Below are 57,671 nucleotides of genomic sequence, written 5' to 3'. Positions count from 1 at the left end.
GACAGCACCAGAGCGCGGTCTAGTCACCACCTCACCGGTACACGAACCGCCGAGATCATGACCCGCGAGACATCACGCCTCGCGGGTCAATTGCTCGCCCACCGCCCGCAGCGCCTCGAGATCCGAGACCTCGAAGGGCAGCGAGGGTACCCCGACCACGGGGACGGCAGGGTTCGCCGCGGTGAAGTTGCGTAGCAACCGCAGCTCCCGCTTGGCGATCACGGCCCGGTGCGCGTGGATGCGGAGAACGGCCTCAGCGGCCTTCGCGTCCACGCCCTCCTCCTCGGCGAGCTGGTCCGCCGCGGCGAGGGCGTGATCGGACGGCAACGCCGACAGTGTCGGATGGGTGCGGTTGAGCACCAGGCCCGACAGCGGCATGCGATCGCCCGACAGTCGTTCGACGAAGAACGACGCCTCGCGCAGGGCATCGGGTTCGGGTGCCGCGACCACCATGAAGTGGGTTCCCGGCTGCTGCAGCAACCGGTAGGTGCGGTTGGCGCGCTCGCGAAAGCCCCCGAACATCGAGTCCAGCGACTGCACGAAGGCCGACGCATCCGACAGCATCTGGCTCCCGACGATCGTCGAGACCGCCTTGAGCGCGAGCCCCATCGCGCCGGTCACCAGGCGGCCGAAGCCACGCCCGGGTGCCGTGAAGATCCGGATCATCCGCCCGTCGAGGAAGGCCCCGAGCCGCTGGGGAGCGTCGAGGAAGTCGAGCGCGTTCCGGGACGGCGGGGTGTCGACAATGATGAGATCCCACTCGTCGCTCTGTGCGAGCTGACCGAGCTTCTCCATCGCCATGTACTCCTGCGTGCCGGAGAAAGACGACGCCACGGTCTGATAGAAGGGGTTGTCGAGGATCTGCTGGGCCTTCTCCGGCGTCGAGTGCTCGAGCACCATGTCGTCGAAGGTGCGACGCATGTTGAGCATCATCGCGTGCAGCTCGCCCTTCGCCTCCGGCCCGAGCTCCACCTTCTGCGGTGAATTGTCGAGCGAGGCGACCCCGAGGGCCTGTGCCAGTCGCCGCGCCGGGTCGATCGTGAGCACCACGACGCTACGGCCCCGCTCGGCCGCGCGCAACGCGAGCGCCGCGGCGGTGGTCGTCTTGCCGACACCTCCCGACCCGCAGCACACGATCACCCGGGACGAGCGGTCGTCCAGGATGCGGGCGACGTCGAGGACCTTCCGGATCGGTGCGTTCATCGGACACCCTGCTCGGCGAGGACGTCGGCGAGTTCGTAGAGGCCACCGAGATCGACACCGTCGGCGAGGGCCGGTAGGGACATGCGTGCCACCTTCACTTCGTCGAGTTGAGCGGCGCTCACCTGTTGCGCCTGGAGTACCGCGGCGTGCTCGATGGTCTCGGTCAGCAGGCCGGCGAAATCGTCGTCGGAGAGCTTGATGGACACCTTCTCCAGCGTCGTCCGGATCGCGGGCCCGGCGATGCGGCCGGCGGCGACGTCGTCGACGAGTTCCTCGGGCAGGTGCTCGGGAGCGGTGCGGTTGACGATGACCGTCCCCATCCGGAGATCGGCGGCCTCGAGTTCCTCCACCGCGTCGGCCGTCTCCTGCACGGGCAGAGCCTCGAGCAGGGTCACCAGATGGACGACGGTCTGGTCGGAGTGCAGCAGCCGGACCACACCCTCGCTCTGCGACCGGATCGGACCGGACTTCGCGAGATCTGCCATGGCCTTGGTGACGTCGAGGAAGCTGCCGATGCGGCCGGTGGGCGGGGAGTCGACGACGACCGCGTCGTAGACGGGTGCGCCCGACGCGTCGGTCCGTACCACGGTCTCCTTGATCTTGCCGGTGAGGATGACGTCGCGCAGACCCGGCGCGAGCGTGGTCACGAACTCGATCGCTCCCATCCGTCGCATCGCGCGACCTGCGAATCCGAGGTTGTAGAACATGTCGAGGTACTCGAGGAAGGCCGCCTCGATGTCGATCGCGAGAGCCGACACCTCACCGCCACCCGGCGCGGTCGCGATTTTCGTCTCGACCGGCGGGAGCGGCGGCACGTCGAACAGCTGCGCGATGCCCTGACGTCCCTCGGTCTCGACGAGCAGAACCTTGCGACCTCCGGCGGCGAGCGCCAGTGCGAGCGCCGCGGCCACGGTGGACTTCCCGGTGCCACCCTTGCCGGACACGAAGTGCAGTCGCGCCTGGGCGGCGCCTGCCGGCCATTCGCCGGAATGTGATGTCGGAGATGCCACGATCACGAGCCTATAAGTCGTGGACGGTGAACGGTGCCGGATAAGGTCAGGATATGAGTGAAACCACCACATGGGAATACGCAACCGTGCCGCTGCTCACGCACGCGACCAAGCAGATCCTCGACCAGTGGGGTGCCGACGGCTGGGAGCTCGTCACCGTCCTGCCCGGCCCCACCGGTGAGCAGCACGTCGCCTACCTCAAGCGTCCGAAGGGCTGATCGGTGTCGCACAACACCTGGAGCGAACGCCTGACCGAACTCGGCATCACCCTGCCGCCGGTCGCCGCCCCGGTGGCGGCCTACGTACCCGCCGTCCGCAATGGCGACGTCGTCTACACCTCCGGTCAGCTGCCGCTGGCCGACGGGAAGCTGACGCACACCGGCAAGGTGGGTGCCGAGGTATCAGCGGAGGAGGCGAAGACCGCGGCCCGCACCGCCGCGCTCAACGCGCTCGCCGCAGTCGACGGTCTCGTCGGACTCGACAACATCGCGAGCGTCGTGAAGGTCGTCGGTTTCGTGGCGTCCGCCGAGGGCTTCACCGGACAGCCCGGCGTCATCAACGGCGCGTCGGAACTGCTCGGGGAGATCTTCGGTGAGGTCGGCGCGCACGCCCGCTCGGCCGTCGGCGTCGCCGAACTGCCCCTCGGCGCTCCCGTCGAGGTCGAGCTGATGGTGGAAGTACGCTGACGCCACCCTCCCCGATCGGAGGCGGCTCCCGACGGATCCGACACGAGAGGCACATGTGATGGCGCTGGTCCACCCCGCCTACGCGCAGCTGCGCCAGGTCACCGAGAACGCCGCGGTGATCCTGGCCGAGAACCCCTCGATCATGTCCCTCGAGGGAACGAACACCTGGATCCTCCGGGCCCCCGGCAGCGACGAGTGCGTCGTGGTCGATCCGGGTCCCCTCGACGAAGGCCATCTCGAGCGGATCGCGCAGGTGCCGGTGGCGGCGACCCTCATCAGTCACCGCCACTTCGACCACACCGAGGGTGCCGAGCGTTTCTCGCAACTCGCGGAATGCCCGGTGCACGCAGTGCTGCCGGAACACCGCCACGGCGGTGGGCAGCAACTGTCCGGCGGTGACGTCGTCGAGGCGGCGGGTCTGCGCATCCGGGTCGTCGCGACCCCGGGGCACACCGCCGATTCGCTGTCGTTCGTGATCGAGCAGGACCGCAGTGTTCTCACTGCCGACACCATCCTCGGCCGCGGCACGACCGTGCTCGACGACTCCGACGGCGACCTCGGCGACTACCTGCGGTCGTTGAGGTCGCTCATCGGTCTCGGCGGTGGCTACACGGTGCTGCCCGGGCACGGCCCCGAGCTGCCCGACCTCGAGACGATCGCGCGGGAGTACCTCGCGCACCGGGAGGGTCGGCTCGAGCAGGTGCGCGGTGCGCTGCGCACCCTCGGCGCCGAAGCCACCGCACGGCAGGTCGTCGAGCACGTCTACGCCGACGTCGACCCCTCGTTGTGGGGTGCGGCGGAGAAGTCCGTCAACGTGCAGTTGGAGTACCTGCGCAGCCACGGTTGAGTCGAAGCAGCCGGACGGCTGGGTCGAAGCAGCTACGGCTGGGATACGCACATACGAAAGGCCGGGACGCGGCGAGCGTCCCGGCCTTTCGTATGTCCGTGGGTCAGCGAGCGCGACGCGCCAGACGCTCCGAGTCGGAGATCAGCACGCTCTTGCCCTCGAGACGCAGCCAGCCGCGGTGCGCGAAGTCGGCGAGGGCCTTGTTCACGGTCTCGCGGGACGCGCCGACGAGCTGCGCGATCTCTTCCTGCGTCAGGTCGTGCGTGACACGCAGGGCGCCGGCCTCCTGGGTGCCGAAACGCTGGGCGAGCTGGAGCAGTGCCTTGGCGACACGACCGGGGACGTCGGTGAAGATCAGGTCGGCGAGGCTGTTGTTGGTGCGACGCAGACGACGGGCCAGCACGCGGAGGAGCTGCTCGGCGATCTCGGGGCGCTGGTCGATCCACGCCTTGAGCGCATCGCGGTCCATGCTCACGGCTCGCACCTCGGTGACGGTGGTGGCGGTGGAGGTGCGCGGACCCGGGTCGAAGATCGACAGCTCGCCGAACATGTCGGACGGGCCCATGATCGTCAGGAGGTTCTCGCGACCGTCGGGCGAACGACGTCCGAGCTTCACCTTGCCGGAAACGATGATGTACAGCCGGTCGCCGGGCTCACCCTCGTTGAAGATGACATGGCCGCGCGGGAAATCTACAGGCTGAAGCTCTTTGATCAGCGCCGCAACCGCCGAGGGCTCGACTCCTTGGAAGATGCCTGCTCTGGCCAGGACCTCGTCCACGTGCGCTCCTTTTGGGAATGATTCGTCATCTACTGCCGGGTCTGCACGTCGACGGACTTCCTGGGCAGGTCACCTGTCAGGCGTACGAGCGCCCAGTCTATCGTGCGCGCTGCACGAGTGAGTGACCGATACCACGGAAACGATCGACGAACCCGATCATCGGTACCTCGAGGCTACCGGCAAGTAGTCGTTCAGCTGGCGCGGCGCGCGCGCAGATGACCGTCCGAATCGTCCGCTCCGTCGGTGCTCGGTCCGCGGCGGCGGCGACGCTGGAAGCGGGCCAAAGCCCCGGGGAAACCTTCACGAGCGAGTGCCGCGACATCGGCCTGGTCCGCTTTGTCGAGGAACTCTTCCACTTCCTGCTCACGGACGGACAACCGGCTCAAGCGCGCTTCGACACGTTCCATGGACAGTGCGAACAACATGAGCAGCACCGGGAAGAGGACCACAGCAAGAGCTTGCATACCCGGAAGTAAACACCCGCAAGGTCTCGGAAGAGACACGGGGCCGGATCCTGGGGAGAGTGTTTACGTAGAGTGGATCAGGTGCATGCCTCCCAGTCCGAGAGCCCCGAGACGGCCCCGCGCCGAGTGAACGGAAAGGCTCGCGGACCGGAGTCGCGACTGGCCCTCGTCCGTCGCGCGCGACGGATGAACCGGCGCCTCGCCGAGGCTTTTCCGCACGTCTACTGCGAACTGGACTTCACGAATCCGCTCGAGCTCGCCGTCGCCACGATCCTGTCGGCGCAGTGCACGGATGTGCGGGTCAACCAGGTGACCCCCGCTCTGTTCGCCCGGTATCCCGACGCCCGCGCGTACGCGGAGGCGGACCGCGCCGAGCTCGAGGAGTACATCCGCTCGACCGGCTTCTACCGCAACAAGGCCAACTCGCTCATCGGTCTCGGCCAGGCCCTGCTCGAGCGGCACGACGGCGAGGTTCCGGCCCGGCTGAAGGATCTCGTCGCGCTGCCCGGCATCGGCCGCAAGACCGCCAACGTCATCCTCGGTAACGCCTTCGATGTGCCGGGTATCACGGTCGACACCCACTTCCAGCGGCTCGTGCGTCGCTGGGAATGGACCGACGAGACCGACCCGGTCAAGATCGAGCACGCGGTGGGTGTGCTCATCGAGCGCAAGGAATGGACGCTGCTGTCCCATCGCGTGATCTTCCACGGTCGGCGCGTGTGCCACGCACGCAAGCCGGCATGCGGGGTGTGTGTCCTCGCGAAGGACTGCCCCTCCTACGGGACCGGGCCCACCGATCCGCAGACCGCGGCCACGCTGGTGAAGGGACCGGAGACCGAGCACCTGCTCGAGCTGGCCGGGCGGTGACGGAGTGCGTCCTTCCACAGCAGGCCGCTGGAGCCTGGCAGCTCTCGTCGTCGTCATCGCATTGATCGTCGCCATCTGGCCGCGCGACCGCAGCGACCCTCCGCCGGCCACCGGCCCGGGACCGGCCGCACCCTCGACCGCACCCATGGACCGCCGGCCCCAGGACGGCGCGCAGGCCCTCGCTCCGCTGCGGGAGACCGCCGCACTCGATCCGTGCCCGCAGCCGGGCGGGTCCACGCCCGCTCCCGCCGGTCCGCTCGCCGGTCTGGTCTTCGAGTGCGTGAGCGACGGATCCTCCGTCGACCTCGCGGCCGCCCTCGCCGGAAAGCCCGCCGTGGTGAACCTGTGGGCCTGGTGGTGCGCTCCCTGCGCCGAGGAACTGCCGGTCCTCCAGGACTACGCCGCCCGGGTGGGCGAGGAGGTCACCGTCGTCACCGTCCACACCGACCCGAACGAGTCGAACGCCCTCGGCCGGCTCGCCGACTACGACGTGCACCTGCCGGGTGTGCAGGACGGCTCGGGTCGCGTACAGGCCGCGGTCGGCGCGCCCGCCGTCCTTCCCGTGACGGTGCTGCTCCGCGCCGACGGGTCGGTCGCCGCCGTGCTCCCCATCCCGTTCCGGTCGGCCGACGAGGTCGCCTCGGTCGTCGAGGAGCATCTGGGGGTGGCCGCATGATCCCCGAATGGCTCCGGCGTGTCGCCTCGGTGTCGCCGACCGACCCGCACGGTCTCAACCCGATCCTGAACCGTCGCGCCCCGCGCGACGCGCGGGTGCGGCAGGCCTCGGTGCTGGTGTTGTTCGGCGGGTCGCCGGAGGCCGATCCGATGGCCCGCGGCGGACTTCCCGCCGACGCCGACGTCCTGCTCACCCAGCGCGCCGCGACGCTGCGGCAGCACAGCGGGCAGGTGGCCTTTCCCGGAGGCGCCGCCGATCCCGAGGACTACGGCGCCATCCACACCGCACTTCGTGAAGCGGAGGAGGAGACCGGCCTGGATCCGTCCGGGATCCGGCCGCTCGCCGTGCTCCCCGAACTGTTCATCCCGCCTTCCGGCTTCGACGTGACTCCCGTGGTCGCCTACTGGGAGACCCCGAGCCCGGTCGGAGTGGTCGATCCGAAGGAGGCGACCCGCGTGGTCCGGGTGTCGCTGCACGAGTTGCTCGACCCCGACAACCGTTTCCAGGTCCGGCACCGTCTGGGCTATCAGGGCCCGGCTTTCCAGGTGGACGGGATGCTGGTCTGGGGTTTCACCGCGGGTGTGCTCGCGGGTCTGTTCGCGGTATCGGGGTGGGAGATCGAGTGGGATCACCACGACGTCCGTGACCTCGACGTCGTACTCGCCGAACTGGAGACGGGGGTGGTCGAATCATGACCGGATCGGGCTGGATCGATCTGATCATCGTGGTGATCGTCCTGATCGCCGCGTCCTCCGGGCTCCGGCAGGGCGCCGTCGCCTCGGCGCTGGCCTTCCTGGGTGTGCTGCTCGGTGCGGTCGCGGGCATCCTCATCGCCCCGCACGTGCTCGTGCACATCGACGATGCGCGCATGCGCATCCTCGCCGGCATCGGTCTGATCGTGGTGCTGGTGGTGATCGGCGAGGTGGCCGGCATGGTGCTCGGACGTGCCGCGCGCAGCGGCATCCACAGTCCGGGTGCGCGGGCGGTCGACAGCGTCGTCGGTGCCGGTCTGCAATCGGTCGCGGTGCTCGTCGCCGCGTGGCTGCTCGCCATCCCGCTGACCGCCACGACCCAGCCCGCCGTCTCCGCAGCCGTGCGGGGATCCCAGGTGCTCGGGACCGTCGACGACGTCGCCCCCGACTGGATGCGTGCGATCCCCAACGAGTTCTCGGCGTTGCTCGACACCTCGGGTCTGCCCGAGGTGATCGGGCCGTTCGGGCGTACCCCGATCGCCGAGGTGGAGGCACCCGACGGCGGTCTCCTCGAAGGATCGGTCCCGGCCCGGCTGCAGACGAGCGTGCTGCGCATCAACGGTGTCGCACCCAGCTGCCAGAAGGCACTGGAAGGATCCGGTTTCGTCGTGGCCCCCGAACGGGTGATGACGAACGCGCACGTCGTGGCCGGAACCGCAGCGGTGACCGTCGATACGGACGGCGGCCCGCTCGAAGCGACCGTCGTGCTGTTCGATCCGGAGGTGGACGTCGCGATCCTCGCGGTGCCGGGACTGACCGCGCAGCCGCTGGATTTCGCCCCGGAGCCGGCGGAGTCGGGTGACGACGCGATCGTGCTCGGCTACCCGGGCGGCGGTCCGTACACGGCGAGCGCGGCGCGGATCCGCGAGACGCTCGACCTGCAGGGCCCGGACATCTACCGCGGCGGCACCGTCGAACGCGAGGTGTACACGGTGCGCGGCACGATCCGGCAGGGCAACTCGGGGGGTCCGCTGGTCGATCCGTCCGGCGATGTCCTCGGCATGGTCTTCGGCGCGGCGGTCGACAACACCGACACCGGTTTCGTTCTCACCGGTGCAGAGGTGAGCCGGCAGCTGGAGATGGCCGGGGTGAATCAGCCGGTTGCGACCGGCGCCTGCATCGTCTGACGTCTGCCCGTCCGGCGGACGGGCAGATCAGTCGAGTCCGCGGACGAAGTCGGCGAGCAGTGCCGTCACCGCTTCGGGCTTCTCCTGATGGGCGTAGTGGCCGGCCCCGTCGACGAATTTCAGGATCCGTCCGGGGGCGTGCCGCACGCAGCGTCGGAGGGTCGCGGCGAGCACGTAGGGATCCAGCGCGCCGTGCAGCTGCAGGATCGGCAGGGTGAGCTCGACGTCCATGGCCTTCATGAAGCGGCGACCGTCGGGACGCCACTGGCTGCGGAACGCCCAGCGCTGGTATTCGAGGGTCAGGTGCGCCGTGCCCGGGATGCGGATCGCGGTGCGCAGCCGGTCGACGACATCGGCGAACTCGTCGGTGCGTCGCCAGTCCGGGCCGCACCGCACACGCATCAGCCGTTCGATCTCCAGGCCATTGTCGCGAACCAGCTTCCGTTCGGGACGCCACGGCAGCTGGTAGGCGAGGAAGGTCGGCACCAGAGCCTTGCGTTGCGCGCGGTCGCGCAGGGTCGCGTCGCGCAGCGAGATGGGGTGCGGGGAGTCGACGACCGCGATGGCCCGCACGACATGCGGATGGATCACCGCGGTCGCCCAGCACACGAGGCCCCCGTCGGCATGGCCCACGAGGACCGCCTCGGTGTGCCCGAGCGCGCGGATCAGTCCCGCGATGTCGTTCGAGAGCGTCCAGCCGTCGTATCCGCGGGGCGGCTTGTCCGTGTCGCCGTAACCACGCAGGTCCACCGCGACCGCCCGGTAGCCGAGATCGGCGAAGGCGGTGAGCTGGTGACGCCACGACCACCACAGGTCGGCGAAGCCGTGCACGAACACCACGAGAGGTGTGTCCGGGTCGTGCGGACCGGCTTCGACGGCATGGAAGCGGATGCCGTTGGCGTGGATGTCTCGATGCGTCCACGGTCCGGGATACCGGACCGTGGACGGGTCGGGGACGGGCACTGGCTCTTCCGGTTCGTCAGCGGGTGACGCGGCGCGGCGCGGCGTGGCGCGGGCCGTCCGCATCGTGTCCGTCCTGGCTGCTCGGGAGGATCGACGCGGTCTGCTTGAGCGAGTCGATGGTCTTGTTCGGTGCGCGCAGCTTCCGGACCCGCATATAGCCGATCAGGGCCAGCAGGCCCGTCACCACCAGCATGATCAGGAAGACGATGAGGAAGGCGAGCCAGCGCGCCACCCAGACATCGAGGAGTTCGGCGAGAAAGAAGAAGAAGAAGAACGAACTGAAGGTCAGCACGGCGAGCGCGAGGATGAAGAACAGGCTGCCCTGCACGCCCTTCTTGACCTCGCCGGTCACCTCGGCCTTGGCGAGCTGGACTTCGGCGCGGAACAGTGTGGACAGCTGTGTCGCTGCGTCGCGTACCAGTTCGCCCACACTGGCATCGCGGGGTGTCGGAGCGTCCACCTTCGTCAACGGGATGCCCGAAATGCTCGACGGGACTCCGTTCTCCGGACGATTCGCGTTCGTCACGCTCACTACTCGACCCCTTCGGTTGGTTCGTTCCGTTGGCGGTGGGCGCGCCCACGCCGTAACAGTAGCGCCGACCCGAGGACAGAGGCGATCAATGATGTCACCAGCACGGCGGCCTTGGCGATCTCGGCGGGCTCGCCACCGTGGATGTCGCCGAGCGAAAGTTCGGCGATGAGCAGGCTCACCGTGAACCCGATGCCGCCGATCACGGCGAGCGCGAGCACGTCTCCCCACATCAGCCCGGTCGGGCGGGTGGCGAGACCGAGCCGGATCGAGATCCAGGTGGCGCCGAAGATCCCGACGGTCTTGCCGAGGAGCAGTCCGAGGACGACGGACTGGCCGACAGGATCGGTGAACACCTGGCCGAGCATCTCCGCACCGATGGGTACACCGGATGCGAACAGGGCGAACAGCGGGACGCACAGACCGGCGGACCACGGTTGGATGTGGTGGACCAGCCGCTCGGCGGGTGCGTAGTCCTCCCCGGGATCGGTGCGGACACGGGTGAGCAGGCCGAGGAGGACCCCGGCGACGGTCGCGTGGATGCCTGCGTTGTGCATGGCGTACCAGGTGAACAGTGCGAGCGGCACATACAACCACGGCGTGGTGATGCGCTTCTGCTGCGCGAACCAGTATGCCGCCGCTGCGGCCACTGTGGCGAGCAGCCACGCGACGGCGAGTCCCGAGGTGAACAGGATCGCGATGAGCGCGATGCCGATGAGGTCGTCGACGACCGCCAGGCTCAACAGGAACACCCGGGCGCTGGTGGGGATGCGCGAACCGGTGAGGGCGAGCACGCCGAGAGCGAAGGCGATGTCGGTCGCGACGGGGATCGCCCAACCCCGGTCCATTCCCGGCGCACCCCAGCCCACGACGGCTGCGATGACGGCAGGAAGGATCACGCCGCCGCATGCGGCGATCACGGGCAGGATCGCCTTCCTGCGATCGGCGAGTTCGCCTGTGACGAGTTCGCGCTTGAGTTCGAGGCCCGCGACGAAGAAGAAGACGGCGAGCAGGCCGTCCTTGGCCCAGTCGCCGACCGAGAGGTGCAGGTGCAGGAACTCCGGGCCGATCTCGAAGTCCCGCAGAGCGAGATAGGAGTCGCCGAAGGGGGAGTTGACCCAGATCAGCGCTATCGCTGCGGCGATGAGCAGCAGTGAACCGCCGACCGTCTCGGTGCGGAGGAAGCGACCCAGAGGTGCGGTCCAGGTGGGTGAGGAGGTGTCGGACACGGGCGTCTTTCGCTGGGCGGATACGGGCACGGGCGAACCGTCGCCGACCAGACTTCCCGGTACACCGGGGAAGAGTCTAACGCCGGACGGAGGGCGTCCGTAGGGGTGTCCGATTTGCGGTGGGCGGAAACTCGGGTGTTCACTTTCCTAGTAAGTGGGATCTGGTCTCAGAATGTGAGTGGAGTAGTGGGGATGGTTCAGTGAGCACATCGGTCGGAGTCGAGGACGGGGGTTCCTCGCTCGTCGCAGGCGTTCCGCGCCGGCGCATCGTCGTCGCCAGCATGGTCGGCACGTCCATCGAGTTCTACGACTTCTACATCTATGCGACAGCCGCCGTCTCGGTCTTCCCGCACCTGTTCTTCCCGCAGGGCAACAGCACGACCGCGCTGCTCGCCTCCCTCGCGACCTTCGGTATCGCTTTCGTCGCCCGCCCGGTCGGATCCGTCGTCTTCGGGCACTTCGGCGACCGCATCGGCCGCAAGGTCACGCTCGTCGGCTCGCTCCTGACGATGGGCATCGCGACCTTCCTCATCGGCCTGCTGCCGACCTATCACCAGGCCGGGCTCATCGCACCGGCGTTGCTGGCGCTCATGCGCTTCTGCCAGGGCCTGGGTCTCGGTGGGGAGTGGTCGGGTGCGGCGCTGCTCGCCACCGAGACGGCCGAACCCGGCAAGCGCGCCTGGGCGGCGATGTGGCCGCAGCTCGGCGCACCCATCGGCTTCATCGGCGCCAACGGCCTGTTCCTGATCATCACGCTGGCGCTCGGCCACGACAACGGCGACCCCGACCTGTCGAGCGCCTTCCTCGAATGGGGCTGGCGCATTCCGTTCCTGCTCAGCGCGATCATGGTGATCATCGGGCTGTACGTGCGGCTCAAGCTCGAAGAGACGCCGGTCTTCGCCAAGGCCGTCGCCGAGGGCAAGAAGGTCAAGACGCCTCTCGCCGAGGTGTTCAAGAACAGCTGGCGTGAGCTGATCATCGGCACCTTCGTCATGCTCGCGACGTACACGCTCTTCTACATCATGACCACCTGGGTTTTGAGCTTCGGAACGGGCAAGACCCCCGAGGAAGGTGGCCACGGTGCCGGTTTCCAGTACGCGGACTTCCTCGTGCTGCAGCTGGTCGCGGTGCTGTTCTTCGCCGCGGCGGTTCCCGTCGCCGGGTGGCTCGCCGACCGCTACGGTCGCCGCTCGACCCTGCTGGTCGTCACGGGCGCGATCATGGTGTTCGGCCTGTGCTTCCAGTTCCTGCTGTCGAGCGACGGCATGAGCTCCGGACGCATGCTGTTCTTCCTCATCGTCGGCATGCTGCTCATGGGTCTGACCTTCGGGCCGCAGAGTGCGATCCTGCCCGAGCTGTTCCCGACCAACGTCCGCTACACGGGTTCCGGAATCTCGTACAACGTGTCGAGCATCCTCGGTGCCGCGGTGGCCCCCTTCATCGCGACGTGGCTGGCCACGAGCTACGGCGTCGGCTGGGTGGGCATCTACCTGCTGATCGCCGCGGCGACGACCTTCGTCGCGCTGCTCGTCGTCAAGGAGACCCGCGACCGGTCGCTCGACGAGGTGTAGTCGTACCGACCGCGAAAGGCCCCCTCCGGATCCGATCCGGAAGGGGCCTTTCGCGGTCGGCTACTTGCCGCGGATCGCGTCGAAGACGGCCGGATCGACGAGCGTCGAGGTGTCGCCGAGCTCGCGGCCCTCGGCGACGTCGCGCAGCAGGCGGCGCATGATCTTGCCCGACCGGGTCTTCGGCAGTTCCGGCACAACGGTGATCTGACGGGGCTTGGCGATCGGGGAGATCTCCACCGCCACGTGATCGCGCAGTTCCTTGATGAGCGTGTCGCCGGTGTTCTCGACGTGCTCGCGCAGGATCACGAACGCGACGATGCCCTGGCCGGTGGTCTCGTCCGCCGCGCCGACGACCGCGGCCTCGGCGATGGACGGGTGCGACACGAGCGCGGATTCGACCTCCGAGGTGGAGATGCGGTGACCGGAGACGTTCATGACATCGTCGACGCGGCCGAGCACCCACAGCGCTCCGTCGTCGTCGTAACGCGCACCGTCGCCGGCGAAGTACCAGCCCTGCTCGGCGTAGCGCGACCAGTAGGTCTCGCGGTAACGCTGCTCGTCGCCCCAGATGCCGCGCAGCATCGCCGGCCACGGCTGATCGAGCACCAGGTAGCCGTTACCGCCCGCGCCGAGCGGGGTGGCCTCGTCGTCGACGATCTTCGCGGAGATACCGGGCAGCGGCGCCATCGCCGAGCCTGGCTTGGTGGCGGTGATGCCGGGCAGCGGCGAGATCATGATCGCGCCGGTCTCGGTCTGCCACCAGGTGTCGACGATCGGGGCCGAATCCGCGCCGATGACCTCGCGGTACCAGCGCCACGCCTCCGGGTTGATCGGCTCGCCGACGCTGCCGAGCAGACGGATCGACGACAGGTCGTGGGCGTCGGGGATCTCGCGACCCCACTTCATGAACGTGCGGATCAGCGTCGGGGCGGTGTAGTAGATCGACACCCCGTACTTCTCGATGATCTCGAAGTGCCGGTGCTCGTTCGGCGAGTTGGGGGTGCCCTCGTAGACGACCTGGGTGACACCGTTGCTCAGCGGGCCGTAGACGATGTAGCTGTGGCCGGTGACCCAGCCGATGTCGGCGGTGCACCAGTAGACGTCGCGGCCCGGCTTGTGGTCGAAGACGTAGTGGTGGGTGTACGACGCCTGCGTCAGGTAGCCACCCGAGCTGTGGATGATGCCCTTGGGCTTACCCGTGGTGCCCGAGGTGTACAGGATGAACAGCGGGTGCTCGGAGTCGAACGGCTGCGCTTCGTGCTCGGGGGAGGCCTTCTCGACGGTCTCGTGCCACCACAGGTCTCGCCCTTCGGTCCACTCCACGTCGATGCCGGTGCGCGCGACGACCAGCACGTGCTCGATCGACTTTGCGTCGGCGACGGCCTCGTCGGCGGCGTTCTTGAGCGGCGCGGCCTGGCCGCGCCGCCACTGCCCGTCCACGGTGACGAGCAGCTTGGCCTGCGCATCGTCGATGCGCGACCGCAGCGCCGACGACGAGAAGCCGCCGAACACCACCGAGTGGGTCAGGCCGAGGCGCGCGCACGCGAGCATGGTGACGATGGCCTCGGGGATCATCGGCATGTAGATCGCGACGCGATCGCCGGCGACCAGGCCGAGCTCGGTGAAGGTGTTCGCGGCGCGGGAGACCTCGGCGAGGAGGTCGTTGTAGGTCAGCGACCGGCTGTCGCCGGGCTCGCCCTCGAAGTGGATGGCGACCCGATCGCCGTTACCGGCCTCGACGTGCCGGTCGACGCAGTTGTAGGCGACGTTGAGCTTGCCGCCGACGAACCACTTCGCGAACGGAGCGTTCGACCAGTCGAGCACTTCCGTCCAGGGCTCCGCCCAGTCGAGTCGTTTCGCCTGTTCGTCCCAGAATCCGAGCCGATCGGCGTCGGCCGCGGCCTGCAGTTCCGGACCGGCGTTGGCCGTGGCGGTGAACTCCGGGCTCGGCGGGTACGCCTTCGATTCGTGCTCCTGGGCTGCGCTCGTCATGGTGCAGGGCCTCTTTCCGGGATGGTTCCATTCGGGCTCTTGTGAGCGTAATCATCTGTGACCGGCGCCGCACCGTTGCATCGATATGCAACCCCGTCACTTTCGCTCATCGGTCGAATTCGAGCGACGAACGGCATTCGGGCACGACCGGTGAACCTCTCGTCCGTCCACCGCGTGTGCGCCGGTACCGTCGTCGGCGTGACCGACCCTCTTCAGCCTCTCGTCGACCTTCCGGGCGTACGCGACGCCGCCGACCGTGCCCGCGACGCGCTCGCGGAGGTGCATCGTCATCGAACCAATCGGCGTGGTTGGGCGAACACCGCCGCGGAGGCATCGGTGCGGGCCGCCCGCGCCTCGGCGTCGATCGACGGCGGGTCGATGGAACTTCCGCAGCCGGGGGAGAGTGGCGATCCGATCCTGGCCGGAGCGCTGCGGGTCGCGCAGTCGCTCGACGGCGACGCGCTCGACAACATGGTCGCGACGTGGCGACGTGCCCCGCTTCAGGCACTGGCCCGCCTGCACCTTCTCGCTGCCGCGGATCTCGTGGAGGACGCCGAGGAGCTGGGTCGTCCGCGGACGGAGCCGGGGGTCGCCGAGCGTCTCGACGGGCTCGCGCAACTCGTCACCGGGGGGACGAACGCCCCGGCGCCCGTTCTCGCTGCGGTCGTGCACGGTGAACTGTCCGTCCTGAAGCCCTTCGGGGTCGCCGACGGCATCGTGGCGCGGGCCGCGTCCCGGCTCGTGTGCGTCGCGTCCGGACTCGATACGCGCAATCTGGGCGTACCGGAGGTCCATTGGATGCGCCGGTTGCAGGCCTACCGCGACGGGGTCGCCGGATTCGGGGCGGGAACCGTGGAGGGCGTCGGCGGCTGGGTGCTCTTCTGCTGTGGGTCGCTCGAGGCCGGGGCTCGTGAGGCCGGCTCGATCGCCGAGGCGTTCGCCGGCTGAGTGCCGGGCGGGGCTTCGCCGGCCGAATCGCGGCCTGTACGCGAAACCCCCTGCACGCGAAAGCGGGTGGCATATCGATCGAGATCGATTCCGCCACCCGCTAGCACGGGCGGTTCGAGTTACCATGCGTGCTGAAATGGGTTGTGATTCAACGGCCTCGGCGATGATCCGGGTATCGTCGATTCGTCCTCGCAACGGGTGCGGGGTACTCGTCTTCGAAAATCCGGAACTCGCAGGCCCACAACACTCGTGCCCTTATAGTGGCATCGGCTTCGCGTGGGTACTCGGTGTCCGTGCTGGGAAGAACAGTCGGGAGATCGAATCTTCTCTTCCGATTCGGTCTTGGCCTTCCGTCCTTCCGTAACTCCTTTCTACCCCGTCCGCGAGATGTCGGCAAGCCCCCGACGGCAATGTTTGTTCTCGATTTCGCGGCGAGTGACCCTGAGTGTCAACGCATCCGGCGCTTGGCCAGTCGGCGGGTGGCACCCAGTATCAGTGCGGTCGCTCCGAGGGTCGCGGCGAGCGTCGCCAGGGCGCGCGGCGACGGACGGGCACGACGTCCGAGCGGTACGGGCCGGGCGAAAGTGAGAACAGGCCAACCGTTTTCGTTTGCTTCCCGGCGCAGCGGGCGGTCGGGGTTGACCGCGCGCGGATTGCCGACCTCCAGCAACATCGGCAGGTCGGTGGCCGAATCGGAGTACGCGTAGCTGCGGGAGAGATCGTAACCGTACTGCTCGGCGAGCTCGCGGATCGCGACCGCCTTCGCCTCCCCGAAGCAGTAGAACTCGAGCTCGCCGGCGTAGCGGCCGTCGACGATCCGCATCCGGCTCCCCGTGCTGTGGGAGGCACCGAGTGTCCGGGCGATCGGAGTCACCACTTCCTGGCCGGATGCGGACACGATGATCACGTCGTGACCGCGGGCCCGGTGATCGGCGATCAGATCCTTCGCCTCCGCGTAGACGAGCGGTGTCACGACGTCCTGCAGGGTCTTCTCGACGATCGATCCGACCTGCTCGACATCCCATCCTTTGCACATGTGCGCGATGTGTTCTCGCATCCGGTCTACCCGGGCCTGATCGGCCGCCGACAACAGGTAGAGGAGCTGGGCGTAGGTGCTCTGCAGCACGGCCCGGCGGCTGAGGAGACCCTCCTCGAAGAACGGCCGGGTGAACGCCAGCACGCTCGACTTGGCGATGACGGTCTTGTCGAGATCGAAGAACGCTGCGATGCGAGCCGAGTCCGGTGAGCCCCCCGTCGACGGGGCCGGTCGGGACGGATTCACGGACGTATCGGTCACGACCACCACAATAGGGGCGCGCCGCGCCGGTGTTTGAAGTTGCAAGCAGTCGCGCCTAGCGGTGTACTATCGCGAATGCCCGGGTCGATACTCGGGTTGTGTTCAGCCCGACCCCCCGGGGCTGAACGCAGACGGCCCTCGCCTCCTCCCCCCTGGCGAGGGCTGTCGCTTTGTCCGAGGCCTTTTCCGCACGTCTCCGTACTGTCTTCTACACCCGCCGACCTGCGCACAGGTGCGACGAGGGTGCGCACGGCCGGGTTGTCCACAGGCCCCTGATCCATCCACAGGCGGGGCTTCCGAGGCCGTTTCCGCGACACTCACGACCCCGTAGCGGGCAGCCTGTCGGGCATGAACGACATCCTCGGACTGGTCGACGATCCCGCGCTGGTCGCCGACCTCCATCGTGTGGTCGCGGCGGCCGACCGCACACTGCACGAGATGTCCGTGCCGGTGCCCCGCAGGGCGTGGACCGACGCGGCGATCGTCGTCCTCGATGCGTCCGCCGCAGCGGCATGCGCGGCCGGATATCCCCGCCGCCCCGGCGTGATCCTCGTGTGCAGCGGGACGGCCGGCCTGGCGGACTGGCAGGCCGCCGCGACCGTCGGCGCCGAACACGTCCTCGCCCTCCCGTCCGAGGAGGTGGAACTGCTCTCGATCGTCGCGGCCGCTGACGAGCCCTCGACGGGTGCCGGCACCGTCCTCGCGGTCGTCGGAGGATGCGGGGGAGCGGGCGCGTCGACCTTCGCCGCCGCACTCGCCTGGGCCGCGGGGAACGACGAACGACGCGACACCCTGCTCGTCGACGCCGATCCGTTCGGCGCGGGACTCGACGTCCTGACCGGTCTCGAGGAGTGTCCGGGAGTGCGGTGGTCCGGTCTCACCGTCGACGGTGGACGGGTCTCGGCGCGTGCCCTGCGCGACGCCGTACCCGTATGGGCATCCGGGGTGGGCGTCCTGTCCACCGACCGCGAGAACACCGATCGGCTCACCGCCGTCGCCGCAGAGTCGGTCGTCGACGGGGTGCGCGGAGCGGGAGCAACCGTCGTCTGCGATGTGGGGCGCAGCTTCGACCCGGTCGCCGACGCGGTGATCGCACTGGCCGACCTCACCGTGGTCGTCGTGCCGGCCCGGATCGGTGCGGTGCTCTCCGCTGCCCGGGTCGCCCGCACGCTCGCGGCGCGGGGTGAACCGGCCGGAGTCGTCGTCCGCGGGCCCGCACCCGGTGGCTTGCGAGCCGTCGATGTGTCCGACGCGGTGGGCCTGGACGTGCTCACCTCGATGCGTCCCGAGCCGGGCTTGAGCGAGATGCTCGAACGCGGGGGCCTGCGGCTGCGGTCACGCTCGCCGTTGCTCGGTGCGGCGCACGACGTGCTGGCGGCCGTCGGGGCCGACCGCGCCGGCCCGGGACGTGCGGCATGACCGGGACCCTCGGGGACGACCTCCTTTCGCGGGTCCGCGACCGGCTGGCCGACGAGACCGGGGAGCTCACTCCGACCCGCGTCGCCGCAGCCCTGCGCGCGGAATCCGGTGGAGTACTCGGAGACTCCGATCTGCTTGCGGCACTGCGGCATCTGCAGACCGAACTGACCGGTGCGGGCCCGCTCGAGGATCTGCTGGCAGACCCGGCCGTGACCGACGTGCTCGTCACCGCGCCCGATCGCGTCTGGGTGGATCGTGGCAACGGGCTGCACCTGACCGAGGTCACCTTCCCCGACGAGGCCGCGGTCAGACGACTCGCGCAGCGATTGGCGCTGTTCGCCGGGCGTCGGCTCGACGACGCCCAGATGTGGGTCGACGGCAGGTTGCCCGGGCACGGTGAGTTCGGTGTCCGGCTGCACGCGGTGCTCTCCCCGGTCGCGCAGGCCGGGACGTGCCTGTCACTGCGGGTCCTGCGGCCCACGACCCAGGGACTCGAAGCACTGCGGGATCGCGGTGCGGTCTCCGAGGTCGCCTATCGGTTGCTGCTGCGCATCGTCCGCGCGCGCCTGGCCTTCCTCGTCGTCGGTGGCACGGGTGCGGGCAAGACGACGATGCTCGCGGCGCTGCTCGGCGCGGTGGATCCGACCGAACGCATCGTCTGTGTCGAGGACGCCGCCGAACTGGTCCCGGCCCACCCGCACGTGGTGCGCCTCGTGGCACGGGCACCCAACGTGGAGGGCGTCGGCGAGGTCACCGTCCGCGATCTCGTGCGGCAGGCGCTGCGGATGCGACCGGACCGCATCGTCATCGGCGAGGTGAGAGGCGCCGAGGTCGTCGATCTTCTGACCGCGCTGAACACGGGTCACGACGGCGGCGCAGGGACCGTGCACGCCAATTCGCCCGACGAGGTGCCCGCGCGACTCGAGGCTCTCGCCGCACTCGGCGGCCTCGATCGAGCGGCGCTGCACAGCCAGCTCGTCGCCGCGGTGCAGGTGATCCTGCACGTCCACCGCGGCAGCGACGGAGCGCGACGTCTCGTGGGGATCGGCGTGGTCGAGCGAGACCCCGTCGCAGGCGTGATCGTCACACCGGCATGGACCCACGACAGGGGCGACGAGCACGGCATGGACGCCCTCGAGCGGATCCTGCGTCGACGGGATGCGCCGTGAACGCGACGATCCTGTGCCTCGCGGCGGCGCTGTTCGTCCTGCCGTCGTCCTCGGCCCGCCGTCGACTGCGACGCGGGGTGCCCGACGCGGCGCCGCGCCCGATACCGCGCGCCCTAGTCGTCGGGGTGATGGTCGTCGTGCTCGCGACGGTTGTGGTGTGGGCGGGAATCACACCGGCTGTGGCCGGCGCGACCGTCGCGACGACCGCGGTGTGGCGTCGCCGAGCCCGGCGCCGCGCTGCTGAGCTCGATCGGCAACGACGGATGTTGCTGTCGGGACTCGACACCGTGATCGCCGATCTGCGGGTGGGGACGCATCCCGCCGACGCGTGCGAGACGGCGGCCCGGGAGACGGCCGGGTCCGTCGCCGGTGCCTTCCGGGTCGCTGCGGCCCGGGCGCGACTCGGCGGGTCGGCGGCACACGGACTACGTTCGGCCACAGCATCCTCGAATGGTGTCGCCGACAGTCTGGGTCGTGTCGCCGATGCGTGGGCCGTCTCCGACCGCCACGGTCTCGCCCTCGCCGAACTGCTCGGGGCCGCGCGTATCGATCTGGCCGCGCGTATGCGGATCCGTGCCCGTACGGAGGCCGGACTTGCCGGTGCTCGGGCCACGGCGACGGTTCTGGCGGGACTGCCGGTGCTCGGGGTGGGTCTCGGGCAACTCATGGGCGCTGCTCCGCTCGGCATCCTCCTCGCCGGTGGGCTCGGCGGCATCATGCTCGTGGTCGGCACTGCGCTGGTCTGTGCGGGTCTGCTGTGGACGGACCGGATCGCGGCACGGGTGAGGGCATGAGCGCGACGTGGGCGGTGTTGCTGGGAGCGGCCTCTCTCGTCGTCGCACCGACCCCTCGTGGAACCACCCGCTTGTTCTCCACGAGAACCCTTGCTGCCGAGTCGGATACAACTAAACCCGAGACCGACCCGCACGCGTTTCCCGCTGCCTTCGATCTCTTCGCGGCGTGCCTGCGCGCAGGGATGCCCGCCGGTTCTGCGGCGCGGGTCGTCGCGGAATCCGCTCCACCCGACCTCGCGGCGGCGTTGCGGAGAGGTGCCGACCGATTGGCGCTCGGAGCCGATCCGGCCGATGCGTGGGGAGGTTCGGGAGCGGTCGACGCGCTGGACGATTTCGCCCGCGCGGCACGACGATCCGCGAAATCCGGTGCGCCCCTGTCGGACACCGTCGCCGAACTCGCGGTCCGGCATCGCGCCGAGACGGAGGACCGGGTCGCCGCCGAGATCGATCGGGCCGGAGTACTCGTGAGCGGGCCGCTCGGTCTGTGCTTTCTGCCTGCCTTCGTGTGCCTGGGCATCGTGCCGGTCGTCGTCGGCCTGGCGCGGGACGTCCTGGGTGCGGGGCTGATGTGAACGTCGGCGCGGACGGTCCGCGCCGCTCGGATGGGAGGGGCGGAAGATGGGGAAACGAACAGTGACCGAAGCGTTCGCACACGGTCTGCGTGGTCGCCTCGGCGGGCTCGTCGTGCAGGACGACGGCATGTCGACGGCGGAATATGCGATCGGGACCATTGCGGCGGCGGCTTTCGGGGCGGTGCTGTACACCGTGGTGACCGGCGATTCGATCGTGTCCGCGCTGACGGGCATCGTCGAGCGTGCCCTGAACACGGCGGTGTGATACCGACGCATGCGAAAGATGCTCGGACGACGCTGGTTACGCGCTTTCGTTCGTGAGGACGAAGGCGGGGTCACCGTCGAAGCGGCTCTCGCCGTCGCAAGCCTGGTCACGGTGCTCGTGCTGTGCCTCGGCGCGGTGCTGGGCATCGCGTACCAGGTGCGGTGCCATGACGCCGCCCGTGAAGCCGCCCGCCTCGCCGCGCGGGGAGATCAAGCGAGGGCGGTCGATGTGGCTACGCGAGTCGCGCCTCCGGACGCACGCGTGGCGGTACGCGAGGAAGGAGATCTGATCGTGGCGGTCGTGACCGCGGAGAGTCCGCTGCTCCCGTTGCTGACCCTCACGGCCGAGGCGGTGGCGGTGCGCGAGCCGGAAGGAACGCGATGAGGTCGGGCCCGTCCCTCCTCGGCGACGACGGGAGCGCGAGTGTGATCGGCTGCGCCGTGATGGCCGGACTCATCGCGATCACGGCCACGTTGCTGCACGTCGGGTCGGTCGTCGTCGCACGTCATCGTGCGCAGGCGGCGGCCGACCTGGCGGCGGTGGCGGTCGCCTCGGCACTGGACCGCGGGGTCGTGGAGGCTTGCGAGGCGAGCGAGGCGATCACCACACGGATGCGAGTACGATTGCGGCGCTGCGAGATCGAAGAGTGGGATGCGCTCGTCGAGGTCACCGCTGAGGTGTCGGCTCTCTTCGGCGGCAAGGAGGCGACGGCCGTCGCGCGAGCCGGTCCTGCCCGATGAGGCCCGTCGGCGGTCGCTCGCGGCCGTATCCAGCGCATTGGCGCTCGTTGCTTGCCTGTGCTCGCATCCAGCGGTTGCCGCCCGACCCGTACACGAAGCGGCTGCTGGCAGCCGTTCCCGTCCCAGATCCGGCCGAGTAGGCGCCGCCGGTGGCCTGAATCGCCGTCACCCCTCGATCGCAGCGAGGACGGCATCGAGGACGGCGACCGCCCCGGCCTTGTCGAGCGGATCGTTGCCGTTCCCGCACTTGGGGGAGTACACGCACGACGGGCATCCGGCGGCACATTCGCAGGCCGCGACCGCATCGCGGGTCGCGGCGAGCCACTTGGTGATCCGGTGGTATCCGCGTTCGGCGAATCCGGCGCCGCCGGGCTGTCCGTCGTAGACGAAGACGGTGGGCAGCCCGGTGTCGGGATGCAGATCGGTGGAGACGCCGCCGATGTCGCCCCGATCGCACGTCGCGAGCAGGGGGAGCAGGCCGATCGCGGCGTGCTCGGCGGCGTGGAGTGCCCCGGGCACGCGATCGGGGGTCACCCCGATCCGGTCGAGCAGGTCGGGGTCGATCGTGTACATCACCGCGTGGGTGTCGAGCGTGTGCTCGGGCATGTCGAGGGGAATCTGGTCGAGCACCTCTCCGGACGGCAGGCGGCGCAGATAGCCGACCACCCGGTGCGTCACCTCGACCCCCACGGACGCGACGGTGACGGGTCCGAACTCGCGGTGTTCGTCGACGGAGATGCAACAGATGTCGGTGATCTCGCGTGCGCTCGTCGACCATTCCGGGTCCTCGGCGTGCACGAGGGCGATGCCGTCCTCGAGATACAACTCGTCGACGACGACGGTCTCACCCTGGTGCAGGTGCACAGCTCCGGGATGGACGGTCGCGGGGGCGCGGGCGGCGTCGACGGTGCCGAGCATGCGACCGGTGTCACCCTCGACGATCGAGACCTGGCGGCCGATCCCGCCGCGGATCTCGACATCGCCGTGCGGTTGCGTTCCCGGGGTGACGAACCAGCCGTGCGGGCGGCGGCGGATCAGTCCCTGCTCCGCGAGGTCCGTGAGGACGTCGAGCGCGCCGAACTCCTCGACCTCGGCATCGCTGATCGGCAGTTCCGATGCGGCGCAGAGAAGTTGGGGCCCGAGCACGTACGGATTGTTCGGATCGGTGACCGTCGCCTCGACCGGCCGGTCGAGCAGTGCCTGCGGATGGTGCACGAGATAGGTGTCGAGCGGATCGTCCCGCGCGACCAGCACGACGAGCGAACCCTGCCCGCGGCGACCGGCGCGACCGCCCTGCTGACGGAAGGACGCGACCGTGCCCGGGAATCCGGCGACGATCACCGCGTCCAGACCGGCGATGTCCACGCCGAGTTCGAGGGCGTTGGTGCTGGCGACGCCGAGCAGACGGCCGTCGGAGAGCGCGGCCTCGAGGTCGCGCCGGTCCTCGGCGAGGTAGCCCGCCCGGTAGGCCGCCACCCGGTCGACGAGATCCGGTGCCGCCTCGGCGAGAAGCCGACGTGCACCCATGGCCGTGAGCTCGGCGCCGTGACGCGACCGGACGAACGCCAGGGTGCGGGCACCCTCGACGACGAGGTCGGCGAGAAGGCGCGCGGCCTCGGTCCCGGCGGCCCGCCGCACCGGGGCGCCGTGTTCGCCCGTGAGTTCGCGCAGCAGGGGCGGCTCCCACATCGCGACCGTGCGGGGTCCGTGCGGCGAGCCGTCCTCGGTGATCTCGCGGCAGGGTGCTCCGATGAGCCGGGACGCCGCTGCCCCCGGTTCCGCGGTCGTCGCGGAGGCGAGGACGAAGACGGGATCGGCGCCGTACCGGCGGGCCACGCGCCGGAGCCGACGCAGGATCAGGGCGACGTGCGAGCCGAACACACCCCGGTAGGAGTGGCATTCGTCGACGACGACGTACCGCAGGCGGCGCCACAGCCGGGCCCATCGTGCGTGGGCGGGCAACAGCGACAGGTGCAGCATGTCGGGATTGGTGAAGATCCAGCGCGAGTGCCGGCGCGTCCACTGCCGGATCTCGGTGGAGGTGTCGCCGTCGTAGGCACACGCGCACACGGTCGACAGGCCGTCGATGTCGGAGGTCAGTTCGGTGACCGCGCGCAGCTGGTCGGCGCCGAGAGCCTTGGTGGGCGACAGGTAGAGAGCGGTGGCCTGCGGGTCGTCGGCGAGCGCGCTCAGGACGGGCAGCTGGTAGGCGACCGACTTGCCCGACGCGGTGCCGGTGGACACCACCACGTTCTCCCCGCCGGCCGCGATGTCGGCGGCGCTCGCCTGGTGGTGCCAGGGACGCTCGACGCCCTGGTCGCGGAAGGCCCGGACGACGTCCTCGTGCGCCCACTGCGGCCAGTCGCTGTGGTGGGCGGGCCGGGCCGGGATCTCTGCGACGTGGGTCAGCGGTGACTCGCCCGTCGGGGTGCCGGCGAGCAGCCGGTCGAGCAGCTCGCGACCGTAGGTGGGGGCGGTGGCGTCGCCGTTGTGGAGGAAGGGCGAGCCGGTCACGCAGTACTCCGCTGGGTCGGACGAGGTGTCTGTCGAAAACGTCTGTCGGATAGGAATGTGTCGGATACGGCGAGGCTGTGTCGGATGCGGGAGACCCGGGTCCGGGACGAGTGGGGCCACAGTGGCCTCCCGTAACATGGGAGCAACAGCTACCCGTGGGTAATGCTACCGAGACATGAACAAGATCAGGGAATTGGCACGTTTGTGCCCATTCCTACTGTTGCGCGTGCCCAGAACGTGGTTGACTGACACCCGGTCGCAGCTTCTGTGTTCGTAGACTTGGAAAAGTGCACGCTCGCAGGATCGATGGTTGCGAGCGCGGTGCTTTAGCTCTTCCAACGGGGGACTCGAGAAGTACAGCGGTCGGAACCGGGACCTGGCGGATCGCGTACCCGGCGGTTCGTCGAATCCGGTGTTAGAAAGAGAAGGAAAAGCATGGCACAGGGCACTGTGAAGTGGTTCAACGCGGAGAAGGGCTTCGGCTTCATCGCTCCTGAGGACGGCTCCGCCGACGTGTTCGTTCACTACTCCGAGATCCAGGGTTCCGGCTTCCGCACCCTCGAGGAGAACCAGCGAGTCGAGTTCGAGGTCGGTCAGGGCACCAAGGGCCCGCAGGCCACCGGCGTGCGCGCACTCTGATCCACCCGCTCGAGCGAGCAACCGGGCAAGGTCAACCACCTCGCCCGATCGTCCCCCGTCGCCTCAGGTGATGGGGGACGATGCATTTCCGGGACGTGTGCGCGAACCGGTCGTGGGACCTCACCGCCTCGTCGCGCTCACGGAGCCGGGAGAGGAGGACCCGTGAGTCAACTGTCCTTCTTCGGGGCCGACACGATGCCGCCGGCCCTGGCCGACCTGAGCGGCCTGCTCGCGGCACACGGACGTGCGCGTCTCACCGACGACGGCGCGGTGCTGACCGTGGAGGTCGACGCCGAATGGCGCGCCCGTGCGATCGGGCAGCTCGTGACCGACACGGGAGTCGAGGCGGACATCGCCGTCGACGGCGAGCTGTTCACCGTCAGCACATCCGTCGACCCCGCTCTCGTCCCGCTCGCGACCCAGTGGAGCAGCGACGACGGCAAGACGGTCCCGACCGGCTGGGTCCCGTCCTCGCGGGCCCAGCGGGCGTGGTTCCTCGCGTCCGGTCGCATGGAGGTCGAGGGAGCACAGTATGTTCTCGGTCTGGATGCGACGGCTCCCGACACTCATGCAGTTCTGGCGCAGGCGCTCATGCGCGCCGGCATCGCACCGACCCTGATCGGTACGCACGGCACCGGTGGACCGGGGTTGAGGATCTCCGGCCGGAGGCGTCTGACGAGGCTCGTCGAGAACATCGGTGCACCTCCGGACGCCGACGCGGCACGACGGATCTGGCCGCACGTGGAACCGGGTGATCATCACTTGTGAAGAGCCGTTCCCCGAGGATGTGCGACCCTGTGTGTGGCCGCGTCTGGGGAACGGGTCGGTATACATGTCTTCGAACAAGGCGACATGTCGGCAATGAGGGAAGGTGCGGGCGGCACGGTGGCAGCACGGGAGAAGAGCACTGCGGGCGGTTCGTCGGGCACGCGTCGGCTCGTGATCGTCGAGTCCCCGACCAAGGCGAGGAAGATCGCCCCCTACCTCGGCCGCGACTACGTCGTCGAGGCATCGGTCGGTCACATCCGCGACCTGCCGCGCGGTGCCGCGGACGTCCCCGCCAAGTACAAGGGCGAGTCGTGGGCGCGCCTCGGTGTCGACGTCGATCACGACTTCGAACCCCTCTACGTCGTCAGCGCCGACAAGAAGACCAAGGTCTCGGAGCTGAAGAGCCTGCTCAAGGACGCCGACGAGCTCTACCTCGCCACCGACCCCGACCGCGAGGGCGAGGCCATCGCCTGGCACCTGCTCGAGACCCTGAAGCCCAAGGTGCCGGTCCGGCGCATGGTCTTCCACGAGATCACCGAGCCCGCTATCCGCGCGGCCGCCGAGAACACCCGCGACCTCGACAACGACCTGGTCGACGCGCAGGAGACCCGCCGCATCCTCGACCGTCTCTACGGCTACGAGGTCAGTCCCGTGCTGTGGAAAAAGGTCATGCCCCGTCTGTCGGCGGGTCGTGTGCAGTCGGTGGCGACCCGCGTGATCGTGCAGCGCGAACGCGAGCGCATGGCGTTCAAGTCCGCCGAGTACTGGGACATCGCGGCCACGATGGACGCCGGCGCCGACGCGAGCCCCCGGTCGTTCGGTGCCCGCCTGGTCAACGTCGACGGTTCCCGTGTTGCCTCGGGTCGCGACTTCGGGCCCGACGGGAACCTGAAGTCGAACGGTGTCGTCGTCCTCGACGAGGACCGCGCCCGCCGCCTCGCGGAGGCACTCGCCGGTGTCGCGTTGACGGTGTCGTCGGCCGAGAGCAAGCCGTACACCCGCAAGCCCTACGCGCCGTTCATGACGTCGACGCTGCAGCAGGAGGCGGGCCGCAAGCTGCGGTTCTCGTCCGAGCGCACCATGCGCACCGCGCAGCGTCTGTACGAGAACGGCTACATCACCTACATGCGTACCGACTCGACGACGCTGTCCGAGTCGGCGATCGCGGCGGCCCGCGCACAGGCCACCCAGCTGTACGGTGCCGAGTTCGTCCATCCGACGCCGCGCCAGTACACCCGCAAGGTCAAGAACGCGCAGGAAGCACACGAGGCGATCCGTCCCGCCGGCGACGTCTTCGCGACCCCCGGCGAGCTGCACGCGCGCCTCGACGGCGACGAGTTCAAGCTCTACGAGCTCATCTGGCAGCGCACCGTCGCCTCCCAGATGGCCGACGCGCGGGGCACCACGCTGACGCTGCGCATCACCGGCACCGCGGGCACCGGCGAGGAGTGCACCTTCTCGTCGTCGGGCCGCACCATCACGTTCCCGGGCTTCCTCAAGGCATACGTCGAGAGTGTCGACGAGGAAGCCGGTGGTCAGTCGGACGACGCGGAGTCGCGCCTGCCGAACCTGTCCGAGGGTGCCTCGGTCACCGCGACGAAGCTCGATCCGGACGGTCACTCCACCAACCCGCCGGCCCGGTACACCGAGGCGAGCTTGATCAAGACGCTCGAAGAGCTCGGGATCGGCCGGCCCTCGACCTACGCGTCGATCATCAAGACCATCCTCGACCGCGGCTACGTCTACAAGCGTGGCAGCGCGCTCGTCCCGTCGTGGGTGGCGTTCGCCGTCATCGGCCTGCTCGAGGCGCACTTCGCCCAGCTCGTCGACTACGACTTCACGGCCGGGATGGAGGACGATCTCGACGAGATCGCCTCCGGTCACCGGCAGCGCACCGACTGGCTGACGCGGTTCTACTTCGGCAGCGACGACGGTCACGAGGAGTCGGTCGCGCGCAAGGGCGGCCTGAAGAAGCTGGTGGGGGAGAACCTCGAGGACATCGACGCCCGCGAGATCAACTCCATCCGCCTGTTCGACGACTCCGAGGGTCGCGAGATCCACGTGCGTGTGGGCCGCTTCGGTCCGTACCTCGAACGGATGGTCACCGACCCGAACAACCCCGACGCCGAGCCGACCTCGCAGCGCGCGAACCTGCCCGACGACCTGCCGCCGGACGAGCTCACCCTCGAATACGCCGAGAAACTCTTCTCGACGCCGCAGGAGGGACGTGTCCTCGGTGTCGATCCGTCGACCGGCTACGAGATCGTCGCGCGGGAGGGTCGCTTCGGTCCCTACGTGACCGAGCTGATCCCCGATCCGGAACCCGAGCCCGAACCGGAGCCGGAGCCGGACGTCACGCCCATCCCCGTCGATGAACTCGGCTCGGAGGGAGAGGGCGGCACGAAGACCGCCACCAAGAAGGCCGTCGCCAAGAAGGCGGCGAAGAAGGGTCCCGCGAAGAAGACCGGTCCGAAGCCGCGCACGGGTTCGCTGTTCAAGACGTTGGACCTGTCCACGGTCACCCTGGAAGACGCCCTGAAACTGCTGTCGCTGCCGCGCGTGGTGGGTGTCGATCCGGAGTCCGGCGACGAGATCACCGCCCAGAACGGCCGCTACGGTCCGTACCTGAAGAAGGGCAGCGACTCGCGGTCGCTCGCCAACGAGGAGCAGATCTTCACGATCACGCTCGACGAGGCGCTGAAGATCTACGCGGAGCCGAAGCGCCGCGGCCGGCAGGCCGCCGCCACGCCGCCGCTGCGCGAGCTGGGCACCGACCCGGTCAGCGGCAAGCAGATGGTGATCAAGGACGGCCGGTTCGGTCCGTACGTCACCGACGGTGAGACGAACGCGAGCCTGCGCAAGGGCGACGAGGTCGAGTCCATCACCGACGAGCGGGCGTCCGAACTGCTCGCCGACCGTCGGGCACGCGGTCCCGTCAAGAAGACCGCGAAGAAGACAGCGGCGAAGAAGACGGCCGCCAAGAAGACGGCCGCCAAGAAGACCACTGCCAAGAAGGCAGCGGCGAAGAAGACGACGAAGAAGGCCGCCGCGAAGAAGACGACGGACTGACGGTTCCCGTCGGCGTACGCGGATAACCTCACGGGGTGGACCGCGAACTGCCGTCGGGGATCCCCGGCGTCACACTGTGGCGATCCGAGCCGGGCCGGTGCCTGCGTGGGGGGAACCCACGTGTTGCCGGACGGATGCATGGACCTCATCCGGCACGCCGACGGCTTCCCCGTCGCCGGTCCGGACGCGACGTCACAGTTCTCCGGCCGATCGCCGCTGACGGCGGTCCGGTTCGAACCCGGCCTGGGACCGCCGTTCTTCGGCGTCGACGCGAGCGAGCTGACCGATCGACGGGTTCCGCTCGACGATCTGTGGCCGTCACGTCGTGTGCGGCTCCTCGCGGTTCGAGCCGAGGACGATCCCGTCGCTGCACTGGTCGACGCCGTGCGGGGCGCGGTCGACGAACACGATCCGATGGCCGACCTCGCGCGGGCGCTGGCCGCCGGCACGGCCGTCACGGAAGTCGCCGCGACCCTCGGCTGGAGCGACAGGACACTGCGTCGTCGCTCGGCGGTACCTCGGGTGCTTCGATGGGCAGGTCGAGGCCGAGCATGCGATAGCACGCGAAGGACCGATCGAGATCGGCGACGGCGAGCCCCACGGCGGAGAAATGAATGGTCATGGCCGACGATGGGACCGAGGACGTGCAGCCGTCCTGAACGTTTCGGACACGTGATCCGGACCCGTCGGACCCGGTCGTTAGGCTGAGCGCATGCCCGGGGTCTTCGATCGTCTCGTCGGTCAACGCGATGTCGAGACCGAACTCGTCGCGGCCGCGGTAGCTGCCCGTCGGGGCGACACCGGGTCGGCGATGACGCACTCGTGGCTGTTCACCGGTCCTCCCGGGTCCGGTCGCTCGGTCGCGGCGCTGTGTTTCGCCGCCGCCCTGCAGTGCACCGACGAGGAAACTTCCGGCTGCGGGCGATGCCACGCCTGCACCACCACGATGGCCGGCACCCACGGCGACGTACGGCGGGTCGTGCCCGAGGGACTGACGATCAGCGTCAAGTCGATGCGCGACATCGTGCAGGTCGCGTCGCGGCGTCCCAGCACGGGCCGATGGCAGGTCGTGGTGATCGAGGACGCCGACCGTCTCACCGAAGGCGCCGCGAACGCGCTGCTGAAGGTGGTCGAGGAACCTCCGCAGCGAACGGTCTTCCTCCTGTGTGCGCCGTCGGTCGATCCAGAGGACATCTCGGTGACGCTGCGCTCGCGCTGCCGTCACATCGGGTTGGTCACTCCCAGCGCCGACGCCATCGCGCGCGTCCTCGAGGCCACCGACCGCATCGATCCGAAGACGGCGCAGTGGGCCGCATCCGTCAGCGCAGGCCACGTCGGCCGGGCCCGACGGTTGGCCACCGACGAGGGCGCCCGCGACAACCGGGCACGTGCCCTCGCTGTCGCCGGCGCGGTCCTTCGCCCCGCCACCACCTACTCCGCAGCCGACGACCTCGGCCGCAGCGCCGAGACCGAGGCGAAGGAGATCAGTGCGGAGCGCGACGAGCACGAGACCGAAGAGCTGAAGACCGCGCTCGGTGCCGGCGGTACCGGCAAGGGTGCCGCGGGTGCGCTTCGCGGTTCGGCCGGGGTCCTCAAGGAACTCGAACGCACTCAGAAGTCGCGGAAGACGCGAACCGAGCGCGACATCATGGACCGAGCCCTGATCGATCTCGCCGGTCTCTACCGGGACGCACTGGTGCACGCCTTCGGATCGCGGGTCACGCTCAACCATCCGGACATGTCGGATCGTGCGGTCGACCTCGCGTCGAGGACCCGGCCGGAGTCGCTGCTCGAGTGCATCGAGGCCATCCTCGACTGCCGGGAGGCGCTCGCCCAGAACGTCAAACCCCGCTTCGCTCTCGCGGCGCTCGCAGCCCGGTTGAGCTCGGCGTTCCGGTAGCCGAAGTGCCGGTTTGCGTCGGGGTGGGGGTAGTCCGCTAGACTTCGGACGCCGAAAGGCTCGCTGCCTTAGCTCAGTCGGTAGAGCATTTCACTCGTAATGAAAAGGTCGTCGGTTCGATTCCGACAGGCAGCTCCACGAAGGCCCCTCACCACGGTGAGGGGCCTTCGACGTTTCTGCGCGCTGTGCGATTCGCACGGATGATGGAGACATGTTGATGGAACTGTTCTCCTTGGTCCTGATCATCGGTGCTCTCGCCGTGGTGCTGCCCATGGCCGTCCGGGTCTTCCGGGACAAGGACCGTTGACGCGAAGCGACCGCGACTATCGGCGCGCACGAGAGCGGTCTCGGACACGGCGCCGAAATCCTCGACAACCCCGTCACCGCGCAGCATGCTTCTCTCATGGCTGAGTCGTTGAAGGACCGGGTTCGGGAGAAGATCCTGCGGCAGCGCGCCGAGGACGGAGGCCGGCCGATCGGCGACGCCGAAGGGGACGACCCTCGCCTCATGGATCTCCGCAGCGACCTCGCGATGCTGGAGCAGGCCGGCGAGGACGATCCGATCGTCCAGCACCTCGCGGCGAAGTACTGGGTCCCCTGAACACCCTCACAACGACGCTTCGTAAGTCGATAAACCAGCTTTGACCTGGCGATTTGGTGTTCTCGGAGATGTTCGCGTAACTTATTCCAGGTCAGAGCGACACGGACACCGACCCGGGCCGAGAGGAACGGGACAACGAGGTTGGACGAAGGCGCCTGCAGATTTCACTGGTTCGAAACCTTCTGGTAAGGTTTGGAGCCGTGCCCGAGAGCCGGAAGGCCCTTGGATGAACAGTCACCCCGGAGTGAACGAACCGGAAGGTTCGGGAGCGATGGTGTGTGCGTGTTCTTTGAGAACTCAACAGTGTGCCGATGAATGTCAGTGCCAAATATTTTTGGTACTCCGCTCCATCGTTTCGATGGGGTGGGTATTTGCTGATCGTCTCATTCTTCCGTCTGGGATGATCAGTGTTTGAGCTAGTTTGAGTTTTTTTGCTAGTGATTTGACTCTTTTGTCTTTGACTGATTGCCCCTTTTTTGGGGTGATTGTGAGTCTTCAACGGAGAGTTTGATCCTGGCTCAGGACGAACGCTGGCGGCGTGCTTAACACATGCAAGTCGAACGATGAAGCCCAGCTTGCTGGGTGGATTAGTGGCGAACGGGTGAGTAACACGTGGGTGATCTGCCCTGCACTCTGGGATAAGCCTGGGAAACTGGGTCTAATACCGGATATGACCTCGGGATGCATGTTCTGGGGTGGAAAGTTTTTCGGTGCAGGATGAGCCCGCGGCCTATCAGCTTGTTGGTGGGGTAATGGCCTACCAAGGCGACGACGGGTAGCCGGCCTGAGAGGGCGACCGGCCACACTGGGACTGAGACACGGCCCAGACTCCTACGGGAGGCAGCAGTGGGGAATATTGCACAATGGGCGCAAGCCTGATGCAGCGACGCCGCGTGAGGGATGACGGCCTTCGGGTTGTAAACCTCTTTCACCCATGACGAAGCGCAAGTGACGGTAGTGGGAGAAGAAGCACCGGCCAACTACGTGCCAGCAGCCGCGGTAATACGTAGGGTGCGAGCGTTGTCCGGAATTACTGGGCGTAAAGAGCTCGTAGGCGGTTTGTCGCGTCGTCTGTGAAATCCCGCAGCTCAACTGCGGGCTTGCAGGCGATACGGGCAGACTCGAGTACTGCAGGGGAGACTGGAATTCCTGGTGTAGCGGTGAAATGCGCAGATATCAGGAGGAACACCGGTGGCGAAGGCGGGTCTCTGGGCAGTAACTGACGCTGAGGAGCGAAAGCGTGGGTAGCGAACAGGATTAGATACCCTGGTAGTCCACGCCGTAAACGGTGGGCGCTAGGTGTGGGTTTCCTTCCACGGGATCCGTGCCGTAGCCAACGCATTAAGCGCCCCGCCTGGGGAGTACGGCCGCAAGGCTAAAACTCAAAGGAATTGACGGGGGCCCGCACAAGCGGCGGAGCATGTGGATTAATTCGATGCAACGCGAAGAACCTTACCTGGGTTTGACATGTACCGGACGACTGCAGAGATGTGGTTTCCCTTGTGGCCGGTAGACAGGTGGTGCATGGCTGTCGTCAGCTCGTGTCGTGAGATGTTGGGTTAAGTCCCGCAACGAGCGCAACCCTTGTCCTGTGTTGCCAGCACGTGATGGTGGGGACTCGCAGGAGACTGCCGGGGTCAACTCGGAGGAAGGTGGGGACGACGTCAAGTCATCATGCCCCTTATGTCCAGGGCTTCACACATGCTACAATGGTCGGTACAGAGGGCTGCGATACCGTGAGGTGGAGCGAATCCCTTAAAGCCGGTCTCAGTTCGGATCGGGGTCTGCAACTCGACCCCGTGAAGTCGGAGTCGCTAGTAATCGCAGATCAGCAACGCTGCGGTGAATACGTTCCCGGGCCTTGTACACACCGCCCGTCACGTCATGAAAGTCGGTAACACCCGAAGCCGGTGGCCTAACCCCTTGTGGGAGGGAGCCGTCGAAGGTGGGATCGGCGATTGGGACGAAGTCGTAACAAGGTAGCCGTACCGGAAGGTGCGGCTGGATCACCTCCTTTCTAAGGAGCAACTCCTCATGCACCCCGAGTAGTCGGGGACGGTAAACGCATGCAGGCAGAGCCATTACGGATTCACAGGTAATCCGGTGGTGCTCATGGGTGGAACGCTGACAACCATCACCGCGTATGCATCATCCGATAGTGGTGGTGTGCGGTGGTTATATCGGTGCACTGTTGGGTCCTGAGAGAACACGCAATGTGTTTGATCAGCGACGATGATCCGCGAAACAAGGAAATCAGTTTTCTTGCGGTAGGGGTTGTTGTGTGTTGTTTGAGAACTGCACAGTGGACGCGAGCATCTTTGTTGTAAGTGTTTATGAGCGTACGGTGGATGCCTTGGCACCAGGAGCCGATGAAGGACGTGGGAGGCTGCGATATGCCTCGGGGAGCTGTCAACCGAGCTGTGATCCGAGGATTTCCGAATGGGGAAACCCAGCACGAGTGATGTCGTGTTACCCGCATCTGAATATATAGGGTGTGTGGAGGGAACGTGGGGAAGTGAAACATCTCAGTACCCACAGGAAGAGAAAACAACATGTGATTCCGTGAGTAGTGGCGAGCGAAAGCGGATGAGGCTAAACCGAGTACATGTGATACCTGGCAGGGGTTGTGTATTCGGGGTTGTGGGGCTTTTCTTCCCGTCACTGTCATGACGGGCGAGAGTAAAAAACCGGTTGGTTAGTCGAAGTGGTCTGGAACGGCCTGTCGTAGAGGGTGAGAATCCCGTAGACGAAAACTTGCCGGCTCTCGTGAGAAGTACCCGAGTAGCACCGGGCCCGTGAAATCCGGTGTGAATCTGTCGGGACCACCCGATAAGCCTGAATACTCCCTGGTGACCGATAGCGGACTAGTACCGTGAGGGAAAGGTGAAAAGTACCCCGGGAGGGGAGTGAAATAGTACCTGAAACCGTGCGCTTACAATCCGTCAGAGCCGATGCACGATTCAGTTCGTGGTGGGTGATGGCGTGCCTTTTGAAGAATGAGCCTGCGAGTTAGTGGCATGTCGCGAGGTTAACCCGTGTGGGGTAGTCGTAGCGAAAGCGAGTCCGAATAGGGCGCATGTAGTGGCATGTTCTAGACCCGAAGCGGAGTGATCTACCCATGGCCAGGGTGAAGCGATGGTAAGACGTCGTGGAGGCCCGAACCCACTTAGGTTGAAAACTGAGGGGATGAGTTGTGGGTAGGGGTGAAAGGCCAATCAAACTCCGTGATAGCTGGTTCTCCCCGAAATGCATTTAGGTGCAGCGTCGCGTGTTTCTCACCGGAGGTAGAGCTACTGGATGGTCTAGGGGGCCCACAAGCTTACCGAAATCAGCCAAACTCCGAATGCCGGTGAGTGAGAGCGCGGCAGTGAGACTGCGGGGGATAAGCTTCGTAGTCGAGAGGGAAACAGCCCAGATCGCCGGCTAAGGCCCCTAAGCGTGTACTAAGTGGAAAAGGATGTGGGATCGCTGAGACAACCAGGAGGTTGGCTTAGAAGCAGCCACCCTTGAAAGAGTGCGTAATAGCTCACTGGTCAAGTGGTTCTGCGCCGACAATGTAGCGGGGCTCAAGTACACCGCCGAAGCCGCGGCACTCACACAACACCCATTCGTTCCTGCGGGAACGTGTGCAGTGGTGTGGGTGGGTAGGGGAGCGTCGTGCAGCCGTGGAAGCGCCGGAGTGATCCAGGTGTGGAGGCTGCGCGAGTGAGAATGCAGGCATGAGTAGCGAAAGACGAGTGAGAAACTCGTCCGCCGGATGACCAAGGGTTCCTGGGCCAGGTTAATCCGCCCAGGGTGAGTCGGGACCTAAGGCGAGGCCGACAGGCGTAGTCGATGGACAACGGGTTGATATTCCCGTACCCGTGTATTCGCGCCCAATGGCGAATCAGTTGTGCTAACCGTCCAAAAGTTTCCGCTGTTCCTTCGGGAATTGTGGGGATGGCTGCACGGGACCCTGATTGTAGTAGTCAAGCGATGGGGTGACGCAGGAAGGTAGCTGGGCCAGGTGATGGAGTACCTGGTGTAAGCCGGTAGGGCGAATGGTAGGCAAATCCGCCATTCATGCAGCCTGAGAGGTGATGCGTACCCGTTGAGGGGAATTCAGTGATCCTATGCTGCCGAGAAAAGCCTCTAGTGAGTTGGTACACGGCCCGTACCCCAAACCGACACAGGTGGTCAGGTAGAGAATACCGAGGCGATCGAGAGAACTGTGGTTAAGGAACTCGGCAAAATGCCCCCGTAACTTCGGGAGAAGGGGGACCACGCTCGGTGACGGCCCTTGCGGTCCGAGCTGGGGGTGGTCGCAGAGACCAGAGAGAAGCGACTGTTTACTAAAAACACAGGTCCGTGCGAAGTCGTAAGACGATGTATACGGACTGACGCCTGCCCGGTGCTGGAAGGTTAAGAGGACCGGTTAGCGGAGCAATCCGCGAAGCTGAGAATTTAAGCCCCAGTAAACGGCGGTGGTAACTATAACCATCCTAAGGTAGCGAAATTCCTTGTCGGGTAAGTTCCGACCTGCACGAATGGCGTAACGACTTCTCTGCTGTCTCGACCACAGACTCGGCGAAATTGCATTACGAGTAAAGATGCTCGTTACGCGCGGCAGGACGAAAAGACCCCGGGACCTTCACTATAGCTTGGTATTGGTGTTCGGTTCGGTTTGTGTAGGATAGGTGGGAGACTGTGAAGCTCATACGCCAGTATGGGTGGAGTCGTTGTTGAAATACCACTCTGATCGTATTGGACCTCTAACCTCGGACCATGATCTGGTTCAGGGACAGTGCCTGGTGGGTAGTTTAACTGGGGCGGTTGCCTCCCAAAATGTAACGGAGGCGCCCAAAGGTTCCCTCAGCCTGGTTGGCAATCAGGTGTCGAGTGCAAGTGCACAAGGGAGCTTGACTGTGAGACTGACAGGTCGAGCAGGGACGAAAGTCGGGACTAGTGATCCGGCACCGGCATGTGGAAGCGGTGTCGCTCAACGGATAAAAGGTACCCCGGGGATAACAGGCTGATCTTCCCCAAGAGTCCATATCGACGGGATGGTTTGGCACCTCGATGTCGGCTCGTCGCATCCTGGGGCTGGAGTAGGTCCCAAGGGTTGGGCTGTTCGCCCATTAAAGCGGCACGCGAGCTGGGTTTAGAACGTCGTGAGACAGTTCGGTCTCTATCCGCCGCGCGCGTTAGAAACTTGAGGAAGGCTGTCCCTAGTACGAGAGGACCGGGACGGACGAACCTCTGGTGTGCCAGTTGTCCCGCCAGGGGCATGGCTGGTTGGCTACGTTCGGAAGGGATAACCGCTGAAAGCATCTAAGCGGGAAGCCTGTTCCAAGATGAGGTTTCTCACCCCCTCGAGGGGGTAAGGCCCCCGGCAGACCACCGGGTTGATAGGCCGGAACTGGAAGCCCAGCAATGGGTGGAGGTGACCGGTACTAATAGGCCGAGGACTTACCACGAAGATGTTACGCGTCCACTGTGCGGTATCTGAAACAACACACACAGATCCGAAAATCCTGCATCAGCAGGTGATTCGAGGAATCTGCGTGGTTATTGTTTCATAGAGTTACGGCGGTCATAGCGACAGGGAAACGCCCGGTCCCATTCCGAACCCGGAAGCTAAGCCTGTCTGCGCCGATGGTACTGCACTCGACAGGGTGTGGGAGAGTAGGACACCGCCGAACACCCGTTACCGAAGACCCCCAACATTGTTGGGGGTCTTCGGCTTTGAGGAGGGGAGCCGCTTTCGCGGGTCCCCTTTTTTCGTACGCGGACATTCGGTCGGGCTATGCTCGGATACGTGGGGCGGAACGGGCCGGCGACAAGCGTGACCGGTGATTTCGAACTCACCATGGACGAACTGCGGGCGGTCGTCCGATACGTGACGGAGAGTGCACAGGACGTGCTTCCCGTCTTCGAGGAATCCGTGCCCGAGGACCGTCGTCCACGTTCAGCACTCGATGCGGCGCGAGAATTCGTCGACGGTGCGCGACGAACGAGACTCCAGCGCGTCGCCGCCCTGGATGCCCACCGAGCTGCGAAGGATGCACCGACGGAAGCGGCTTCCCTCGCCGCGCGGTGTGCCGGCGATGCCGCCGCGGCTGCCTATCTGCACCCGATCGCGAAGGCCACTCAGGTCGGGCACATCCTGCGTACCGCTGCGAGTGTCGCTCGCATCGCCGAACTCCGTGCGGGCGGAGACCCGACGGCAGCTGAGGACTCGCTCGACGACGCCCGGCGCCGTGCGACCCCCGTGGTGGTCGACGTCCTGTCCAGATATCCGATCGCCCCTACCTCGAGAAGTCGTGTCGGACAGTTGATGAGCGCACTGGATGCATCTCTGCGCCCTCGGAACTAGGCGGTCGGTGCCGGGGGAAGCTCTCGCGTGCTCAACCACGCCTCCCACAGCGGCCGGAGCGAGACGTCCGAGAAACGTGCGGCGAGATCCTTGAACTGCGCCGTCGTCACGTTGCCGTGCCGGTGTTCCGCGGTCCACGTCCGTAGGAGGGTGAAGAACGGCTCGTCGCCGAGCTGCACTCGCAGGGCGTGCAAAGTCAGTGCTCCGCGCTTGTAGATGCGGTCGTCGAACATGTCCTTCGGGCCCGGATCCTCGAGCAGGATGTCCTGCGGCTTGCGGGCCAGACCCCGGTGGGCGTCGAGCGCATGTGCATGCGCCGACCTGCCGCCCGAGTTCTCCGACCACAACCACTCCGCGTAGCACGCGAATCCTTCGTGGAGCCAGATGTCGCACCAACGGTTCAGCGTGAGGCTGTTGCCGAACCACTGGTGCGCCAACTCGTGTGCGACGAGCCGTTCCTCGCGGCCGGTGCCGTCGCAGAAGTTCGCGCCGAAGATCGACAATCCCTGTGCTTCGAGGGGGATCTCGAGGTCGTCGTCGGTCACCAGAGCGGTGTAGTGCGCGAACGGATACGGGCCGAACAGGCGCGTGAACAACTCGAGCATCTCGGTCTGGCGAGCGAAGTCCCGATCGAACGCCGCGCGCAACCGAGGCGGATGGATGCCGTACTGGGGCACGGGTTCGTTTGAGAGGGTGCGTATCTCGTAGTGCCCGGTCTGGACCGTGGCGAGATAGGTCGCCATGGGTTCGGGTTGCTCGTAGACGCGGGTGGTGCGACTCGCCTTCGTGGTCTTGTGCACGAGGGTGCCGTTCGCGATCGCGACGAACGGAGCGTCGGTGGTGACCGCGATGCGGTAGGTGGCTTTCGAACCGGGATGGTCGTCGCAGGGGAACCAGGTGGGTGCGCCGTTGGGCTGACTCGCGACGAGCGAACCCTCGTCGAGTTCTTCCCAGCCGACCTCACCCCACATGGTCCGCAGTGGGGTGGGGGTTCCCGAGTACTGCACACCGAAGACGAGGACCGCCCCGGCAGGGAGTTTCTCGGCGGGGGTGACGGTGAGCTTGCCGCCACGATGCGCGAACTTGGCGGGACGTCGCCCGTTGACGGTCACCTTCGTGACTCGCATCGACTGCGCGAGATCGAGCGAATACTTGGCGCGCACGTCCGTAGTCGTGGCGATGATCTTCGCCCGGCCGTCGAGCCGATTGGACACGACCTTGTAGGTGAGTTCGAGTTCGTAGCGGGAGGCCCGGTAGCCGCGGTTCCCGCTCTCGGGCAGATAAGGGTCGAGCGGCCGGTCCGCGGCGACCGGCGCGACGGGCTTGGCGGCTTTGATGGGCTTCACCGCGGCGACCAGTCGTTCGGCGTGGTCCACGGCGTGATCGGATTGCCCTGCCAGCGAGTGGACGGCGGGACGACGTCGCCGCGCATCACCAGCGAGGCCGGGCCGACGGTGGCACCGTCGCCGATGCCCGAGGCGGGCAACGCGACGCATTGGGGGCCGAGCGTGGCGCCGGCGCCGAGGGTCACGGTGTCCATGGACATGATCCGATCATGGAACAGGTGGGTCTGTACAACGCAACCGCGTTCGACGGTCGCACCGTCGCCCAGGGACACCAGGTCGGCCTCGGGCAGCCAGTAGCTCTCGCACCACACACCGCGCCCGATCCTCGACCCCAGCGCGCGCAGCCACAGGTTCATCACGGCGGTGCCCGCCGCGGCCCGGGCGAACCACGGTGCCGCCACGGTCTCCACGAAGGTGTCGGAGACCTCGTTGCGCCACACGAACGAACTCCACAGCGGGTGCTCGACGCGTCCGATCCGGCCGACGACGAGCCATTTCGCGATCACGGTCACGAGGCACGCCACGGCTCCGGCCACCATGAGCACGAGACCGCCCAGCAACACAGCGGCGAGATAGCCCCAGTGCACGGCGAGGGTGTTGAGTGCGAAGAGCACACCGAGCCCGATGCCGTAGGTGACGACCATGGGCACGAGCCGGAAGGTCTCCACCGCGCCGCGCGCGATCTTCAGTTTCAGCGGCGGTGCGAAGGTGCGGCTCGCGTCGCTGTCACCGCTTGCGCGCCGCAGGCGCACCGGGGGACTGCCCAGCCACGACGAGCCGGATTTCGCCTTCTCCGGAGCCGCGGAGAGCACCGCGACGAGCCCGTGCTTCGGGACGCGCCGACCCGGCGCCGCCATACCCGAGTTGCCGAGGAAGGCACGCTTGCCGACCTTCGCATGCGAGATGTACAGCCACCCGCCGCCGAGTTCGTAGGAGGCGACCATCGTGTCGTCGGCGAGGAACGCTCCATCGGCGACCTTGGTGAACTTGGGAACCATCAGCACGGTCGACGCCTCGACGTCCTTACCGATGTCGGCGCCGAGCAATCGGAGCCAGATCGGGGTGAGCATCGACGCGTAGAGCGGGAACAGGAAGGTGCGCGAGGAGTCCATGAGGCGCTCGGTGAACCACACCTGCCAGCCCACGCGGCTGCGCACGGGATGCCAGCCCTCGGTCATCCCGACGGCAAGCAGTCGCACGGCCGTCAGGGTGAGCAGGGCGAAGACGAACATCGTCAGCAGCGCCGCGACGGGCAGCATCGCCAGGGAGTGCACCACGGCGTCGGAGACGGTGGGGGTGTCGTGCACCCACCACACGAGCAGCGCGACCCCGGCGGCGATCGAGACGACGGGCAGGCCGCCGAGCAGGATCGACGACAGCGCGTAGACCGGCACCCACCTGCCGCCCCGCGGCGGTGTCGCGGCGGGCCACGGCCGGTCGGCCTTGCCGGCCTTGCGGGCGGGGGAGCCCGACCAGTTCTGCCCGGCCTTCACGCGACCGAACACCGCGGATCCGGCCTCCACTTCGGCGTCCTTACCGATCCGCGCGCCGGGGGCCAGGAACGAGCGGGCGCCCACCGTGGCGCCGGCACCGATCCGGATGCTTCCGATGTGGACGAGGTCGCCGTCCACCCAGTAGCCGCCGAGGTCCACCTCCGGCTCGACGGCACACCCGTCGCCGAGTTCGAGGAGACCGGTGACCGGTGGAAGACTGTGCAGGTCGACGTCGCGGCCGACCTTCGCTCCCAGCGCCCGCGCGTACTGCCGCATCCAGGGAGCGCTCGAGATGTTCACGGCACCCACGGCCTCGGACAGTCGCAGAGCCGTCCACAGCCGGAGATGGACGCTCCCACCGCGTGGGTAGCTTCCGGGCTCTATGCCGCGCAGGAGCAGACGCGAACCCGCGACGGAGATCGCCATGCGCCCGACGGGCGTGAGGAACAGCAGGACACCGAGCGCGACCCACCACCACGACAGGGTGACGGTCCACGGCACGTCGACGACGAGCGCGACGATGTTGTTCAGGATCGCCAGCCAGGTCACCCACTGCAGTCCGGTGAGGGTGGTGAGGACGGCGGTCACCGCGATCTGCCCGAGCTGGGCGAGTCGCGGCACCGGCATCACCTCTCGCGGTGTCGCCGCTTCCGTCGGTGCGAGTTCGTCGAGATAGACGGCGAGCGATCCGAGCCTCGGGTGGTCGTACAGTTCTGCGACGGTCATCTCCGGATACCGGCTCCGCAGCGCCGTGACGAGTTGCGCCGCCGCGAGGGAACCACCGCCGAGTTCGAAGAAGTCGTCGTCGACGCCCTCGATCCGGGCGCCGAGGATGTCGGTCCACAGTTCGGCGACCCATTCGGCGGTGGGAGCGAGACCGAGTGCTTCCACCGAGTCGGCATCGGCGCCGGGCAGCGGCCACGGCAGAGCGTTGCGGTCGACCTTGCCGGACGTGCGGGTGGGCAGTTCGTCGACGAGCGCGAGTCGGGGGACGAGCGCGGCCGGGAGTTGTTCGGACAGCAGGTCGTGGGCCGACGCGATGTCGAAGTCCGGATCGGTGGAGGCGAGGTATCCCACGAGGATCGAATGTCCCGCGGCCGTCTTGCGGACCGCGCACGCACCGCCCGCCACGCCGGGCAGGTTCTGCAGTGCGTTGTCGACCTCGCCGAGTTCGATGCGGCGGCCACCGATCTTGACCTGGTCGTCGGCGCGTCCCTGGAACAGCAGACCGGCGCGGTCGAGCGTCACGAGATCACCGCTGCGGTAGGCGCGGTCCCAGCCGAGCGTGGGCATCGGAGCGTACTTCTCGGCGTCCTTCGCCGGATCGAGGTAGCGCGCGAGGCCGACACCACCGATGACGAGTTCACCGGTCGCGCCCTCCTCGACGGGGTTGCCGTCGGCGTCCACGACGGCGAGATCCCATCCGTCGAGGGGCAGGCCGATGCGGACCGGTCCGGTGCCGTCCATCAGCGACGCGCAGGCCACGACCGTCGCCTCGGTGGGGCCGTAGGTGTTCCACACCTCGCGTCCCGGAACCGCGAGACGTTCGACGAGATCGGGTGGGCAGGCCTCGCCACCGAAGATGAGCAAACGCACCGCCTCGAGGGCTTCGGCCGGCCACATCGCCGCGAGGGTGGGCACCGTGGAGACGACGTTGATGTTGCGCGAGACGAGCCACGGCCCGAGGTCCATGCCGGAGCGGACGAGCGCGCGGGGCGCCGGAGCCAGGCAGGCGCCGTGCCGCCAGGCGAGCCACATCTCCTCGCACGAGGCGTCGAACGCCACGGACAGCCCGGCCAGGACCCGGTCGCCGGGACCGAGCGGCTCCCCTTGGCAGAACATTCGCGCTTCCGCGTCGACGAAGGCCGCCGCATTGCGGTGGGTGACGGCGACACCCTTCGGTGTTCCGGTTGAACCGGAGGTGAAGATGATCCACGCGTCGTCATCGAGGTTCGGGCCCCGCACCACCGGGGTGCCCGACGGCGCGGCCGTGCCCGGTCCGATGCCCTCGTCCGTGACGATGGCGGTGACCTGCGCTTCCGAGAACACGAGTTCGGCCCGCTCGTCGGGATCGTCGGCGTCGACGGGGACGTACGCGGCGCCCGCGGCGAGAATGGAGAGAATCGTCACATACAGGTCGCTGCGCCCGGAGGTCATGCGGACCCCGACCCTGTCGCCGGCCCCGACGCCCGCGTCGTTCAGCGCATACGCACCGGCGATCACCGCCTCGACCAGTTCGGCGTATTCGAGGACCGTCGCGCCGTCGTTGATCGCGGGGGCGTCGGGATGTGCTTCGGCAGTGCTCCGCAGCAGGTCGACGAGGGTGCGGGCGGGTGGAGCGTGCGACGCGCGGAGGAACTCGTCGGGGATGGGGGACCGGCCGACGGGGGTCGAGGTTATGGCTGGCAATTCCGCGGGTCCTTCTGCTCGATGGTGCTTCCGGTTATCTCACGTCCGGGTGGACGGCAGGTGAACGTTCGGCGCGCAGAACGCGTGTCGGCGTCGTGCGGTGCCGGGCGACGCGGAGCTGTGCGGGGTTGACACGGCCCGGTCGTCCTGCCATTCTCTTCGCCAGGTCATGAGTACCAGCGTCAAGCCCCGGCTAGCTGGTCGGCAACCCTCCAACCGCGGTGGGGTGCTCCGGGTGACGACCGGGCCGTGAATCCACTACCGGACACGGCAAGCGCGGACTCCGCCGGCGACGAGAATTCTCCGTCGTAGGCGTCACCGGCGGGTCCCCGAGTACACAAGGGACTTGTCATGACTGCTGTAGCCACCACCACCTGCATCGCTCCCTTTGCCACCGTTTCCGGCTGTGACGTGCAGGTTCCGCTCGTCCAGGGGGGTACCTGCACCTATGCGAACTTCGACTACGCGGCGAGCGCACCGGCGCTGTCCGCCGTCACCGACCGCATCACCGAGCTGCTGCCCTTCTATGCGAGCGTGCACCGCGGCGCCGGATACGCTTCGCGGATCAGCACCACCGCCTACGAGGACGCCCGCTCCTCCGTGTCGCGCTTCGTCGGCGCGGCCGACGACCAGGTCGTTGTCTTCACGCGCAACACCACCGATTCGCTGAACCTGCTCGCGAGTGCGGTGCCCGGCGATGTCGTGGTGCTCGACATCGAGCACCATGCGAATCTGCTGCCCTGGAAGAACTCTCGCATCGTCGAGGCTGCGGACACCGTCTCCGAGACGGTATGGCGTCTCGCGGTCGAACTGCAGCGCGCACCCGCGGCCCTGCTCGCCGTCACCGGTGCTTCCAACGTCACCGGTGAGGTCCTGCCGATCGCCGAACTCGCCGAGCTCGCACACGCTTCCGGTGCCCGGATCCTCGTCGACGGTGCGCAGCTCGTGCCCCATCGCCGTGTCGATCTCGTCGAGCTCGGTGTGGACTACCTCGCCTTCTCCGGCCACAAGCTGTACGCGCCGTTCGGTGCGGGAGTGCTCGTCGGCCGCCGAGACTGGCTCGACGCCGCCGAGCCGTACCTCGCCGGTGGCGGCGCGGTGCGCGAGGTGCGCCTCGATCACACCGAATGGTCCTGCGCCCCTGCGCGTCACGAGGCCGGCACCCCCAACGTGCTCGGCGTCGCCGCCCTTGCCGCCGCGTGCGATGCGCTCGCCGGTTTCGACGCCGACGCGGTGATCCGTCACGAGGAGGCCCTGTGCGCCCTGCTCGTCGACGGTCTGCAGGCCATCGACGGCGTGGAAGTGCTTCGGCTGTGGAACGATTCGGCCGACAGTGTCGGGATCGTCACCTTCACGGTCGACGGCTACGAGCCCGGCCACGTCGCCTCCTATCTGTCCGCCGAGTACGGCATCGGCGTCCGTGACGGACGCTTCTGCGCCCACCCGCTGCTCGCGCGGGTCGGTCGTGCCGGCGGAGCCGTCCGGGCGTCGCTCGGACTCGGCAGCTCGTCCGACGATGTCGAGCGACTCCTCGGAGCGCTCCGGTTGCTGGTCGAGAACGGGCCGACGTGGGTGCACGCGAAGACCGCCGGCGTGTGGAACCCCTCGCCGGAGACGCGTCCCGGCCTCGGAGCGACCGACGGCGACGCATCTCCGTGCGTCTAACGGTCGACAATTCCCCATAGGATCAGTAGGGTAATTCGCATGGGACGGACGAGGACGATCGCTGCGGCACGCTGGTGCCGTCGCCATGTCGACCTCTGCCGTACGGCATCGGGAATCTGTCCGGACTGAAGGTCTTCTCCCTCACAGTCTTCCGGCTCACAGGCCGATCCCTCCGTGCCGCTCCGCGGCCCGTACCGAGAGGCATCCCATGTCCGTCTCATCCACCGTCACCCCTGTATCCGCAGACCCGGCCGTCGTCGAGTCCGCCGCGATCCGGCCGTTGCGCGTCGCCGTCGAACTCACCGGTCACTCCGGGCCCGACTACTGGGCCGACCTGACCCTGGGACGTGTCGGCGACCCGCCGCTCGACCTCAGCGCCGATGTATCCAACGTCGTGCGGGTGCGTGCCGCCGACCTGCGTGAAGCCGGGAAACTGCGCGACCGCATCCGCGCAGAGGCCGCCGAGGAGGGCCGCGATCCCGATTCGGTCACGGTGCTCGTCGACGTCGAGATCGTCCTCGCCTCCGATGCCCGCACCGCCCGCACCCGGCGCACCCGCCCGGAATCGACTCGCGGGGAGGCCGGCACGCTGTCCTATGTCGGAACGCCGCACGGTCTCGCCGGGCTGATCGCGGACATCCATGCCGTGCAGGTCGCCGACGGCGTCACGCTGATCCCGCTCGCCGCGCCGTTCACCGTCGAGCATCTCGTCGACGGAACGCTGCCGTGGCTGGAGTCGCGCGGCCTCGTCGAGGTCTCGCCGACCGTCGTCGAGGTCCTGCGCCGGTTCGGTGAGGGCGCTCGGACATCCGTGCGCGCTTCCTGACACGAATCGGTATTGCGAAGGAGGGGCAGGAGTTTCGACTCCTGCCCCTCCTTCGCATGCGTTCACGCCGTACGGCGGTCGAGTGATTCGACGACGTGTACGCGCGGATCGGGATCGAACCGGTAGCCCGACCCGCGGACAGTGGTGATGATGTTGCCGAAACGTCCCAGCTTGGAACGGATCCGGGAGACATGGACGTCGACACTGCGGTTGCCGCGGTCGGTGTCGAAGTCGTCGTTCTCCGAGTATCCGGCGCCGAGCGGCCTCAATGCCGCGCGGGACACCACGACGCGGGGCCGACGCACCAGGTGCGCGAGGATCTCGAATTCGCTGTGACTCAACTCGACCCGCTGATTGTCGAGCACCAGCCCCCGGGCCGGCAGATCGATGACCAGAGGGGTCGGGCCGGGGCTGAGAAGAGTGTGGGTGCGCGCACCCGGGAGCAGATCGAGCGCGGTCTCCCGCAGAGCATCGGCGAGGGCGGCGAGATCGCCCGCCGACCCGGCGTTCGTGTCCGAGATCTGCACGATGAGAACGAGTTCGGGGGAATCGACCGAGCTGCCGGCCGGGTTCTCGATGGAGGACGTGGTCATGGAAGGGCTCCGCTGGTCGGAAGGTGAACGGCGCCGGGCAGGCAACTACCCGCAGCAGTGCGGCGCCGGAAAAGAGGAAGGGATGGTGCGGATCTCAGAACGCACAGAGGCACGAGCGGGTACGACACAGGTCGACATGCCTGCGGCTCCACGCTCGGACTGTCACGACGGAAAGTGTACCCGGATGGAGATGCCGGTGTACCGGTAGGTGGACGGTCTCAGTCCACGTCGACGTCGATCGCCGCAGTGATGCGCATGAGCTCCGAATAGACGGTCCGGAACAGTGTGTTCGGGCATCCACCCGACGCCCACAGATCCGGGTGGAGCTGCAGCGCACGGTCGATGTAGGTGGGCAGGTTCGTGGGATGACCGAGCGGTGCGACGCCACCGAGCGGCTGGCCGGTGACCTCCGTGACCAGGTCGGAGGAGGCCGGCACGAGTTCGCCGCCGAGCCGCTCGCCGGTCCGCTCGACCGACACGCGATGCGCCCCGGACACCAACAGCAGGATCGGGTCGTCATCGAGCAGGAAGACGAGCGACTTCACGATCGCGCCCACCTCGACACCGACCGCGGCGGCGGCCTGCTCAGCGGTGTGCACGGTCTCCGGCTGCTGGACGATCAGACCGTGATGGCCGCGGGCGATGAGCGTGTCCGAGACGCGGTGGGCATTCGGATGCAGCGACCTGGTCATGGATCAAGAGTAGGAAAATCGCCGCCGGATGGGCGCGGTTCCGAGGACGCGTCGTCGTGGGGTGGCTCGATACAGTCCGTACGTAAACAAGTTACCCTTCGGTATTAACGCCTCTCCTGCCAGAAGGCAGGAGATTCCCGGCTCGGACCGCAACCGAACCACCCAGGAGGTGATCCGCCTGTCTGACGTCGTCGACACCGGTGTGGCCACGCTCCGCTACAGCCAGAATCACTCTGGCAGCGTTCCGGTCCCGGCATGCGCTGTAGTCGCAGGCCGAGCATCGGAAGGTTCGTTCGCCGAGTTCGAGGCGTTGCTTGGCTCTCGCGAAACATCTCGAACACGTCATCGACGTGTATGCGGGCCGTACCAGCACCACCTTCCGGCCGGCCCGCGTGCCCTGCTCGACGAGTTCGCGCTTCGCAGCGCCGATCGCGGCGTCCGCCGCTTTCCTCGCCATCGTGGATCGGGCGAGGAACTGGGGGCGGAAATCCTCCGCGGCGATCAGTGCGTGGTGTGCGACCACCCCGCGCGCCCACATCCGTGCCTCGTGCTGGTTCCGCCGAGCGGCCTTCTTCTGCACCTGCGACGCACGTTTGCGGGCTCGCCGGTATCCGTTGGACGGTCGGCTTCCCTTGGGTCTGCGTCGGCGAGCCATGGTTCGGTGCGCCTTCGCCAGCTCCGCCGCGCAACGCTTGCGATGACCCCGGTGCGGCAGGTCGAACCGCTCGTCGGTGGTGGTCGCCGTGTGGGTCACTCCCCAATCGACACCGATCGCCGAACCAGGCGGCGCCGGAGCCGGAGGTTCGGTGCTGCGGGTGACGACGAACGACGCGTACCAATCTCCGGCCGAGTCGCGGGTGATGCGCACACTCGACGGTCCGGATGGCAGTTTCCGCGACCACACCACCGGAATTGTGACGCCCTTCGGCAAGCGCAATCGGCCTTCCTGGATCCGGAAGCTGCGACGGGTGTACTCGAGAGTCGGCGACGTTGCCTTCCGGGACTTGAACTTCGGGCGGTTACGTCCTTTCACCGCGAACGACGAGTCGAGCGCACGAGCGTAGGTCCGCAACGTCTGTTGTTGAGCGACCTGGGAGCCGGCCCGCAACCACGCCGATCGTCTGCGCGTCTCGGTCAGCTGTTTGCTCAGCTTCCCGGAAGTGGGTCGTGCGCCCGTCTTCTGGAGGTGCACGGCTTCGTTCCACAGGAACCTGCAGCGATGCCATTCGTCGAGCAGCGCGCGTTCGGCGCTGCTGCCCGCACGCAACCGGAAGTTGTAACGCACAACCTCGACCCCCATGCCCGGGCACGCTATCGACGCCCACCGACAGATTCCGTCGTCACCATCACAAGCCCGACCCTGGAAGGAGGACGGCGGTTCTCACCCTTGTGAGGGCCGAGAGCCGCCGAACACACAATGTCCGATCTCTCGCCTTGGAAAGCGTTCACCGTCGAACGCAAGGATCACGTCGCACAGGTCACGCTCATCGGCCCCGGCAAGGGCAACGCCATGGGCCCCGACTTCTGGGCGGAATTGCCCGTCCTGTTCGGTGAGCTCGACGCCGACCCCGAGGTCCGCGCCGTCGTCCTCGCCGGTTCCGGCCGGAACTTCTCCTACGGCCTCGACCTCGTCGCCATGGGCGGCAGCCTCGGCGCCGTCGTCTCCGGCAAGGCGCTCGCGAAGCCGCGCACGGACTTCCACACGTTGATCAAGAACATGCAGGCGGCCATCACGGCCGTCGCCGACTGCCGCAAGCCGGTCGTCGCCGCGGTCCAGGGCTGGTGCATCGGCGGAGCGGTCGACCTCATCTCCGCCGCCGACATCCGCTACGCGAGCGCCGACGCGAAGTTCAGCGTCCGCGAGGTCAAGGTCGGAATGGTCGCCGACGTCGGCACCCTCGCCCGGCTCCCGCTCATCATCGGCGACGGTCACGTCCGCGAGCTCGCGCTCACGGGCAAGGACATCGACGCCGCCCGCGCCGAGAAGATCGGTCTCGTCAACGACGTCCACGACGACGCCGATGCAGTGCTGGCCGCCGCTCACGCGACCGCCGCGGAGATCGCCGCCAACCCGCCGCTCGTCGTCCAGGGCATCAAGAACGTCCTCGACCACACGCGCTCGCCGCAGGTCGACGACAGCCTCCGCTACGTCGCGGCGTGGAACGCGGCGTTCCTGCCGTCGGAGGACCTCACCGAGGCGATCACCGCCGTCTTCGAGAAGCGCCCGCCGCAGTTCAAGGGCGAATAGACCCCGCAGACGACGGATCCCCCGGACGATCGCATCGTCCGGGGGATCCGCGTTGTACAGGCTCGGTGTCAGTGCCCGCCGTTGTTCTTCAGGCGCTCGACCGACGCGGTCACCTCGGCCTCGGCCTCGGCGCGACCGACCCAGTCGGCGGCCTCGACGTGCTTGCCCGGCTCGAGATCCTTGTAGTGCACGAAGAAGTGCTTGATGGCGTCGAGCTCGAACTGCGAGACGTCGCTGATGTCCTGGACGTGATCCCACCGCGGGTCGCCGGCCGGGACGGCCAGGATCTTGTCGTCGCCACCGGCCTCGTCGACCATCTTGAACATGCCGACGGGGCGGGCCTCGACGATCACGCCGGGGAAGACCGACTCGGGCAGCAGGACCATGCAGTCGAGCGGATCGCCGTCCTCACCGAGGGTGTTCTCGATGTAGCCGTAGTCGGCCGGGTAGCCGAACGAGGTGTACAGGTAACGATCGAGCTTGACGCGTCCGGTCTCGTGATCGACCTCGTACTTGTTCCGCTGTCCCTTGGGGATCTCGATGGTGACCTCGAACTCCACGCCTTGCCTCACTTCGTCGGTGTTTTTCCGGCGGATACGACATCCGTATCTGCGGTGATGGTCCGCAGAGAGGATAACGGTCGCGGCGCTAGGCTGGAGGTGCAGGTACCGGGGCCCCGAGTGCGTCACAGCAGTGTGCGGCCGGCAGCGGGAAGTGCGGGTAGCTGGTCGACCAGTGTGTGCAGGATGCAGCGGAGGCGTGTTGACGGGGCAGGGCGGCAACAAGAAGCAGGGTTCACTGGCAACCAGGCGACGACGGAACATGAAGATCCTCTTCGGGATCTGGGGAGCGGGTTTCCTCGCTCTCGTCGTGGGCGGAGCCTTCGCGATCTACGACGTGCGGGCGTCCGCCGGCGCGGTCGTGCTCCCCGCACCGGCACCGGTGATCGCGACCCCCGCGGTCGCCGCGGTCTCGCCCGACGCTCCGACGCCCGACCCGACCTCGCTGGCGGCGGCACTCGACCAGGCGGTGAACAATCCCGGCCTCGGTGACTTCGCCGGGTCGATCACCGACCCCACGACCGGCACGGTGCTGTGGTCGAAGGACGCCGATCGCGCGCTGATCCCGGCCTCCACCACGAAGATCCTCACCGCCGCGGCCGCCATGCTCGTGCTGCCCTCCGATCATCGGATCACCACGCGTGTCGTCGAGGGTTCGAAGCCGGGGGAGATCGTCCTCATCGCGGGTGGCGACCCCACCCTCTCGGCGATGCCGCCCGGCGAGGAGAGCTTCTACCCCGGTGGTCCCCGCATCGCCGACCTCGCCGAACAGATCCGGCGCAGCGGCACGACGGTCGAGACGGTCCTCGTCGACACGAGTCTGTACAGCGGGGATCCGCTCGCGCCGGGCTGGTTTCCCCAGGACGTCGGCGACGGTTACGTCGCACCCATCGAACCGGTGATGCTCGACGGCGCCCGGTCGAACCCACTCGAGGACGAATCGCCTCGCAGCGCTACGCCCGCCCTGGACGCCGGTCGTGCACTGGCGACGGCGCTCGGTGCCGACCCCGCGCGGGTAGCGCTCGGATCCGCCTCACCCGGTGCGGCGCCCATGGCGTCGGTCCAGTCGGCGCCACTCACTGTGCGTCTCGGTCAGATGCTGCGCCGATCCGACAACGTCCTCGCGGAGACCATCGGACGGGAGGTCGCCGTCGCGACGGGCAACGAGCACTCGTTCGAGGGCACGACGAAGGCGGTGACCGGTACCCTGCAGCAAGCGGGTCTGGACGTCACCGGTGTGACGTTGCGCGACGTCAGCGGGCTCTCGGTCGAGAACCGGATCCCTGCTCGTACGCTCGATCGCGTGATCTCCGAGGCGGCCGGACCGAACAGGACGGAGCTGCGGCCCATGCTCGACTATCTTCCCGTCGCCGGAGCGACCGGCACGCTCGCCGACCGCTACGGCACCACGACCCGTGCCGGAGCCGGATGGGTGCGGGCGAAGACCGGCACTCTGACCGAGGTCAACGGACTCACGGGATACACCGTCGACTCCGACGGCCGCGTGCTGTCGTTCGCTCTGCTGTCCAACGGCCGGTCCCCGAGCGAGGCTCGGCCCGCCCTCGACGCCGTGGCGTCGGTACTGCGTGAGTGCGGTTGCCGATGACCGGCAAGGAGCGGGCACTCGGCGACGCGATCGACTGGTCGTTCGCGGCCGGGGTCGGCGTGCGCCTCACCCGCTCCGAACCCGCGATGTCGCGGTACACCCGCGATGCGGTGCAGGACGAGTTGTTCTCGGCCGCCGCGCGCGCCGAGGGACCGGTGCGCGAGCACACGCGTCTCGACGACGGAACCGAGCCGCCGCCCGCGCAGGTCGTCGACCGGCCGGGCTGGGTACGTGCGGCCGCGGCGTCGATGGCCGACCTCACCGCGACCTCGGGCGAGGATCCGGCCGGCTCCTCCCTCCGCTGGGTGGGCAAACCGGCGGGCGCGCAGGCCGGCGCGATGCTCGCCTACCTGTCGTCCGCGGTGCTCGGACAGTACGACCCGTTCTCTCGTTCGCTGCTGCTCGTCGCGCCCAACGTCGTCGCGGTCGAACGCGCCCTGAAGGTGCCGCCCGCCGACTTCCGGCTGTGGGTGTGCCTGCACGAGGTGACCCACCGCGTGCAGTTCGCACAGGCACCGTGGATGGCCGAGCTGATGCGCGAGGCCGCCGCCGACCTCGCCACCGCGGTCGACGAACCGATGGGCGACGTCGCGACCCGCGTGGTGTCGGCGGTGAAGGACCTGCGCACTCCCGGCGACAAGGCGATGTCGGAGCGGGGCATGCTCGGTGTCGTGCGGGCGCTGCAGGCACAGTCTCAGCGCGAGTCGTTCGATCGGATCCTCGCGCTCGGAACGCTGCTCGAAGGCCACGCCGATCATGTAATGGACGGTGTCGGCCCGGCCGTGGTCCCGTCGGTCGCGCGGATCCGGCGGGCGTTCGACAACCGGCGGCACCGCAACAGCAGCCCGGTGCATCGCCTCATCCGGCTCGTCCTCGGCATGGACGCCAAGATGGCCCAGTACGTGCACGGCAAGAAGTTCGTCGACGCCGTCGTCGCGAAGGTCGGCACGGACGACTTCAACGCCGTGTGGTCCGGTCCGGACGCCCTGCCCACCCTGACGGAGATCGACCATCCCGATGCGTGGATCGCGCGGGTGCTGAGCTGATCGTGGCTTCACCGTCCAACGATCGGCCGCTGCTGCCCGAAGCCCCGGCGATCCACGAGGTGCGCCTCGCCGTGCGGGCCTGGCTGGGCGCGCACCCGGCCGACGCGGTGACCGTCGCGTTGTCGGGCGGGGCCGATTCCGCCGCCCTGACCGCCGCCGCCGTCGCGGAGACCGAGGCGGTGCACGCTGTCGTCGTCGATCATCGCCTCCAGTCCGGTTCCGAGGTCGTCGCCGCGCGGGCCGCGGAGTTCGCCCGGGCCCGCGGCTGCGCGACCGTCGTGGTGGTCGGTGTGGACGTCACCGGTGGGGGAGGCCTCGAGGCCGCCGCGCGCGCGGCCCGCTACCGGGCGCTCGACGAGAACCGCGACGACCGGACCGTGTTGCTCGGGCACACCCTCGACGACCAGGCCGAGACGGTGCTGCTCGGTCTCGGCCGCGGATCGGGGCTGCGTTCGATCCGCGGGATGGCACCCTTCGACCCGCCGTGGGGCCGGCCGCTGCTCGGCGTGCGCCGCGACACGACCCGCCGGGCGTGCGACGAACTCGGCTACCGCCCGTACGAGGATCCGCACAACACCGACGACCGGTTCACGCGCGTGCGTCTGCGCCGTGAGGTACTGCCGCTGCTCGAGGACGTGCTCGGTGGGGGCGTCGCCGAAGCCCTCGCGCGCACGGCCGGGCAACTGCAGGACGACGGCCACGCCCTCGATGTCTGGGCCGGCGACCTGCTCGCGACAGCGCGGCGCGAGGACGACCTGCTCGACACCGACACTCTCGCGGCGGCTCCCGCCGCAGTACGACGCAGAGCCCTCCGATCGTGGCTGATCGATCACACCGTCACGCCGAACGAGACGATGCTGCGGACGGTCGACGATCTAGTAGCGGCGTGGCGCGGACAGGGCCCGGTCGCTGTCGGACGGGGCCCGCGGACGGGGACGAGGTTGGTGGTGTCGCGTCGGCGTGGCACGCTTGCCGTGGAGTACGTCGACCGGGCGAAGGTCCGGGCGACCGGCAGCAGAAGGTAGGGAAGGACCCCGGTGTACGAGAACGACATAGCGTCGGTGCTGATCTCCGAAGAACAGATCAAGGAGCGGACCGCAGAGCTGGCGCAGTCGGTCGCCGAGCGTTACCCGGTGGGTGCGCCGGAAGGCGATCTGCTGCTCATCGGGGTGCTCAAGGGCGCCATCTTCTTCATGACCGACTTCGCGCGCGCTCTGCCGATCCCGACGCAGATGGAGTTCATGGCCGTCAGTTCGTACGGGTCGTCGACCTCCTCCTCGGGTGTCGTGCGCATCCTCAAGGACCTCGACAAGGACATCGCCGGTCGCAACGTCCTCATCGTCGAGGACATCATCGACTCGGGTCTGACGCTGTCGTGGCTGCTCAAGAACCTCTCGACGCGCAACCCCGCGTCGCTCGAGGTCGTCACGCTGCTCCGCAAGCCGGAGGCCGTGAAGATCGACGTCGAGGTCAAGGACGTCGGATTCGACATCCCGGACGAGTTCGTCGTCGGCTACGGACTCGACTACGACGAGCGCTACCGCGACCTGCCCTACATCGGCACGCTGGATCCCAAGGTCTACAGCAGCTGACCTCCGGTCGAGCCGCGTCGTGAGGTCCCCGGCCCGGGGAACTCCGGTTCCGTCCCGATCGTTGTCGATTACGACGTATTCCCGGTGTCGGCTCCGGCCGGTGCCGGGGCGACCGCTCGTTGCTACGCGGTAACCTTGCGTTGCCTGGTCAGTGACCGTCGCGGCGTGCGGCCACCCCGGGCGCGAAGCGCCGCGACTGCGAGACCCCGACGAACTCGATCGAAAGGACCGGCCGCTCGGGCCGAACCTGTATGAACCGCAAGACAGTGTTCCGTAATCTGGCGATCGTCGCCGGCATTCTGCTGGTGATCTACGCCTTCAGTTACTTCGGCGACGACACGCGCGGTTTCACCCAGGTGGACACGTCCGTCGCGGTGTCCCAACTCGAATCGCAGAACGTCAGCGAAGCCCGCATCGACGACCGCGAACAGCAGGTGCGTCTGTGGCTCGAGAACGGCAACGACGCGACCGAGGGCAGCACCGAGATCATCGCGAAGTACCCCGCGTCGGCCTCCGAACAGATCTTCGACCTGGTCGCCGCGTCGGGCGCGCAGAAGTACGACACGAGCGTCACCCAGGAGAGCTGGCTGACCTCGATCCTCATCTTCGTCCTGCCGATGATCATCCTGCTCGGCGTGTTCTTCTTCGTGATGAGCCGCATGCAGGGCGGTGGTCGCGGCGGCATGATGGGCTTCGGCAAGTCGAAGGCCAAGCAGCTGTCGAAGGACATGCCCAAGACGACCTTCGCCGATGTCGCCGGCGCCAACGAGGCCGTCGAGGAGCTCTACGAGATCAAGGACTTCCTGCAGAACCCGGCGCGCTACCAGGCGCTCGGCGCGAAGATCCCCAAGGGCGTACTGCTCTACGGTCCTCCCGGCACCGGTAAGACCCTCCTCGCGCGTGCCGTCGCCGGCGAGGCGGGCGTCCCGTTCTTCACGATCTCCGGTTCGGACTTCGTCGAGATGTTCGTCGGTGTCGGCGCCTCCCGCGTGCGCGATCTGTTCGAGCAGGCCAAGCAGAGCGCTCCCTGCATCATCTTCGTCGATGAGATCGACGCGGTCGGCCGCCAGCGCGGCGCCGGCCTCGGCGGTGGTCACGACGAGCGTGAGCAGACCCTCAACCAGCTGCTCGTCGAGATGGACGGCTTCGGCGACCGCTCCGGCATCATCGTGATGGCCGCGACGAACCGCCCCGACATCCTCGACCCGGCACTGCTGCGTCCCGGCCGTTTCGACCGTCAGATCCCGGTGACGAACCCCGACCTCGCCGGTCGCCGGGCGATCCTCGCCGTGCACTCGAAGGGCAAGCCGATCGATCCCAAAGCGGATCTCGGTGCGCTCGCCAAGCGCACGGTGGGCATGTCCGGTGCCGACCTCGCGAACGTCGTCAACGAGGCCGCGCTGCTTACCGCCCGTGAGAACGGCACGGTGATCACCGAGGCGATCCTCGAGGAATCGGTCGACCGTGTCATCGGCGGTCCCCGCCGCAAGAGCCGCATCATCAGCGAGCACGAGAAGAAGATCACGGCCTACCACGAGGGTGGTCACACCCTCGCCGCGTGGGCGATGCCCGACATCGAGCCGGTTTACAAGGTCACCATCCTCGCCCGCGGCCGCACCGGCGGTCACGCGATGACGGTGCCCGAGGACGACAAGGGCCTGATGACGCGTTCGGAGATGATCGCGCGCCTCGTCATGGCGATGGGCGGTCGTGCCGCGGAGGAACTCGTCTTCCGCGAGCCCACCACCGGCGCCTCGTCCGACATCGACCAGGCCACGAAGATCGCGCGCGCGATGGTCACCGAGTACGGCATGAGCGCGAAGCTCGGCGCCGTCCGCTACGGCCAGGAGCAGGGCGACCCCTTCCTCGGCCGGTCGATGGGTGTGCAGTCCGACTACTCGCACGAAGTGGCACGCGAGATCGACGAGGAGGTCCGCAACCTCATCGAGGCCGCGCACACCGAGGCGTGGGCGATCCTCAACGAGTACCGCGACGCCCTCGACGTGTTGGCGGGCGAGCTGCTCGAGCACGAGACGCTGACCCGCAAGGATCTCGACCGGATCCTGGCCGACGTGAAGAAGCGTCCGCGGATCACGACCTTCAACGATTTCGGTGATCGGGTCCCGTCCGACAAGCCGCCGATCAAGACGCCCGCCGAGCTCGCGGCCGAGCGTGGCGAGCCGTGGCCGCCGGAACCGCCGTCGCTGACGAAGCCGGCGCATCAGCACCCGCAGTATCCGGGCCAGGGCGAGGCGCCCGCTCCCGCCGGCTACCAGCCCGGCGCGCAGCCGCAGTACCAGCCGGCGAACGGCTACCCCCAGCCCCAACAGCAGCCGCAACCCCAACAGCAGTCGCAGCCGGTCCCGGCCTCCGAGCCGCTTCCGGGCTTCCAGCCGACGGCTCCGTATCCGGGTGGTCCGCGGCACGCGACGCGTCCGGACTACGGTGCTCCCGCCGGATGGTCGGCTCCCGGCTGGCCGCCGCGCGAGCAGACCCCGCAGGAACAGCAGGGTCACGGGCCGCAGGGCCCCGGACAGCCTCAGGGATACGGATATCCGCAGGGCCATCAGGGGCAGAACCCCCAGAGCTACGGACAGCCCAGCTACGGACAACAGGCCCAGGAAACGCAGAGTTTCGGGCGTCCGCAGGAGCCGCACGACGCCGACCGTCCGTCGGACTCCGGCGAAGACGGTGCGGCAGATGCGCACCGTGGTGAGAACCACGTGGGAGACTCGCAACCGCGCGATGGTTACGGCGCTCCCGAACCCCCTCCCACACAGCGGTGGGAAGGCCCGGCCGGCCGGCACTGATCCGTGTCGGTGAGTCGGTACGGGGCGCGCATCGGGGCCGTCGGTTCCGATGGAGACGAGTGAGCGAAGAGTGGAGGGCGAGCGGGTGTCGGTGAACCACCTGAAGTCGGATACGGGTTCCGACCCGGAGGATGTGACGACCCACGAATTGAGCGTGGACGCGGGTCGTACGTTCGACCAGGCCCGAGCCGAAGCGGCCGTGCGTGAACTGCTGATCGCGGTGGGTGAGGATCCGGACCGCGAGGGCCTGCGCGATACTCCCGCCCGGGTGGCCCGTGCCTACCGCGAGGTGTTCGGGGGACTGTTCACCGACCCGGACGAGGTCCTCGACACGACCTTCGACGAAGGTCATCAGGAACTCGTCCTCGTGCGAGACATCCCGATGTACTCGACGTGCGAACATCACCTCGTGTCGTTCCACGGCGTCGCCCACGTCGGATACATCCCGGGCCCCACGGGCCGCGTCACGGGTCTGTCGAAGCTGGCGCGTGTCGTCGACCTCTACGCCAAGCGTCCGCAGGTCCAGGAACGCCTCACCCGCCAGATCGCCGACGCCATGATGCGCAAGCTGCAGCCGCGCGGCGTGATCGTCGTGGTCGAGGCGGAGCACCTGTGCATGGCGATGCGCGGCATCCGCAAGCCCGGTGCCAGCACCACCACCTCCGCCGTGCGCGGGCTGTTCCAGACCAGTTCGGCGTCGCGTGCCGAGGCCCTGGACCTGATCCTGCGCCGGTGACCGTCTTCCCCGCCGAACAGTGGCCTGTCGTGATGGGCGTACTGAACGTCACCAGTGATTCCTTCTCCGACGGCGGTCGATATCTGGACTGCGAGACCGCGATAGCCCGCGGCTTCGAGCTGCGCGAGCTCGGCGTCGACATCGTCGACGTGGGAGGCGAGTCCACCCGGCCCGGGGCCGTGCGCGTCGACCCGGAGGTCGAGGCGTCCCGCGTGGCGCCGGTCATCGCCGCTCTGGCGGAGGCAGGCATCCCCACGAGCGTCGACACGATGCGCGCCTCGGTCGCCGAGGCGGCCGTGGAGGCC

General features: G+C 67.8%; 50 protein-coding genes, 1 tRNA gene, 3 rRNA genes, 1 pseudogene and 1 riboswitch (2 of these 56 only partly in view). Of the genes and pseudogenes, 38 read left to right on the top strand and 17 right to left on the bottom strand.

What is annotated here, in order from left to right; genetic code table 11:
* A protein-coding gene (locus BLV31_RS23725; protein WP_006552432.1) for a WhiB family transcriptional regulator crosses the window boundary here: on the top strand, positions 1-23 show its final stretch. The gene continues 301 nt to the left of window position 1, outside the view; 23 of the gene's 324 nt are visible here — the last part of the coding sequence; its start codon lies off the left edge, out of view; it ends in the stop codon at positions 21-23.
* 49 nt (positions 24-72) lie between these two features.
* On the opposite strand, the gene bagB is transcribed toward BLV31_RS23725, so the two are convergent.
* Both bagB and bagA read right to left on the bottom strand, forming a co-directional pair.
* The gene (gene bagB, locus BLV31_RS23720) at positions 73-1,203 is read right to left on the bottom strand and encodes an ATPase BagB (protein WP_006552431.1); all 1,131 of its coding nucleotides are present in this window, start codon (positions 1,201-1,203) and stop codon (positions 73-75) included.
* On the bottom strand, positions 1,200-2,216 hold the full coding sequence (gene bagA / locus BLV31_RS23715; protein ID WP_371683113.1) for an ATPase BagA: 1,017 nt from the start codon (positions 2,214-2,216) through the stop codon (positions 1,200-1,202). Before bagA ends, bagB begins: the two co-directional genes overlap by 4 nt.
* A 50-nt stretch (positions 2,217-2,266) precedes the next feature.
* Between bagA and sp36 the strand changes: the two genes are divergently transcribed.
* From sp36 to BLV31_RS23700, 3 genes are read left to right on the top strand one after another with little or no spacing between them, the layout of a single operon-like run.
* Positions 2,267-2,431, top strand: coding sequence for a Sp36 family protein (gene sp36 / locus BLV31_RS24835; RefSeq protein WP_006552429.1), 165 nt, complete (start codon positions 2,267-2,269; stop codon positions 2,429-2,431).
* Positions 2,432-2,434: 3 nt separating this feature from the next.
* Entirely contained in the window at positions 2,435-2,899 is a 465-nt protein-coding gene (locus tag BLV31_RS23705; RefSeq protein ID WP_006552428.1) for a RidA family protein, read from the top strand.
* Between the two features lie 58 nt (positions 2,900-2,957).
* The gene (locus tag BLV31_RS23700) at positions 2,958-3,746 is read left to right on the top strand and encodes an MBL fold metallo-hydrolase (protein WP_019290225.1); all 789 of its coding nucleotides are present in this window, start codon (positions 2,958-2,960) and stop codon (positions 3,744-3,746) included.
* Positions 3,747-3,849: 103 nt separating this feature from the next.
* Here the strand turns inward: BLV31_RS23700 and BLV31_RS23695 are convergent, their stop codons facing one another.
* Both BLV31_RS23695 and BLV31_RS25155 read right to left on the bottom strand, forming a co-directional pair.
* A complete protein-coding gene (locus tag BLV31_RS23695; RefSeq protein ID WP_006552426.1) occupies positions 3,850-4,524 on the bottom strand; it encodes a Crp/Fnr family transcriptional regulator in 675 nt (224 codons plus the stop codon).
* A gap of 191 nt (positions 4,525-4,715) precedes the next feature.
* Positions 4,716-4,988 carry a hypothetical protein gene (locus tag BLV31_RS25155; protein WP_033097906.1) on the bottom strand — a complete coding sequence of 91 codons (273 nt, stop codon included), beginning with the start codon at positions 4,986-4,988 and terminating at the stop codon, positions 4,716-4,718.
* 72 nt (positions 4,989-5,060) lie between these two features.
* On the opposite strand from BLV31_RS25155, the gene nth reads away from it, so the two are divergent.
* The 4 genes from nth to BLV31_RS23670 are packed head-to-tail and all read left to right on the top strand — an operon-like array spanning position 5,061 to position 8,410.
* Positions 5,061-5,855, top strand: coding sequence for an endonuclease III (gene nth / locus BLV31_RS23685; RefSeq protein ID WP_006552424.1), 795 nt, complete (start codon positions 5,061-5,063; stop codon positions 5,853-5,855).
* Positions 5,856-5,859: 4 nt separating this feature from the next.
* Positions 5,860-6,531, top strand: a complete 672-nt coding sequence (locus BLV31_RS23680) for a TlpA family protein disulfide reductase (RefSeq protein ID WP_064061135.1) — start codon at positions 5,860-5,862, stop codon at positions 6,529-6,531.
* Complete coding sequence (locus BLV31_RS23675) at positions 6,528-7,226, top strand: NUDIX hydrolase (protein ID WP_006552422.1); 699 nt, start codon at positions 6,528-6,530, stop codon at positions 7,224-7,226. The genes BLV31_RS23680 and BLV31_RS23675 overlap by 4 nt, the downstream gene beginning before the upstream one ends.
* A complete protein-coding gene (locus tag BLV31_RS23670; protein ID WP_064061134.1) occupies positions 7,223-8,410 on the top strand; it encodes a MarP family serine protease in 1,188 nt (395 codons plus the stop codon). Before BLV31_RS23675 ends, BLV31_RS23670 begins: the two co-directional genes overlap by 4 nt.
* A 27-nt stretch (positions 8,411-8,437) precedes the next feature.
* On the opposite strand, the gene BLV31_RS23665 is transcribed toward BLV31_RS23670, so the two are convergent.
* The 3 genes from BLV31_RS23665 to nhaA are packed head-to-tail and all read right to left on the bottom strand — an operon-like array spanning position 8,438 to position 11,131.
* On the bottom strand, positions 8,438-9,373 hold the full coding sequence (locus tag BLV31_RS23665) for an alpha/beta fold hydrolase (protein ID WP_024102813.1): 936 nt from the start codon (positions 9,371-9,373) through the stop codon (positions 8,438-8,440).
* Positions 9,374-9,389: 16 nt separating this feature from the next.
* Positions 9,390-9,905, bottom strand: a complete 516-nt coding sequence (locus BLV31_RS23660; RefSeq protein WP_006552419.1) for a phage holin family protein — start codon at positions 9,903-9,905, stop codon at positions 9,390-9,392.
* The gene (nhaA, locus tag BLV31_RS23655; protein WP_041803540.1) at positions 9,905-11,131 is read right to left on the bottom strand and encodes a Na+/H+ antiporter NhaA; all 1,227 of its coding nucleotides are present in this window, start codon (positions 11,129-11,131) and stop codon (positions 9,905-9,907) included. The genes BLV31_RS23660 and nhaA overlap by 1 nt, the downstream gene beginning before the upstream one ends.
* Before the next feature lie 200 nt (positions 11,132-11,331).
* Between nhaA and BLV31_RS23650 the strand changes: the two genes are divergently transcribed.
* Positions 11,332-12,702 carry an MFS transporter gene (locus BLV31_RS23650; RefSeq protein WP_006552417.1) on the top strand — a complete coding sequence of 457 codons (1,371 nt, stop codon included), beginning with the start codon at positions 11,332-11,334 and terminating at the stop codon, positions 12,700-12,702.
* 60 nt (positions 12,703-12,762) lie between these two features.
* Here the strand turns inward: BLV31_RS23650 and acs are convergent, their stop codons facing one another.
* Positions 12,763-14,694 (bottom strand): acetate--CoA ligase, encoded by a 1,932-nt coding sequence (gene acs, locus BLV31_RS23645; RefSeq protein ID WP_064061133.1) that lies wholly within the window; start codon positions 14,692-14,694, stop codon positions 12,763-12,765.
* 198 nt (positions 14,695-14,892) lie between these two features.
* Between acs and BLV31_RS23640 the strand changes: the two genes are divergently transcribed.
* Positions 14,893-15,642 carry a Fic family protein gene (locus BLV31_RS23640; protein WP_033097956.1) on the top strand — a complete coding sequence of 250 codons (750 nt, stop codon included), beginning with the start codon at positions 14,893-14,895 and terminating at the stop codon, positions 15,640-15,642.
* 448 nt (positions 15,643-16,090) lie between these two features.
* Here the strand turns inward: BLV31_RS23640 and BLV31_RS23635 are convergent, their stop codons facing one another.
* Entirely contained in the window at positions 16,091-16,945 is an 855-nt protein-coding gene (locus tag BLV31_RS23635; RefSeq protein ID WP_371850709.1) for an HAD family hydrolase, read from the bottom strand.
* A 342-nt stretch (positions 16,946-17,287) separates the two neighbouring features.
* Here BLV31_RS23635 and ssd point away from each other — a divergent pair, with 342 nt between their 5' ends.
* The 7 genes from ssd to BLV31_RS23600 all read left to right on the top strand — a co-directional run bounded on the left by ssd (position 17,288) and on the right by BLV31_RS23600 (position 21,898).
* On the top strand, positions 17,288-18,358 hold the full coding sequence (gene ssd / locus BLV31_RS23630; RefSeq protein WP_064061132.1) for a septum site-determining protein Ssd: 1,071 nt from the start codon (positions 17,288-17,290) through the stop codon (positions 18,356-18,358).
* A complete protein-coding gene (locus BLV31_RS23625) occupies positions 18,355-19,527 on the top strand; it encodes a TadA family conjugal transfer-associated ATPase (protein ID WP_024102820.1) in 1,173 nt (390 codons plus the stop codon). The genes ssd and BLV31_RS23625 overlap by 4 nt, the downstream gene beginning before the upstream one ends.
* Positions 19,524-20,321, top strand: a complete 798-nt coding sequence (locus BLV31_RS23620; protein WP_064061131.1) for a type II secretion system F family protein — start codon at positions 19,524-19,526, stop codon at positions 20,319-20,321. Before BLV31_RS23625 ends, BLV31_RS23620 begins: the two co-directional genes overlap by 4 nt.
* Positions 20,318-20,893, top strand: a complete 576-nt coding sequence (locus BLV31_RS23615; protein WP_039586754.1) for a type II secretion system F family protein — start codon at positions 20,318-20,320, stop codon at positions 20,891-20,893. The genes BLV31_RS23620 and BLV31_RS23615 overlap by 4 nt, the downstream gene beginning before the upstream one ends.
* Before the next feature lie 61 nt (positions 20,894-20,954).
* Positions 20,955-21,158, top strand: coding sequence for a DUF4244 domain-containing protein (locus tag BLV31_RS25645; RefSeq protein WP_006552409.1), 204 nt, complete (start codon positions 20,955-20,957; stop codon positions 21,156-21,158).
* 9 nt (positions 21,159-21,167) lie between these two features.
* Positions 21,168-21,542, top strand: coding sequence for a TadE family type IV pilus minor pilin (locus BLV31_RS23605; RefSeq protein ID WP_100167921.1), 375 nt, complete (start codon positions 21,168-21,170; stop codon positions 21,540-21,542).
* Complete coding sequence (locus BLV31_RS23600; protein WP_024102822.1) at positions 21,539-21,898, top strand: Rv3654c family TadE-like protein; 360 nt, start codon at positions 21,539-21,541, stop codon at positions 21,896-21,898. The genes BLV31_RS23605 and BLV31_RS23600 overlap by 4 nt, the downstream gene beginning before the upstream one ends.
* A 165-nt stretch (positions 21,899-22,063) precedes the next feature.
* Here the strand turns inward: BLV31_RS23600 and BLV31_RS23595 are convergent, their stop codons facing one another.
* Complete coding sequence (locus BLV31_RS23595; protein ID WP_064061130.1) at positions 22,064-24,412, bottom strand: DEAD/DEAH box helicase; 2,349 nt, start codon at positions 24,410-24,412, stop codon at positions 22,064-22,066.
* 435 nt (positions 24,413-24,847) lie between these two features.
* Here BLV31_RS23595 and BLV31_RS23590 point away from each other — a divergent pair, with 435 nt between their 5' ends.
* The 4 genes and pseudogenes from BLV31_RS23590 to BLV31_RS25975 form a co-directional block, all read left to right on the top strand.
* The gene (locus BLV31_RS23590; protein ID WP_003935252.1) at positions 24,848-25,051 is read left to right on the top strand and encodes a cold-shock protein; all 204 of its coding nucleotides are present in this window, start codon (positions 24,848-24,850) and stop codon (positions 25,049-25,051) included.
* A 162-nt stretch (positions 25,052-25,213) separates the two neighbouring features.
* On the top strand, positions 25,214-25,819 hold the full coding sequence (locus BLV31_RS23585; RefSeq protein ID WP_019290213.1) for a hypothetical protein: 606 nt from the start codon (positions 25,214-25,216) through the stop codon (positions 25,817-25,819).
* Between the two features lie 93 nt (positions 25,820-25,912).
* Positions 25,913-28,888 (top strand): type I DNA topoisomerase, encoded by a 2,976-nt coding sequence (gene topA / locus BLV31_RS23580; protein WP_064061129.1) that lies wholly within the window; start codon positions 25,913-25,915, stop codon positions 28,886-28,888.
* Between the two features lie 138 nt (positions 28,889-29,026).
* A pseudogene (locus BLV31_RS25975) lies at positions 29,027-29,128 on the top strand (AraC family transcriptional regulator); the annotation flags it as partial.
* A gap of 214 nt (positions 29,129-29,342) precedes the next feature.
* Here BLV31_RS25975 and BLV31_RS23570 read toward each other — a convergent pair.
* Positions 29,343-29,510 carry a VOC family protein gene (locus BLV31_RS23570; protein WP_232512430.1) on the bottom strand — a complete coding sequence of 56 codons (168 nt, stop codon included), beginning with the start codon at positions 29,508-29,510 and terminating at the stop codon, positions 29,343-29,345.
* A gap of 90 nt (positions 29,511-29,600) precedes the next feature.
* Here BLV31_RS23570 and BLV31_RS23565 point away from each other — a divergent pair, with 90 nt between their 5' ends.
* The 7 genes from BLV31_RS23565 (at position 29,601) to BLV31_RS23535 (ending at position 37,744) form a co-directional block, all read left to right on the top strand.
* A complete protein-coding gene (locus BLV31_RS23565; RefSeq protein WP_006552401.1) occupies positions 29,601-30,788 on the top strand; it encodes a DNA polymerase III subunit delta' in 1,188 nt (395 codons plus the stop codon).
* Between the two features lie 62 nt (positions 30,789-30,850).
* A tRNA-Thr gene (locus tag BLV31_RS23560) sits at positions 30,851-30,926 on the top strand.
* A gap of 265 nt (positions 30,927-31,191) precedes the next feature.
* The gene (locus tag BLV31_RS23555; protein ID WP_006552400.1) at positions 31,192-31,389 is read left to right on the top strand and encodes a hypothetical protein; all 198 of its coding nucleotides are present in this window, start codon (positions 31,192-31,194) and stop codon (positions 31,387-31,389) included.
* A 495-nt stretch (positions 31,390-31,884) separates the two neighbouring features.
* Positions 31,885-33,406: ribosomal RNA gene (locus BLV31_RS23550) — 16S ribosomal RNA — on the top strand.
* Positions 33,407-33,710: 304 nt separating this feature from the next.
* Positions 33,711-36,845: ribosomal RNA gene (locus BLV31_RS23545) — 23S ribosomal RNA — on the top strand.
* 108 nt (positions 36,846-36,953) lie between these two features.
* Positions 36,954-37,070 (top strand): 5S ribosomal RNA (gene rrf, locus BLV31_RS23540).
* Together the 16S, 23S and 5S rRNA genes form the textbook arrangement of a ribosomal RNA operon.
* Before the next feature lie 143 nt (positions 37,071-37,213).
* On the top strand, positions 37,214-37,744 hold the full coding sequence (locus tag BLV31_RS23535; RefSeq protein WP_006550533.1) for a putative immunity protein: 531 nt from the start codon (positions 37,214-37,216) through the stop codon (positions 37,742-37,744).
* Here the strand turns inward: BLV31_RS23535 and BLV31_RS23530 are convergent.
* Positions 37,741-39,120, bottom strand: coding sequence for a M1 family metallopeptidase (locus BLV31_RS23530; protein ID WP_033096938.1), 1,380 nt, complete (start codon positions 39,118-39,120; stop codon positions 37,741-37,743). The two genes, BLV31_RS23535 and BLV31_RS23530, sit on opposite strands and share 4 nt — an antisense overlap.
* Complete coding sequence (locus BLV31_RS23525; RefSeq protein ID WP_064061086.1) at positions 39,087-42,992, bottom strand: Pls/PosA family non-ribosomal peptide synthetase; 3,906 nt, start codon at positions 42,990-42,992, stop codon at positions 39,087-39,089. Before BLV31_RS23525 ends, BLV31_RS23530 begins: the two co-directional genes overlap by 34 nt.
* Before the next feature lie 165 nt (positions 42,993-43,157).
* A riboswitch (SAM riboswitch) is annotated at positions 43,158-43,275 on the top strand.
* A gap of 68 nt (positions 43,276-43,343) precedes the next feature.
* On the opposite strand from BLV31_RS23525, the gene BLV31_RS23520 reads away from it, so the two are divergent.
* Together BLV31_RS23520 and BLV31_RS23515 are read left to right on the top strand one after the other, a co-directional pair.
* The gene (locus tag BLV31_RS23520; RefSeq protein WP_039957820.1) at positions 43,344-44,657 is read left to right on the top strand and encodes an aminotransferase class V-fold PLP-dependent enzyme; all 1,314 of its coding nucleotides are present in this window, start codon (positions 43,344-43,346) and stop codon (positions 44,655-44,657) included.
* A gap of 208 nt (positions 44,658-44,865) precedes the next feature.
* Positions 44,866-45,483 (top strand): LLM class flavin-dependent oxidoreductase, encoded by a 618-nt coding sequence (locus BLV31_RS23515; RefSeq protein WP_081263447.1) that lies wholly within the window; start codon positions 44,866-44,868, stop codon positions 45,481-45,483.
* A 62-nt stretch (positions 45,484-45,545) separates the two neighbouring features.
* Here the strand turns inward: BLV31_RS23515 and BLV31_RS23510 are convergent, their stop codons facing one another.
* The 3 genes from BLV31_RS23510 to BLV31_RS23500 form a co-directional block, all read right to left on the bottom strand.
* Positions 45,546-46,076 carry a winged helix-turn-helix domain-containing protein gene (locus tag BLV31_RS23510; RefSeq protein ID WP_006550528.1) on the bottom strand — a complete coding sequence of 177 codons (531 nt, stop codon included), beginning with the start codon at positions 46,074-46,076 and terminating at the stop codon, positions 45,546-45,548.
* 218 nt (positions 46,077-46,294) lie between these two features.
* Positions 46,295-46,768 (bottom strand): YbaK/EbsC family protein, encoded by a 474-nt coding sequence (locus BLV31_RS23505; RefSeq protein ID WP_006550527.1) that lies wholly within the window; start codon positions 46,766-46,768, stop codon positions 46,295-46,297.
* Between the two features lie 91 nt (positions 46,769-46,859).
* Positions 46,860-48,068: an RNA-guided endonuclease InsQ/TnpB family protein gene (locus tag BLV31_RS23500; protein ID WP_064061085.1), complete on the bottom strand. Its 1,209-nt coding sequence runs from the start codon at positions 48,066-48,068 to the stop codon at positions 46,860-46,862.
* Between the two features lie 117 nt (positions 48,069-48,185).
* Between BLV31_RS23500 and BLV31_RS23495 the strand changes: the two genes are divergently transcribed.
* Positions 48,186-49,016: a crotonase/enoyl-CoA hydratase family protein gene (locus BLV31_RS23495; RefSeq protein WP_033096936.1), complete on the top strand. Its 831-nt coding sequence runs from the start codon at positions 48,186-48,188 to the stop codon at positions 49,014-49,016.
* Positions 49,017-49,084: 68 nt separating this feature from the next.
* On the opposite strand, the gene BLV31_RS23490 is transcribed toward BLV31_RS23495, so the two are convergent.
* Positions 49,085-49,576, bottom strand: a complete 492-nt coding sequence (locus tag BLV31_RS23490) for an inorganic diphosphatase (RefSeq protein ID WP_006550524.1) — start codon at positions 49,574-49,576, stop codon at positions 49,085-49,087.
* A gap of 262 nt (positions 49,577-49,838) precedes the next feature.
* Here BLV31_RS23490 and dacB point away from each other — a divergent pair, with 262 nt between their 5' ends.
* From dacB to folP, 7 genes are all read left to right on the top strand, one after another.
* Positions 49,839-51,182, top strand: coding sequence for a D-alanyl-D-alanine carboxypeptidase/D-alanyl-D-alanine endopeptidase (dacB, locus tag BLV31_RS23485; RefSeq protein WP_019290202.1), 1,344 nt, complete (start codon positions 49,839-49,841; stop codon positions 51,180-51,182).
* A complete protein-coding gene (locus BLV31_RS23480) occupies positions 51,179-52,228 on the top strand; it encodes a zinc-dependent metalloprotease (RefSeq protein ID WP_033096982.1) in 1,050 nt (349 codons plus the stop codon). Before dacB ends, BLV31_RS23480 begins: the two co-directional genes overlap by 4 nt.
* Complete coding sequence (gene tilS, locus BLV31_RS23475; RefSeq protein ID WP_064061084.1) at positions 52,204-53,253, top strand: tRNA lysidine(34) synthetase TilS; 1,050 nt, start codon at positions 52,204-52,206, stop codon at positions 53,251-53,253. The genes BLV31_RS23480 and tilS overlap by 25 nt, the downstream gene beginning before the upstream one ends.
* 12 nt (positions 53,254-53,265) lie before the next feature.
* A complete protein-coding gene (gene hpt / locus BLV31_RS23470; protein WP_006550520.1) occupies positions 53,266-53,820 on the top strand; it encodes a hypoxanthine phosphoribosyltransferase in 555 nt (184 codons plus the stop codon).
* Between the two features lie 251 nt (positions 53,821-54,071).
* Positions 54,072-56,630, top strand: a complete 2,559-nt coding sequence (gene ftsH, locus BLV31_RS23465) for an ATP-dependent zinc metalloprotease FtsH (protein ID WP_064061083.1) — start codon at positions 54,072-54,074, stop codon at positions 56,628-56,630.
* Between the two features lie 49 nt (positions 56,631-56,679).
* Positions 56,680-57,366 (top strand): GTP cyclohydrolase I FolE, encoded by a 687-nt coding sequence (gene folE / locus BLV31_RS23460; RefSeq protein WP_259443952.1) that lies wholly within the window; start codon positions 56,680-56,682, stop codon positions 57,364-57,366.
* A gap of 32 nt (positions 57,367-57,398) precedes the next feature.
* Positions 57,399-57,671, top strand: the 5' portion of a protein-coding gene (folP, locus tag BLV31_RS23455; RefSeq protein WP_170318478.1) for a dihydropteroate synthase. It continues 549 nt past the right edge of the window; only the first 273 of its 822 coding nucleotides appear in the window; its start codon is at positions 57,399-57,401; its stop codon lies off the right edge, out of view.

The organism is Rhodococcus pyridinivorans, assembly GCF_900105195.1.
Taxonomy (GTDB): domain Bacteria; phylum Actinomycetota; class Actinomycetes; order Mycobacteriales; family Mycobacteriaceae; genus Rhodococcus; species Rhodococcus pyridinivorans.
The sequence above is the reverse complement of the archived record's forward strand: the minus strand, read 5'-3'. Positions and strand labels throughout refer to the sequence as shown.

What these genes read in the sequence shown, in the direction of transcription:
- bagB (WP_006552431.1), bottom strand. Translation starts at nt 1,203, where the DNA reads ATGAACGCACCGATCCGGAAGGTCCTCGACGTCGCCCGCATCCTGGAC.
- sp36 (WP_006552429.1), top strand. Translation starts at nt 2,267, where the DNA reads ATGAGTGAAACCACCACATGGGAATACGCAACCGTGCCGCTGCTCACG.
- BLV31_RS23700 (WP_019290225.1), top strand. Translation starts at nt 2,958, where the DNA reads ATGGCGCTGGTCCACCCCGCCTACGCGCAGCTGCGCCAGGTCACCGAG.
- BLV31_RS25155 (WP_033097906.1), bottom strand. Translation starts at nt 4,988, where the DNA reads ATGCAAGCTCTTGCTGTGGTCCTCTTCCCGGTGCTGCTCATGTTGTTC.
- BLV31_RS23675 (WP_006552422.1), top strand. Translation starts at nt 6,528, where the DNA reads ATGATCCCCGAATGGCTCCGGCGTGTCGCCTCGGTGTCGCCGACCGAC.
- BLV31_RS23670 (WP_064061134.1), top strand. Translation starts at nt 7,223, where the DNA reads ATGACCGGATCGGGCTGGATCGATCTGATCATCGTGGTGATCGTCCTG.
- acs (WP_064061133.1), bottom strand. Translation starts at nt 14,694, where the DNA reads ATGACGAGCGCAGCCCAGGAGCACGAATCGAAGGCGTACCCGCCGAGC.
- ssd (WP_064061132.1), top strand. Translation starts at nt 17,288, where the DNA reads ATGAACGACATCCTCGGACTGGTCGACGATCCCGCGCTGGTCGCCGAC.
- BLV31_RS23625 (WP_024102820.1), top strand. Translation starts at nt 18,355, where the DNA reads ATGACCGGGACCCTCGGGGACGACCTCCTTTCGCGGGTCCGCGACCGG.
- BLV31_RS23615 (WP_039586754.1), top strand. Translation starts at nt 20,318, where the DNA reads ATGAGCGCGACGTGGGCGGTGTTGCTGGGAGCGGCCTCTCTCGTCGTC.
- BLV31_RS23605 (WP_100167921.1), top strand. Translation starts at nt 21,168, where the DNA reads ATGCGAAAGATGCTCGGACGACGCTGGTTACGCGCTTTCGTTCGTGAG.
- BLV31_RS23600 (WP_024102822.1), top strand. Translation starts at nt 21,539, where the DNA reads ATGAGGTCGGGCCCGTCCCTCCTCGGCGACGACGGGAGCGCGAGTGTG.
- BLV31_RS23590 (WP_003935252.1), top strand. Translation starts at nt 24,848, where the DNA reads ATGGCACAGGGCACTGTGAAGTGGTTCAACGCGGAGAAGGGCTTCGGC.
- topA (WP_064061129.1), top strand. Translation starts at nt 25,913, where the DNA reads ATGAGGGAAGGTGCGGGCGGCACGGTGGCAGCACGGGAGAAGAGCACT.
- BLV31_RS23570 (WP_232512430.1), bottom strand. Translation starts at nt 29,510, where the DNA reads ATGACCATTCATTTCTCCGCCGTGGGGCTCGCCGTCGCCGATCTCGAT.
- BLV31_RS23565 (WP_006552401.1), top strand. Translation starts at nt 29,601, where the DNA reads ATGCCCGGGGTCTTCGATCGTCTCGTCGGTCAACGCGATGTCGAGACC.
- BLV31_RS23555 (WP_006552400.1), top strand. Translation starts at nt 31,192, where the DNA reads ATGGCTGAGTCGTTGAAGGACCGGGTTCGGGAGAAGATCCTGCGGCAG.
- BLV31_RS23520 (WP_039957820.1), top strand. Translation starts at nt 43,344, where the DNA reads ATGACTGCTGTAGCCACCACCACCTGCATCGCTCCCTTTGCCACCGTT.
- BLV31_RS23515 (WP_081263447.1), top strand. Translation starts at nt 44,866, where the DNA reads ATGTCCGTCTCATCCACCGTCACCCCTGTATCCGCAGACCCGGCCGTC.
- BLV31_RS23510 (WP_006550528.1), bottom strand. Translation starts at nt 46,076, where the DNA reads ATGACCACGTCCTCCATCGAGAACCCGGCCGGCAGCTCGGTCGATTCC.
- BLV31_RS23505 (WP_006550527.1), bottom strand. Translation starts at nt 46,768, where the DNA reads ATGACCAGGTCGCTGCATCCGAATGCCCACCGCGTCTCGGACACGCTC.
- BLV31_RS23500 (WP_064061085.1), bottom strand. Translation starts at nt 48,068, where the DNA reads ATGGGGGTCGAGGTTGTGCGTTACAACTTCCGGTTGCGTGCGGGCAGC.
- BLV31_RS23495 (WP_033096936.1), top strand. Translation starts at nt 48,186, where the DNA reads ATGTCCGATCTCTCGCCTTGGAAAGCGTTCACCGTCGAACGCAAGGAT.
- dacB (WP_019290202.1), top strand. Translation starts at nt 49,839, where the DNA reads ATGAAGATCCTCTTCGGGATCTGGGGAGCGGGTTTCCTCGCTCTCGTC.
- BLV31_RS23480 (WP_033096982.1), top strand. Translation starts at nt 51,179, where the DNA reads ATGACCGGCAAGGAGCGGGCACTCGGCGACGCGATCGACTGGTCGTTC.
- ftsH (WP_064061083.1), top strand. Translation starts at nt 54,072, where the DNA reads ATGAACCGCAAGACAGTGTTCCGTAATCTGGCGATCGTCGCCGGCATT.
- folE (WP_259443952.1), top strand. Translation starts at nt 56,680, where the DNA reads ATGGAGACGAGTGAGCGAAGAGTGGAGGGCGAGCGGGTGTCGGTGAAC.